Below are 42,287 nucleotides of genomic sequence, written 5' to 3'. Positions count from 1 at the left end.
GGAGCAGGCGTGCCCGATCGCGCCTGTGGTGGACATCGTCTTCAGCCGCTGGACGACACCGATCCTGTGGGCGCTCCACGAGTACGGCCGGGCCGTACCGCCTGACGACCGCGCCGGACGACCGCATCGGCGTCGCCGTGACGGAAGCACCGAAGGACCGCACCGAACGGTCGGGCCTGTCGGGAGGCCCTGCTGGGGCCAACGTCCACCCGCACCCAGGTGTTCCTGGAATTCCCGCCACACCGATGTCACATTCCAGCGCAACCGTTCCGTCGTATCCGTGAAGTCACCCGGCTACACGAACAAGGAGCACGTCATGGCCCGCGTTTCCCTCAACCCGCGCCGCTCGCTCTTCCTGCGGGTCACGGAGTGGTACTCCCGGCGCACGTACGGCAAGGTCCCCGACCCGGTCCGCGCGCTGGGGCACAACCCTCGGGTGCTCCGGGCGGATCTGCGCTTCGAGTTGGCGCTCGGCAGGTGGAACGAGCTGGACCCGGATCTCAAGGCACTCGCGGTGATGGCCTCCGCCGCGTCGATCGGCTGCAGCTGGTGCATGGACTTCGGATACTGGGAGAACCGGCAGCGAGGAATGGACGAACGCAAGGTGCACGAGGTGCCTGTCTGGCGGGACAGTGACGCGTACACCCCGCTGGAGCGCGACGTCATGGCCTTCGCGGAGGCCATGACGGCGAACCCGCCGGAGATCGACGACGAAGTCGCGCAGCGCTTGGTCACCACGCTCGGTGAGGCGGCATTCGTCGAGCTGACCGCGATGGTGGCGGTGGAGAACCTGCGCTCGAGGATGAACACCGCTCTGGGCCTGACCAGCCAGGGGTTCAAGGACCACTGCGAGGTGCCGGGGCGGGAACAGGCTTCGGCCCTCACGGAATGAGAGGTCCGGCCGGGTCGGGACCGCTCCCGTACAGGGCCTGGACTTCGTCCAAGATCGGCTGTGTACTGTGACGCCGTGGCCAGAGTTCGGTTGAGCGTGGCGGAGAGGCGCGAGGAACTGCTCAGCGCCGCGGTCGAACAGATCGAAGAGCGGGGTGTGGCGGCGGTCAGGATCGCGGACGTCGCCGCGGCCCTGGGAGTGAGCAGCGCCCTGGTGCTCTACCACTTCTCGACGAAGGAGAAGCTGGTCGCTGCCGCCTTCACCCATGCCGCCGACGCCGACCTGGCCCATCTGCGCAAGCTGCTCGGCCGGCGTACCTCCGCCCTGCGGCGCCTCCGCGCCGCGGTGCGCTGGTACGCGCCGACGGGGCAGGCCAAGGGCTGGCGCCTGTGGATCGACGCGTGGGCCGTTTCGCTGCGCGAACCGGCGCTGCGTGACGTGTCCCGCGCCCTCGACCAGCAGTGGAAGTCGGCCCTGACGGAGGTCATAGCGGAGGGCGCGGCCGCCGGCGAGTTCCCGTGCCCCGATCCCGCGGCGGCGGCCTGGCGGCTGACGGCGTTCCTGGACGGGCTGGCCGTGCAGATGACGTCGTACGCCGGGACGCTGACCCGCGCGGCGATGCTCCAGTGGACCGACGAGGCCCTCGCCCGGGAACTCGGCATCGAGCACGCCGCGTTGACCGCCACAGCACGCTGAGAAGTCCGTCCCGCACCGTGGTTGCGGGGCGGCTCTCCGGCGCAATGAGCCTCGCCTCTGTGCATCTGGACCATGCCTGCTGCGAGTTTGCCCCTGTCACCGATGTCGCGGAGCAGCGCAGGCGCGGGGAGCAGCTCATGACGGCGGGCTGACGAGGGGGAGTTCCCGACCGCGGCCCAGGTGCGGAGGTCGCCGGGGCGCCGGCGGGCTGCTCCGCCCGCTCTCCTCGCCGGAGCGGACTGCCGCCCGGTGACCCGAACGAGACCCTAGGTCTGCTGCAACGGCTCGTAGGCGTCGGCCTGTATGCCGAAGGTCCAGGCGACACCTTCCTTGGCCGTCCGGGTCGTGGGCGGCACACGCAGCCAGTACGTGCGGTGGGTGCCGTCGGGTTCGGGCGTGGAGTTGAGAACCTCGACCATCACCACGTCCTCGTCGTCCGCGAGGGTGATCCGCCACAGGATGCCGGTCTCGTCGCGGTGCACCGGTTCGGCTCCGGACTCCGCGAGGTAGCGGTCGTAGCCGTAGTACTCGAGCATCACGCGGCGCAGCTCCGCGTTCTCCTGGTCACGTATCCGTTCCGGCGTCAGGGCGGTGAGCTCGTGCAGGAACTCGGCGGGCACGGGCATTCCGCGCCAGGCGTGGAGGGCGAACCCGTCCGGGAAGACCAGCGCGGGGCCTTCGCCGCTGTCCAGGCGGCCCGCCTCGTCGCGATGCAGTTGCGAGGGCCGTTCGCAGATCACGACGGCGTTCTCGTACGGCCACCACCAGCCTGCGTGGGCGGCCACGCGTGCGAGTCCCTCCAGCCGCTCGCTGCGGCCGTCGAACGCGGCGAGCCATGCGGCGTCGTGCTGACCGAGGATCGCCTCGAGGAGAGCACCGCGGATGCCTGTCTCCGCCTCGGCGTGTCGGGGGCCCTCCTGCGGCACCTTCTCGAGGAGAGCGTCCACCGCCCCGGCGCGTATGCGCTCGGCGAGAGCGCGGGTGCTGTCCCACAGCAGCGCTCCGGTACTGCTCCAGAGCGCGGTCCAGCCTCCCGGGCCCAGCTCGTCGTGGACGCGGCGACGTTCGTCGGCCCAGGGGCGGGTACGCACGTCGTCGCGCACGGAGCGTCCCGGGTCGGCAAGGTCCCGGACGGCGTGCATCCCCGCCAGTGGCGAGTCGGCCCAGACGATGCGGTCCGGCGCGGCGAGCCCGGCCGTACGGTAGGCGAGCCGGACGCCGTCCTCGGCGGCCGCCCTGTCGGCCGGTCCGGTGGCCACGGCGATCGCCCGCCACTTGTCCGTGTACTGCATGTGTAGTCCCGTCCCCTGTTGTCGTTCCATGTCTGCTGCTCAGTTGCCGATCCGCGGTGGTCAGTCGGCGACGATCCGCACCGCTCCCGGCAGGTACTCGCGCTGGCGCACCACCCGGAACCATCCCTTCGGCAGCGGTATCGCCGCATGCTCCTCGTGCACCACCCGGCCGCCTTCGGGCAGATGAAGGAGCATCGGCCCGAACGGGCCCGGCTCGCGGACCAGTCGGCCCGGCCCCGTCACCGCGTGGGCGTGGCCGGTGACCTCGCCCAGGGCAAGCACCATCCGGCCGCGGGAGTCCCGCGCCTCCCCCGGCGTGTCGACGACGTGCGGCGGTACGGCGTCCTGCGCCACGGGCACGATCAGCACATCTCCCTGCCGGTACATGGCTCTCCCCTTCCCATCGGCCGCCGAGTGCGTCCGACCTGTTCCCGAAGTTAGGCGGAGGGTCTGACAACGGCGTCCGGCCCTGCCCGGCTGCCGCCCCGCGAGCATCGGTGTCAGTGCCGCTTGGTAGAACTGCTCGCACGTCAGCGATCAAGCCTCGTCCGGTGTCTGGAGCCCGTCATGACCATCTCGAACCATCTGCAGGAGTGGTACGGCCTGCCCGCGTTCGACTTTCCCGATGCCGAGGCGCAGGCTGCCGGGAAGGTGGAGCTGCCGGCACCGGCGAGCGTCGCCTGGCGGATCTCCGTCGACTCGTACGAGAGCGAGGAGGACTGGCCGGACGCGTTCGTCCGCTTCGCCGCGGCGGTGGACACCACGCAGGTCCGTGCTCTGATCGTCGGGTCGTGGAGCGATGCCTACGACTCGGGGCCCGGAGAGGTCATAGCCGCGCTGCTCGCCGCGAAGGAACGGCTGCCGCGGCTCCGTGGACTGTTCCTCGCCGACATCACGTTCGAGGAGTGCGAGATCTCCTGGATCAACCAGGGCGAGGTGACGCCACTGCTCGACGGCTTCCCGCAGTTGGAGCAGTTCGGTGTCCGCGGCGGTCAGGACCTGGCGTTCCCCGCGGTGAAGCACGAGCGGCTCCGGTCGCTGGTCGTCGAGACGGGCGGCCTCGACGCGGAGGTGGTGCGCGGTATCGCGGGGAGCGAGCTGCCCGCGCTGGAGCATCTGGACATCTGGCTGGGCACGTCCTGGTACGGGGCGAACGCCGATGTGTCGGATCTCGAGCCGTTCCTGTCCGGGACGAGGCTGCCGAGCCTCACGCATCTGGCACTGCGCAACAGCGAGATCCAGGACGAGATCGCCGTCGCGGTGTCGGGCGCCCCGGTCGTCGCCCGTCTGAAGACGCTGGACCTGTCGATGGGCACTCTCGGCGACGACGGCGCGGAGGCGTTGCTGACCGGCCAGCCGCTGACCCACCTCAAGAAGCTGGATCTGCACCACCACTTCATGAGCAGCACGATGGTGCAGCGGCTGTCCGACGCCCTGATACCCGCGGGGGTGGAGCTCGACGTCTCCGAAAGCGAGCGCTCCGGTACCAACGCGAGGGAAGACCGCTACACGGCCGTGGCGGAGTGACCGGCTCCGCCGTCGGCCGCCGCGGTCCCGGTCCCCGTCTCGCAGTCGTCGGCAATCCGGACAACCGCCGCGTCGCGTTCTTCCAGGACGCGCTGGGCGCCGCCGGCCTGCCCGCAGCGCGGGTGGTGCCTTGGCTGGATGTGCTGCTCGGCCGGGCGGAGTTCCGGCCGGGCGAGCTGGTGCGCATCGACTCGCCGGGCGAGGACCCCCGGGTGGAGAGCGCGCTGCGGGGCACGGACGACCCGACCCGAGTGGAGGGCACGGCTCTCTGGTACGAGCGCTTCACGGCCGCCGTACGGGAGATCGAGACCCTCGCGGCCGCGGGCGGTGCGGAACTGCTCGACCGTCCGGCCGACCTGGCCGTGCTGTTCGACAAGCGGCTCTGCCACGCCGCCCTGCTGGCGGCCGGTGTGTCGGTACCGACGTCACCGACGTCGGGTGCCGCCTCACCGCCGGTGCGCGGCTGGGACGACGTGCGGGAGATTCAGGCGGCGTACGGGCTGCCGCGGGTGTTCGTCAAACTCGCCCACGGCTCGTCCGCTTCCGGCGTGCTGGCCCTGGAGACGGCGAGCCGCGGACGGGTGCAGGCCACCACCTCGGTGGAGCGGGCACCGGACGGAAGCCTCTTCAACTCCCTGCGCGTGCGGCGCTACAGCACCGAGCGCGAGGTCGCGGCGCTGGTCGACGCCCTGGCACCCGACGGTCTGCACATCGAGCGCTGGCTGCCCAAGGCCTCCCTGCAGGGGAAGGCCGCCGATCTGCGGGTCGTGGTCGTCGCCGGCCGTGCCACGCACGCGGTGGTGCGCACCAGCCGCTTCCCCATGACCAATCTCCACCTGGGCGGCGGACGTGGCGGCCTTGCCGCCGTCCGGGCTGCCACCGAGGCAGCGGGCGGGAGCTGGGGCGCCACGCTCGCGCTGTGCGAGCGAGCAGCTGCCTGCTTCCCGGGCGTCTCCCGCGTCGGGGTCGATCTGCTGCCCTCGACCGGCTGGCGGCGTTTCGCCGTCGGCGAGGTCAATGCCTTCGGGGATCTGCTGCCGCGGCTGACCGGCCTCGCCGGCAGCGGTGCAGAGGGGCTGGACACCTATGCGGCGCAGGTCGCCGCCGTACTACGCAGGACGAGGAACCATCACCGTGCACACGCATGACCACCACACCGAGCCCGACCGGCAGGCAGCTGTCACCCCCGACATGAACGAGGTGGTCGGCAGGGACGATCTGCTGCTCGTCACGCTCGACACCTTGCGTTTCGACGTCGCCGCCGAGCTCGCCGCCGCCGGCCGGATCCCGAATCTGGCCCGCCATCTGCCCGGCGGCGTCTGGGAGAAGCGGCATGCGCCCGGCAGTTTCACCTACGCCGCCCATCAGGCGATGTTCGCCGGCTTCCTGCCGACACCGGCGACACAGGGGCCGCATCCACGGCTGTTCGCGGCCCGGTTCGCGGGCAGTGAGACCACCGCCGGCCGGACGTTCGTCTTCGACACCCCCGATCTTGTCTCCGCGCTGGCGGGCGCCGGCTACCGCACGGTGTGCATCGGCGGTGTCGGGTTCTTCAACAATCAGGGGCCGCTCGGGTCCGTGCTGCCCGGCCTGTTCCAGGAGAGCCACTGGGAACCGGAGTTCGGTGTCGCGTCGCCCACGTCCTTCGAGGCGCAGGTGGCGCGCGCCGAGCAGGTCGTGGCCGCCCTTCCGCGCGACCGCAGACTGTTCCTGTTCGTCAACGTCCCTTCGCTGCACCAGCCCAACTGGTTCCATCAGCCCGGCGCGAGCCGCGCCGCCGGAGACTCGCGCGAGACGCACGCGGCGGCGCTCGAGTACGTGGACCGCCACATCGGCCGACTGTTCACCGCCGCTAGCAGCCGCCGCCGGTGCTTCGCGATCGTCTGCTCCGACCACGGAACCGCCTACGGCGACGGCGGGTTCACCGGCCACCGCCTCGGTCACGAGGCCGTATGGACCGTCCCCTATGCCCACTTCTTCCTCGAGGCCTCCGCATGAGCACCCCCGCCGCGCACCCCAGCCCGCGCCCGTACCAGAGCTACGTCTACGCCTACCCGCACAAGACCGCCTACCGCCCGCTCGGCGAAGACCGGCCGACACTGCGCAAGCTGTGGGCGAACGAGCGCAAGGACGCGCTCTCGCTGTATGTGCACATACCGTTCTGCGAGGTCCGGTGCGGCTTCTGCAATCTCTTCACCCGGATCGGCGCTCCTGACGAGCTGACCGGGCGCTATCTGGATGCCCTCGACCGCCAGGCCGGTGCCGTGCGAGACGCCCTGGGGGACGACGCCCCGGTGCGTTTCGCGGCGGCCGCGTTCGGCGGCGGAACGCCGACCTTCCTGACGGCCCAGGAGCTCGAGCGGCTCTGCGGCATCGCCGAGAAGCGGATGGGCGCGGACCTCGGGGCGGTGCCGCTCTCCGTCGAGACGTCTCCCGCGACGGCGACCCCGGACCGGCTCGCGGTCCTCGCCGGGCGCGGCACGACCCGGATCAGCATCGGCGTGCAGAGTTTCGTCGACGCGGAGGCGAGGGCCGCCGTGCGCCCGCAGCGCCGAGCCGACGTCGAGGCCGCCCTCGGCCACATCCGGGACTCCGGCATCCCCGTCCTCAACATCGATCTGATCTACGGCATCGACGGCCAGACCGAGCGGACCTGGCTCTCCTCCCTCGACGCAGCCCTCGCGTGGCAGCCGGAGGAGCTGTATCTCTACCCGTTGTACGTGCGTCCACTGACCGGACTCGGCAGGCTGGGCGATGCGGCGGGGACCGCGGCCGGTGAGCCGACAGGTGACTGGGCGAGGGACACGGCCGGTGACGCTGCCTGGGACGAGCAGCGGCTGCGGCTGTACCGCACGGGCCGCGACCATCTGCTCGCCCGCGGGTACGAGCAGGTGTCGATGCGCATGTTCCGCCGCGCGGGCGCCCCGCCTGCCGCCGCCGACGACTACGCATGCCAGACGGACGGCATGATCGGCCTTGGCTGCGGCGCCCGTTCCTACACCTCGGCTCTGCACTACTCGTTCGACTACGCCGTCGACATGCGGGAGATACGCGGGATCATCGACGGCTACACCCGGAGCGAGGACTTCTCGCGGGCCGAGGTGGGCCGGTACGTCGACGCGGACGAGGCACGGCGCCGGCATCTGCTCCAGTCCCTGCTGCAGGCGGAAGGGATGGACGTGGCCGGCTACCGCGAGCGGTTCGGCGCGGACCCGGCCGACCACTTCCGTACGGAGCTGGAGCGGTTCGACGCCCGCGGCTGGCTCGACGGCGCGGCGGCGCCGGACCGGCTGCGGCTGACGGCCGAGGGGCTCGCCCACTCGGACGCGCTGGGCCCTGAGCTGTTCTCGCCCGCGGTGCGCGCCGCCATGGCCGCGTACGAGCTGAAGTGAGCCCGTCCATGGACCTGACGATCCTTTACCGCGGTCCCCTCGCGTCCTGCGACTACGACTGTCCCTACTGCCCGTTCGCCAAGCGCCGGGACAGCCGGGAGCAACTACGCGCCGACCGCGCGGCGCTGGAGCGCTTCACGGCGTGGGCGGCTGCGCAGAGCGACGACCGTCTGTCGGTCCTGTTCACCCCGTGGGGTGAGGGCCTCGTCCGGTCCTGGTACCGGCAGGCCATGATCGAGCTGTCGCACGTGCCGCACGTCCGAAGGGTCGCCATCCAGACCAACCTGAGCTGCCGCACCGACTGGCTGTCCGCCGCGGACCCGGCGAAGCTCGCCCTGTGGTGCACGTATCACCCCGATCAGACACCGTATGACCGTTTCATCGACAAATGCCGGGATCTCAGCCGGAGGGGGATCCGGTTCAGTGTGGGGATCGTCGGCTTCCCCGGCCACCTGGAGCAGGGGCGCCGACTGCGCGCGGACCTGCCCGAGCACGTCTACCTGTGGGTGAACGCGCCCGAGGGCCAGAAGCTCTCGGACGCCGAGGCGGACGCCTGGACCGAGCTCGACCCACTGTTCCCCTACAGCCGTCATCCGCATCGCTCGGCGGGCCTCCCGTGCCGTACGGGCGAGTCGGTGATCTCGGTGGACGGCGAGGGGACCGTTCGCCGGTGCCACTTCGTGCCGGCCGAGCTCGGCGATCTGTACGACGGCTCGTACCGCCGGGCGTTGCGCCCCCGCGCCTGCCCGATCGCCGCCTGCGACTGCCACATCGGCTATGTCCACCTGGAGACGCTCCCGCTGTACGACGTCTTCGCGGGCGGTGTCCTCGAACGCATCCCCTCAGCGCTCCCCGCGCAGGAACCTTCCGCACAGGAGCCTTCCGCACACGAGCCTCCCGCGCAGGAGCTTCCCGCGCGGGAGCGCACCCTGCCTCAGAGCGGGAGCAGGTCGGGGCGCTTGGCCTCCACGTGATCGCCGGAGCTCTCGCCGCGCAGCCGCCGTCCGATCCAGGGGGCCAGGTGTTCGCGCGCCCACTGGATGTCGTCGCGGCGCACCTCGAACGCCCCGCGCGGGGGCAGCGGCGGCCAGGGCTGGTCCGGGTCCGCAGGGACCTCGAGACCGAGCACCTGCGCGGCACGCAGGGCGACCCGGGTGTGGCCTTCGGGCGACAGGTGCAGCCGGTCCGCGTCCCAAGCCCGCCGGTCCTGGACGGACTTGAGCGACCACAGGTCGAGCACCGGGCAGTCGTACCGGTCCGCGATGGCCCGCACATGTGCCGTGTACGTGGCGATCCTGCCGCGCAGGTGACGCAGAACCGGCACGTCGCGGGTGTCGAAGCCGGTGGTCACCATGACGGTGCCCACCGAGCGCGCGAGGTCGGCGACGGCCCGTTCGAAGCGCTCGGCGACGGCGTCCGGGTCGGAGCCGGGCCTGATGATGTCGTTGCCGCCGGCGCAGAAGGTCACCAGGTCGGGCGCGAGTTCTTTGGCCCTCGGCACCTGCTCCTCGACGATCTGGTCGAGGAGACGCCCGCGTACGGCGAGGTTGGCGTACCTGAAGGTGTGTTCCGGCCTGCGGTCGGCGAGCAGAACCGCGAAACGGTCCGCCCAGCCGACGTATCTCCCGTCGGGCCCCGGGTCCCCCACGCCCTCGGTGAAGCTGTCACCGATCGCCGCGTACGACCCGAATGCGTTACTGATCTCTGTTCTCGAATCGTCTGCCACGGGAGCACATCTTTCCTTTACGGATGTGACCTACGCGACCGTAAGGAGGGGTTGACGCGGGGTGATCTTTGCCACCGGTCAAGATTCGGCCAATCCGGAATACGCGGAAGCCCCCGCTCCGCGTTGTGCGTGGCAGGGGCTTGCCGACGTGGACCGCCGGCCGGTGCTTGCAGCACCGCAGGCGAACGCCATGTCAGATCACCTGGGGCCCAGGGCGATCGGACGGGTCGGAGGGGTCAGAGGGAGACGCCGTGCTCCCGGAGGTAGGCCAGCGGGTCGATGTCGGAACCGTAGCTCGGGCCGGTACGGATCTCGAAGTGCAGGTGCGGGCCGGAGGAGTTGCCCGTGGATCCGGAGAGGCCGATCTGCTGACCACCGGATACGGACTGACCGCTGGAGACGCCCAGCGAGGAGAGGTGGGCGTACTGGGAGTAGGTGCCGTCCGTGTGCTGGATGACGACCTCATTGCCGTACGCGCCGCTCCAGCCGGCGGAGACGACAGTGCCCGCACCGACGGCCTTCACGGGGGTGCCGGAGGAGGCGGCGAAGTCGACACCGGTGTGGTAACCGCTGGACCACATGGCGCCGGAGGCGCGGTACTGCGTGGTGACGCCCGCGTCGACCGGGGCGGAGAAGCCGGACGCCGGGGCGGAGGCCTCCTTCGCGGGAGCCTCCTTGGCGGGAGCCTCGGCCTGCGGCGCGGCGGGCCGCGAGTCGTCACGCGAGGGACGGGTCTGCGACTCGGAGCGGGGCTCGGGGTCGTTCTTGACCTTGGACTTGGCGCCGATCGTCAGCTCGAGACCCGGGTGGATCAGCGCGGGGTCGGCGCCTATGGCCCGGCGGTTGTCGTTGAAGAGCTGCTTCCAGCCGCCGCGGACGTTCTGCTCCTCGGCGATCTTCGACAGGTAGTCGCCGGCAACGACGGTGTACGTCTTCGGGGCCTTGCCGGCGCCCTGAAGGGCTGCGGCCTCGACGGCGGCGGGGGCCGCGGCGGCGGTCTTCTCCGGAGCGGCGGCCGGAGCCGCCGCGGGTGCGGCATTGGCCGAGGTGGCGCCGAACAGGGGCAGCGCGATGGCGGCGCCACCCGTACCGGCGACGACGAAGCCACGGGTGATCGGGTTGGTCTTGGGACGGCGGTGCTTACCCTTTGCGGGCATGGCGCTTTCCTCTCCGGCGCCTGCGAGGTGAGCTGTCGGGTTCGGGCTGGAGATGCCCGGTCGTGAACGTGCACGACTTCACCCCAAGCCGTCCGAATTGACCGGAATCGGCGTACTACCTGGGTCCCCCGCTCCTGCCACACGTGGATGGGTTCGAATTCCGGTCGGCGGCAGGATGAGGCGGTCCGTCCGGATTGAGCGTGACCGTAGGCGAGTCGGGCAGTCCCGGACAAGCCACGATTTTCCCCGATCAATGACGAGGCCGATATCAACAGGGATTTCCCGGTCACCCTCCGTGGGCAACGGGGTATCAATTCCCTTGCCGAGAAGGGAATTCACGCGCCGGACGCGGCCACAGAACGTCACAGATATGACGCTGCTCACGGAGCACGGCCCATCTCCCCTGCTTACGGGGCACGTTATGCCGAAACAATCAATTCGGACAGAACATGCATTTAGCCACCTAATCCCGCACTTGCCGCAACGCGCTCACGCCCCCACCTCCCACCCCCCACAAAAGGAACGAGAATGTGACGCCGGCCACGACGACGGGAAGGCCGAGGTCACTTCCCTGCACCGCTGACCGAAATGCACTCATTCGATGCAGATGCGTCATTTCGCCCCGCCGATGCCGGGGCATCCCTTCACAGAGCCGCGCAAGCCCGCACATCACCCCCCGTGCGGACCGCCGGGGTCACGCCCCCGGGGAAATCTGCCTGCGGCCGTCAACACCATTGGTTCATGGCCGAGATGAGTGCCTCATGAACGGGTGTCGTATGGTCGGAGCCGCGCCATCGTCGGCGACCAGCGCCGACGGCAGTACCTGAAGGAGTCCTCGTGACGCAGCAGCTGCCGCAGGCCCCCTCGACCGAGCCGGAGCTGACCGGCGTCCGCAACTTCCGGGACGTGGGCGGACTGCCGACCGTGGACGGGCGGCGGGTGCGGCACGGCCGACTGTTCCGCAGCGGACACCTGGCGCACGCGACGGCGAGCGACGCGGCGTTCCTCACGACCCTGGGACTCCACACGATCTTCGACTTCCGCAACGCCGCCGACCAGCGGCTGGAGGGCCCGGACGTCGAGCTGCCCGGTGTGCGCAATGTGAATCTGCCGCTGAGCGACCCGGCCGACGGTGCCGAGTTCTGGAAGATGGTCCGGGACGGCAACCTCGATCAGCTCAAGGCCATCCTCGACGACGGCAAGGGCGCCGGGCGGATGATCGCCTCGTACCGCATGATCATCAAGGAGCGGACGGCCGAGCACAGCCAGGTGCTGCACGCCCTGGCCGAGGACAGCGTCCCGGCCTTGATGCACTGCGCCGCCGGCAAGGACCGCGCCGGGCTGTCGATCGCCGTGTCACTGCTGGCCGTCGGCGTGGAGCGGGACGCGATCGAGGCCGACTACCTCAAGTCCAACGACCCGCACCGCCGCTACAAGGTCCGGCGCACCGACAGCTCCCCCGCCGGAATGTCCCCCGAGGTCTTGGAGCTGCTCAGCCCGCTCTTCGACGCCCGCGCCGAGTACCTGGCCGCGGCCTTCGACGCGATCGAGGAGAACTGGGGCACACCGGAGCGGTACCTCACCGAGGGCCTCAAGCTCTCCCCCCAGACCCGCGAGCGGCTGCGCACACGACTTCTCGAAGAGGGCTGAGGCACCGGATCACTGGCTCTGGCCGCCCACCAGGAACAGCAGGTAGAGGAATCCGGCGATGACGTGGCCCGCGATCAGATAGAGGAAGAGCCGGATCACCAGTCCTCGGGGGAACCGCTCCTCGTTGGAGCTCTCGCCGCCCGTGGCGCGTCGGTCCAGTGGGTCGTGGGACATGTTGTTCGTTCGCCTTCCTTACCGGTCAGAGGTGGGGTGCAGTTCCGGACTCTGCAGCAGCGTGTGCACGAACAGCAGCTCGGCCCCCTCGGGGCCGGCGGCGGCGATGCGGTGCGGGGTGAGCGAGTCGAAGTGCGCGCTGTCTCCGGGAGCCAGGTCGTACACCGTCTCGCCGAGGGTGAGCCGCAGCCGTCCCTCCACGACATGGAGCCACTCCTCGCCGGGATGCACGCGTTCCAGATCGCCCTGGACGCCGTACGGCACCGTCATCCGCAGGGCCTGCATCGCCCGGCCGGGGGCGCCGGCCCGTCGGTAGTGCCAACCGTCGGCCGCCGCGGGTTCGCGGCGGGCGCGGACGACCGGGTCCTTCTCCGGCGGCTGCTCGCCGAGGAGCTCCGCCACGGTCGTACCGTAGATCCGAGCAAGGGCGAGCAGCATCGGCAGCGACGGGTGCCGCCGGCCGGTCTCGAGTCGGGAGAGGTGGGCAGGTGACAGCCCCGCCCGCTGGGCGGCCGACTCGAGGGTGAGCCCGCGGCGGCGGCGCAGTTCGCGCAGCCGGGGCGCCATCTCGGGCAGCTCGTCGTGCGCCGGCTCGACGGTGGTGGTCATGCCTCCATTGCGCCAGAGTCCTGCCTCTGAGGCAAATTTCTTGCCTCAGAGGCAAACGGCCCCCGTCGGCCCGGCTCAGCGGTTCGCGACGGCCTGCTTCACGAGCGTCTTGCCGAAGTCCCACATCAGACCGCCGCCACCGTGGGCGTCGTCCATCACGGCTTCGAACGCCGTCATGAATCGGTCGACCTCGCGTTCGCCGATGATCAGCGGTGGAATCAGCTTGATCACTTCCATGTGGTCCCCGGACACCTGCGTGAGAATCCGGTGCCGCTGCATCAGCGGCACCACCACCATCTGCGCGAACAACCCCTTGCGAGCGGCCTGCAGCACCGTCCAGCGGCTGCGCAGCTTGATCGACTCCGGGCGGCCGAACTCGATGCCGATCATCAGGCCGCGTCCCCGTACGGCGTGCAGCAGCTCGTAGCGGTCGACGAGCGCCGCCAGCCGGGCACGCAGCAGCTCGCCGGTCACCCGTGCGTTCGCCACCACATGCTCGTCCTCCAGCACGGAGAGCACGGCGAGCCCGGCGGCCATCGCCTGGGCGTTGGAGCCGAAGCTCGCCGAGTGCACCAGCACCCGGTCCATCGACGAGTAGACCTTCTTGAAGATCCAGTCCCTGCCGAGGGTGGCGCCGACGGGCACATAGCCGCCCGACAGGGCCTTGGCCACACAGACGAGGTCCGGCTCGACGCCCGCCTCGTACTGGAAGGCGTAGAAGTCGCCTGTGCGCCCGAGGCCGGTCTGCACCTCGTCCACGATCAGCAGAGCCTTGTACTTGTGCAGCAGCTCCTGGGCCGCGCGCAGGAACCCCGGCGGGGTCGGGTGCACACCCTTTCCCTGGACCGGTTCCACGACGAAGGCCGCCACATCGCCGCGCACCAGCTCACGCTCGAGTGCGGCGAGGTCTCCCATCGAGATCGCGGTGTCGGGCAGCAGCGGGGCGAAGCCGTCGCGGAACCCGGGCTCCCCGTTGACCGAGAGCGAGCCGGTGGTCAGCCCGTGGAAGGCGTGCGTGCAGTACAGGATCCTCGGCCTGCCCGTCGCGTACCTGGCGAACTTCAGTGCCGCCTCCACGGCCTCCGTACCGCTGTTGCCGAAGTAGACCCGCTCGAGGTGCGGGGTGTGGGCGAGCAGCTTCTCCGCCAGCAGCCCCGGGAGCGGCTGGCAGTCGAAGCGGGTGAGATCGGCGAGCTGGGCGTCCAGCACGTCGTGCAGCGCCTTGCGTACGACGGGGTGGTGCCGGCCGAGCCCCATCACCCCGAAGCCCGCGAGCATGTCGAGGTAGTCGTTGCCTTCCGCGTCGTAGAAGTAGGCGCCCTCGGCCCGCTGGTAGACCTTGTCGAAACCGATGGTGTGGAGCATGCGCGGCAGCTGGTGGTTGAGGTGCCGGGCGTGCAGCTCGTACCGCTCGGCGCCCCGCCTCGCCAGAAGCTCCGCCAGGTCGAAGCCCTTGCGATGCTCCGTCATTCGTCGGCCCTCCTCGACCTCGGTCATTCCTCCCTCCTCCTCGACCTGGGTCATTCCTCGTCCCTCCTCGACCTCGGTCATTCCTCGGTCCTCCTCGACAGGGGCGCCTCCCGCGCTCGGGGCGCGGGAGGAGTGGGTGAAGGTCACACGGGGCCGGTCATCGGCTGCTCGACAGCGACTCCCGGGCGGCCCGGAGGGACTCCTTGAGCGAGCCCATGGTGGCGAGCACGGCGGTGGGCTCGTAGCCGCAGTGGGCCATGCAGTTGGCGCAGCGCGGGTCCTTGCCTCGGCCGTACTTCTCCCAGTCGGTGTCCTCGACGAGTTCGCGGTAGGTCGGGACGTAACCGTCGCTCATCAGGTAGCACGGACGCTGCCAGCCGAAGAGGGAGTAGTTGGGGATCGCCCACGCCGTGCAGGGGAAGTCGGCCTTGCCCTCCAGGAAGTCCAGGAAGAGCGGCGAGTGGTTGAGCCGCCAGCGGCGCCGGTTGCCGCCGGCGAAGGACTTCCTGAACAGCTCCCTGGTCTGTTCGACGCCGAGGAAGTGCTCCTGGTCGGGCGCCTTCTCGTAGGCGTACGCGGGCGAGATCATCATCTCGTCCACCCTGAGGTCGTCGTTGAGGTAGTTGAGCACCTCGATGACGGTCTGCGGGGTGTCCGTGTTGAAGAAGGTCGAGTTGGTGGTGACCCTGAAGCCCCGGCGCTTGGCCTCCTTGATCGCCTCGACGGCCTCGTCGAACACGCCTTCCTTCGCGACCGATTCGTCGTGCCGCTCCCGCAGTCCGTCGATGTGAACGGCGAAGGCGAAATACGGGGAGGGCTTGAAGCTCTCGATCTTCTTGCGCAGCAGGAGGGCATTGGTGCAGAGGAAGACGTACTTCCTTCGGGTGACCAACTGGCGCACGATCTCGCCGATCTGGGGATGCATCAGGGGTTCGCCGCCGGCGATGGAGACCATCGGGGCACCGGACTCCAGCACCGCTCCGACTGCCTGGGCCACCGGCATCCGCTGCTTGAGCACTCCGGCGGGGTGCTGGATCTTCCCGCAGCCCTCGCAGGCGAGATTGCAGGCGTAGAGCGGCTCGAGTTCGACGATCAGAGGAAACTTGTCGCGCTTGCGGAGCTTCTGTTCGAAGAGATACGTCCCGACCCTGATGGTCTGGCGGAGCGGCATGGCCATCTGGCTCACCTCCTGGGGAGCAGCAAAGAACGGTGCCATTCGAGAAAAGCGGGCGCTACGGCACGAAGAACGCGGAAGGCTGATATTCCACCGCGGAATGTTCCGATGCGAACCAGTTCGTGCTCCGGTGCGTCGACGACCACCCGGACGGCCGCAACCGGGCGCGGTCCGGCCCGAAGGGCGCTGCCCACCGTGGCTGCGGACTCCATGTCCCCGGCGATCGCTCCTGTGGCCAGCAGTTCGGCCCGTTCATGACCCCGTACGACGTGGTCCAGGCCGGTCAGCGGTCCTGTGTGCACCGTGCGGCCGGGCACGGCCCTGGCCACGGCCCGCACCAGGAAGCCGGTGTTGGTGCAGGCGGTGGAGATGCCGCCGAGCCGGGTCTCTTCCGCGACCACCAGGTCCCCCGGGTGCATGCCGGGGGCGAACCCGGCACAGAAGCCCGAGGCGACGACGGCCGCGGCCCGCAGCGCCCCGACCGTGCACGCGGCGTGCACGGCGCGACCGGCGTTGACCGGCCCCATGCCCGTGCGCAGGACGGTCACGTCGCCGCGGGTGCCGCCGCGGTCGCCGGCGCGCAGGGCGAATTTCTCGATCCCGAGCGCACAGGCGATCAGCAGCGGCACGACGGAGTCGGCCCGCGGCGCCTCCGAGTCCCCCATCAGCCCCCCTCGCGGGCGTCCGCACGTTCGGCGAACGGTTCGCCGTGCAGATAGCGGCCGAGCGCGGTGAGCGGGAAGACCTGCCGGTAGAGGTGGTAGTTGATGGAGAAGTCCCAGGGGAACCCGGTGCCGGTGAAGTACGGCTCGTCCCAGGAGCCGTCCGGCCGCTGCGTCTGCGTGAGCCGGCCGACGCCCCTTTCGACCGCGTTGCTCTCCCGCTCCCCGGCCGCCAGCAGGGCGAGCAGCGCCCAGCCGGTCTGCGAGGCGGTGGAGGCGCCGCGGCCGATCGACTTCTCCTCCCGGTACGAGCGCAGGTCCTCGCCCCAACCGCCGTCGTCGTTCTGGACGGACTCCAGCCAGGCGACGGCCCGCCGGATCGCCGGGTGGGAGGCGGGGAGTCCGGCGGCGATCAGGGCCGGCACCACGGCGCCCGTTCCGTAGACGAAGTTGACGCCCCAGCGGCCGAACCAGGCGCCGCTCGGCTCCTGTTCCGCGAGGAGCCAGTCGATTCCCCGCCGGGTGCGCGGGTCGTGGGTCATGCCCTCGAGGGCGAGCATCTCGACGACGTGCGCGGTGACGTCGGCCGACGGCGGGTCGATGACCTCGCCGAAGTCGCAGAACGGGAGCCGGTTGGGGAACGGGCTGGTGTTGTCCGCGTCGAACGCCCCCCAGGCGCCGTTGCGGGACTGCATGCCGAGGGTCCAGCGCATGCCGCGTGCGACGGCCGCGTCGACGCGCTCCGGGTCGGGATGCCTGACCCGCCGCAGGGCGAGCACGACCTCGGCGGTGTCGTCGATGTCCGGGTAGTTGTCGTTGTGGAACTCGAACGCCCAGCCGCCAGGGCCCAGTTGCGGCTTGCGCACGGACCAGTCGCCCGGCCGCACGATCTGCTCGCTCAGCATCCAGTCGGCGGCCTTCACCAGCGCGGGGTGGTCGGCGGGCAGGCCGGCGTCGGCGAGGGCGATGGTGGCCAGGCAGGTGTCCCAGACCGGGGACTGACAGGCCTCGATCATCCGTACGGGGAGGTTGTCCTCCTCGTGCCAGACGGCGAAGCGGTCGAGGGACTCGAGCCCTGCCCGCATGACGGGGTGCTCGAGGTCGTAACCCAGCAGGTGCAGGGCGATCACCGAGTACACGGCAGGCGGCTGGATGCCGCCCCAGCAGCCGTCGTTCTCCTGCCGCTCGATGATCCAGCGGGCGGCGGCGTTCGTGGCCGCACGACGCAGCCTGCGGGGGGCGACCCTGTGGTAGAGGTGCAGTGCCTTGTCGACGCGCTGGAAGAATCCGTCCCAGCCGGCCACGGGGGCGAGCCGCCGCTGCGGGTTGGGCATCGCCGGGTCCGTGTGGAGCTCGTCCAGCGCGAACGGCGCGGGGCGTACGGGCCGCTTCGCGGAGACCACGGTGAGCGGCACGATGGTCTGCCGCGCCCAGCAGCCGAAGTCGTAGATGTTCAGTGGGAACCACTTCGGCAGGAAGACCAGCTCGGGCGGGAGTTCCGGCAGGTCGTCCCACTTCCACCAGCCGAACAGGGCCAGCCAGATCCGGGTGAAGACCCGGGTCGCGGCGATGCCGCCCCGGCTGCGCACCCAGGAGGCGGCGCGCTGCATGTGCGGGTCGTCCGGCCGGTCTCCGGCCAGGCGCAGAGCGACGTAGGCCTCGACGGTGGCGGACAGGTCGCCCGGTCCTGCGTAGAACGTCGCCCAGGTGCCGTCGTCGTGCTGCTGCCCTCGGATGAAGCGGGCGGAGGCCTCGACGGTCTTCGCGTCCTGGATGCCGAGGAACTGCCGGAGCAGCAGGTCCTCCGCGTCCATCGTCACATTGGTCTCGAGGTCGCCCTTCCACCAGCCCTGGGCGTCCTGCCGCGCGAGCAGGTGCTCCACGGCCCGTTCGGCGGCCCTCCCGGCAGCCTCCCGTGCGTCCGTGCCCGCGGCGGTGGTCCTGGCGGTGGTCGAGGTCGTGTCGCCGGCAGCGGCAGCACCGGCCCGCACGGGCCCGCTGCTTCCGTCGGTCGTCGCTGTCATGGTTTCCCCTTCGTGGCAGTGGTCTCTGCTGTGCTGGGGTCTGACGTCGGCCGGTGACAGGTGAGTCACCGGCCGGCGACGCGCTTCATATGGTGCGGCTGTTGCTCCGGGGGGTCCTGGCGATGCTGATGGTGATCATCTCTTTCGTACGACGACGAAGTCCGCGAGCTCGACGAGCTGCGCGCGGACCTGTTCCGGCATGTCGACGGCGTTGAGGGCCTCGATCGCGACGGCGTGCTGGCGGCGGGCCTCCTGGGAGGTCCACTCGCGGCCGCCGGCCTCCTCGATCAGAGCCGCCCGGGTGGCGAACTCCTCCTCGGAGAAGCTGTCGAAGTCGTTGCTCTTGGCGTCGGCGGCGAGCAGTTCGCCGAGCCGCTCGGAGGCCGGGCCGCCTGCGGCCAGCGCCGCCACGACCGGCAGCGACTTCTTGCGCTGGCGCAGGTCGCTCCAGGTCTGCTTGCCCGTGGCGACCGGGTCGCCCCAGATGCCGAGCAGGTCGTCGACAGCCTGGAAGGCGAGGCCGAGGTGGTAGCCGTACGCCTCGAGGGTGTCGGCCGTCCTGTCGTCGGCGCCGCCGAGCACCGCGCCGATGGAGACGGCGCAAGCCAGCAGCGCGCCGGTCTTGTTGCCCTCCATCTCGAGGCACTCCTCGACGGTGACCCGCTCGCGGTGCTCGTAGGAGATGTCCTGCGCCTGGCCGTCGATCAGCTTCCGGGTGGCGGTCGTCAGCCGTCGGGTCGCCCGCCCCGCCTCCACCGTGCCGAGCTCCAGCAGCACCTCGTTCGCCAGCGCGAACAGCGCGTCGCCGACGAGGATCGCCTGCGCGGGGCCGTGCACCTTCCAGACCGTGTCGCGGTGGCGGCGCTGCTCGTCACCGTCCATCAGGTCGTCGTGCAGGAGCGAGAAGTTGTGCACCAGCTCTACGGCGACCGCCCCGGGGATGCCGACCTCCGGTGCGGCGCCCGCCGCCTCCGCGGACAGCAGCGCGAGCGCGGGGCGGACGGCCTTGCCGCCATCGCCCTCGGACGGCTGTCCCTGCGCGTCGATCCACCCGAAGTGGTAGGCGGCGACGGTGTCCATGGGCGGCGCGAGCCGCTTCACGGCATCACGCAGCACCGGCGTGGACATGGTGCGTCCGCGCTCCAGCAGCGCGGAGACGTCGACGCTCTCCACGCTCTGTGCGGTGTCGTCAGCCGGGTACGCCGAGTGCACTGTCGGCACGCTTTCTCCTCTGGTTCCAGTACTGGTGCTCACGCCGCCTCCTTGAGCGGATGTTCATGGTGGCGGCCGAGCGCGAGAAGCGCCGCACCCGCGGCGCTGAATCCGCTGCGCACGGCGCCCTCCATGGTCGCGGGCCAGCCGGTGGCAGTCCACGCGCCAGCAAGGTACAGGCCGGGGGCACGTGTGTGCGCATCCGGCCGCAGACGGCCGACGCCGGGGGCCGGCGCGAACGTCGCCGTCCGCTCCCGGGTGACGAAGAAATCGCGCACCGCGGCCCCGCGCGCGGCAGGCAGCAGCCGTTCCAACTCCGGCAGAAAGCGGCTTCGCAGGGCGGCGACAGGTTCGTCGATCTCGTTCTGCGCGGCCGACTGCGAGAGAGCCAGATACTGGCCGTCCTTCAGTCCGGAGGCCTCCGTGCGGTCGAAGACCCACTGGACCGGCGTGCCGAGCGCGGCGAAGAAGGGGCGGCGCAACACCCTGCGGTCGTACACGACATGGACGTTGAGGATCGGCGCGGTGCCGATGTCGAGGAGCCGGTCGCGGTCCGCCAGTGCGCCGTCGGGGAGCAGGGCGTGGGCCTCGCGCTGCGCCACGGCGAGTACGACGGTGTCGGCGTCGAGCTGCTCGCCGGCCGCGTCGACCTGCCAGCGGCCGTCCGCCGGCCGGCTGATCCCCCTTACCCGGGTGGACAGTTCGGTGCGCACCCCCGCCGCGTCGAGTGCCTTGCGGGCGAGCGTGTCATGCAGTTCGCCGAGAGGGACATGGGCCCAGCCGATGTCGGCGGCCCCCGGCTCGGAGAGCAGCCCGGTCTTGAAGACCATCGCGGCCAGGCCCATGGACGCCTCGGGGGACCTGGCGTTGAGCGTCGCCACTCCTACGAGGTCCCACAGTGCGGCGACGGCCCGCCGGGACTGGCCGTGGCGGCCGAGCCACGTGGCGAAGTCGATGCCGTCCAGCGCCGGGTCGGCGGGGTCGAGCCGCTTGAGCGCGAGTGCGGCGCGGGCGACGCCGGCGCGCTCCTTGAGGGAGAGGTGCGCGTAGCCGGCCAGGCTCGCCGCGAGGTGCAGCGGCACGGGCAGCGCTGTACGCCGCAGCCGGCCGAGCCGCGGGCCGCCCTTGGCCGCGGCATCGAGCACGGGGACGTCGAGACGGTCCTGGACCGGGGCGAGACGGGCGCCGTCGATGCGGTCGAGGAACCAGCGGTAGGCGGTGCAGCACCGCAGGTACACGTGCTGGCCGTTGTCCACGGTGAGGTCGCCGCGGCGGAACGAAAAGGCGAGCCCGCCGAGCCGCGGACGGCTTTCCAGCAGGGTGACTCGCACCCCGGCGTCGGCGAGCCGGAGTGCCGCCGTGACACCGGCGATGCCCCCGCCGATCACGACGGCGTGCCGGGAACGGGTGATGTCGTCGTCCGTCATGCGCTCGCCTCCCTCACGGGGACCGCCGGCGTCCCTCCCGGCCGGCGGGACGGAGCCGCCGGCGTCAGGCCCTCCCGGCAGCGGTCCTGTCCGGGGCGCGGCCCTGCAGAGCCGAGCCCGGGCAGCGACGGGGCCGCCGCCGTCAGGCCCGGCCGGCAGTGGCGGTGCGACACCGCGGAACCGTACCCTCGCCGCGCCGGGGCCACCACAGGCAGGGACGCGGCGAAGGTCCGCCGGGTTGCCCTCGGAAGGTGGGCGGCGGGCGCGTGCGCCACGCGCCGGCGCGGGCCGGCTTTGGGCGGGGCCTCGTACGGGTGGGCCCGGCAGGTGGCCGGCAGGTGTGTCGTGGGCGTCATCGGCGACTCCCGTGAGTCCGGCGGACGATGTGGCGGGCGTCCAGGCCGGACAGGCCCCGGACGGCGACGTAGGCCTTCTCGCGGCCCGGCAGGGTGACGCGTCTGCGCAGCACGGCCTCTGGGTCGCGCTCGATGCGGTCGAGCAGGCGGCGGTAGATGCCGGCCATCGCGGCGACGCACGCGCCGCTGCGCCGGTCGAGCATGGGCAGCAGCCGGTAGCCCTCCACGAACAGGGCACGGGCGCGGCGTACTTCGAAGTGGACCAGACCCGCGAAGTCGGAACCGGGCGGCGGTGTGCTGCTGTGGAAGCCGTCGGAGCAGCCGAACTTGGCGAGGTCGTCCGCGGGCAGGTAGGTGCGGCCGTTGGCCGCGTCCTCCCGAACGTCCCTGAGAACGTTGGTCAGTTGAAGGGCGAGGCCCAGCGTGTCGGCGTACTCGAAGGCGCGGTCGGCGCCGCGCGCGCCGGGCTGGGTGCCGAACACGCCCAGCGAGAGCCGCCCGATCGCTCCCGCCACGCACCGGCAGTACGCCTTGAGGTCGTCCCACGTCTCGTAGGTCTCGCCCCGGACGTCCATCAGCACGCCGTCGATGAGTTCGTCGAGGCCGTCGAGCGGGAGGGGGAAGCGGCGCGCGGCGTCGGAGAGGGCGACGGCGACGGGGTCGGTGTCGTCCTCGTCGACGGCGCCCTTCCTGATGCGCTGCAGCAGCTCGCGCGTGCCCTCGAGCCGGTCGTGCTTGGCCTCGGGCTTCAGTGTGCCGTCGCCGATGTCGTCGACGCGCCGGGAGAACGCGTACAGCGCCGACATTGCCTGGCGCTTCTCCGGCGGCAGCAGCCTGATGCCGTAGGCGAAGTTGCGGGCCTGCTGTCCGGTGACGGCCTCGCAGTAGCTGTACGCGGCCTGCACCGGCCCGGGCACCTGGATCGGTCCCTCCATCGTCCGGCTCATCCCTCTCTACGTGCTTCTCGCAAGACTGCTCCCACGTGACGCAGCAGGTTCGCCTTGGTGGCTCTGGGCGGCCCGGGCAGGACATCATGTCCGGCCGAGGCGATCGCGGCGAGGGCGGCACGCCCACCGGCGACGAATCCGGCGAGCAGCAGCCGCAACCTGCCGTCGACGCTGCCGACGAGCGGCGTGCCCTCGTCCAGCAGCAGGCGGGCACGCTGTGCCTCGAAGGCGATCAGCGCACGCACCGACGCGTTGGCGGTCGGCGCGGCGAGGTCGGCCTCGGCCGTGTGGAAACGTTTCATGTCCTGTGCGGGCAGGTAGATGCGGTCGCGCGCCAGGTCCTCGGCGACGTCCTGGAGGTGCTCCACGATCTGGAGGGCCGTGCACACGGCGTCCGAGCGGCGTACGCGTTCAGGAGTGGCGGTGCCGGTGATGCCCAGGACCAGCCTGCCGACCGGGTTCGCGGACAGCTCGCAGTAGGCGAGGAGGTCGTCGTACGTCTCGTAGCGGCGGACGAGCTGGTCCTGCCGGTTGGCCGCGATCAGGCCGAGGAACGGCTCGGGCGTGAGCGAGCTGCGGCGGACGGTGGGCCGCAGCGCGCACAGCAGGGGATGGCGGGGGGCGTCGCCCGCCTCGTCGAAAACACGGCCGAGATCGGCCTCGAAGGCGTCGAGTACGGCGAGCCGGTCGTCGGCCTTCTCCGGGGTGACGCCGAGGTGGCGGGCGTCCGCGCCGCCGGGCGCGAGATCGCCGTCGCCGATGTCGTCGACGAGACGGGCGTAGCCGTAGACGGCCATGAGGTCGTCGCGCCAGGCGCGGGGGAGGAAGAAGGGGGCGACGGGGAAGTTCTCCTCAGCGGCCTTGTCCAGGGTGGCGCGGGCGGGGACCCGCGCGCGCGTCCGAGAGGTGCCCGTCACTGCGCGCTGCCCGACGCGGGGAGCCGCTCGCTGTCCGGCGCGGGGACGGCGGGAGAGTGGCGGAGCTGGAGATTTCCCGTCATGGCCGTCACGTCTCCCGTTCTACACTGCCGACCCAATACATCCCATTTCGGACACGCCGCCACATAACGGCACCGCACATCCGCCACCCGGCGGTGCCGGGATCGGCCGGTCGGCCGACGGCTTTTAACCCCACTTGCCGCGTTTCGGTACCGGTACAGCTTACGTTGTACAACGCCCCGGAGCGCCGCCGGGTGTCACACCCCGGAACAACGCGGCGTTCCGGTGCACCTTTCGACGCCGCACCGAAGTGACGCCGGTGCGAGCAGCGGCGCGCCGCACCGGCCACCGGCACGACACGGCCCCCGCCGGTCGAAGACGACGGGGGCCTGCGCCCAGCGTGCCGAGCGGAACCGGCGCTACTTGCCGGTCTCCTTCTCGTACGCCTTGATGACCTCGTCGGTGGGGCCGTCCATCAGCAGCTCCCCCTTCTCCAGCCACAGCACACGGTCACAGGTGTCCCTGATCGACTTGTTGCTGTGGCTGACCAGGAACACCGTGCCGGCCTCCTTGCGGAGCTCCCTGATCCGCTCCTCGGAGCGGATCTGGAAACGGCGGTCACCGGTCGCCAGCGCCTCGTCGATCATCAGTACGTCGTGGTCCTTGGCCGCGGCGATCGAGAAGCGGAGCCTGGCCGCCATGCCGGAGGAGTAGGTGCGCATCGGCAGGGTGATGAAGTCGCCCTTCTCGTTGATGCCGGAGAAGTCGACGATGCCCTGGTAGCGCTCGCGGATCTCCTCGCGCGTCATGCCCATGGCCAGGCCGCCGAGTATGACGTTGCGCTCACCGGTGAGGTCGTTCATCAGTGCGGCGTTGACGCCGAGCAGCGAGGGCTGACCGTCGGTGTACACCTTGCCGCTCTCGGCCGGCAGCAGACCGGCGATGGCACGCAGCAGGGTCGACTTGCCCGAGCCGTTGGTACCGATCAGGCCGATGGCCTCGCCGCGGTAGGCGGTGAAGGAGACGCCGCGCACGGCATGGACCTTGCGCACACCGCGGGACTCACCCTTGTCGCGGCGGAGGATCCGGCTGAGTGCGGCCGTCGCGCTGCCCTTGCCGCCGCCGCCGGCGTTGACCCGGTAGACGATGTGCACGTCGTCGGCGATGACCGTGGGGATGCGTGCCTTGGCGGTGTCCACGCGGTGCTCGTTCTTTTCATCAGCCACGGCCGTACCGCTCCTCAGCCTTCCAGAAGTACACGAAGCCCGCGAAGCCGATCAGGACCGCCCAGCCCAGGCCCGCGGCCCAGACGTGCGAGGGCAGGTTCTCGGAGCCGTAGCCGTCGATCAGCGCGAACCGGATGAGGTCCATGTAGATGGCCGCCGGATTGTACATGAGTACGTCCGCGATCCAGGCCGGCTTGTCGGCGAGCATCACCGGGATGGAGAACATCACGCCGGACGCGTAGAGCCAGGTGCGCATGATGAAGGGCATCAGCTGCGCGAGGTCGGGGGTCTTCGCGCCGAGCCTGGCCATGATCATGGCGAGGCCGGTGTTGAACACGAACTGCAGAGCGAGGGCGGGCAGCACCAGCAGCCAGGACAGCGAGGGGTAGCTGCCGAAGCCCACCACGATCGCCACCAGCACGATCATGGAGAACAGCAGTTGCTGGAGCTGCTGCAACGCGAACGAGATCGGCAGCGATGCCCGGGGGAAGTGCAGCGCGCGCACCAGTCCCAGGTTGCCCGAGATCGCCCGCACGCCCGCCATCACGGAGCTCTGGGTGAAGGTGAACGCGAACACGCCCGTCACCAGGAACGGGATGTAGATGTCCATCGCCATGCCCCTGCTGGCCTTCAGGATCACCCCGAAGATCAGCAGGTAGACGACCGCGTTGAGCAGTGGCGTCGCCACCTGCCAGAGCTGGCCGAGCTTCGCCTGGCTGTACTGGGCCGTCAGCTTGGCCTGCGAGAAGGCCAGGATGAAGTGGCGCCGACCCCACAGCTGCCTGACGTACGAGACCAGGCCCGGTCGGGCACCGCTCACCGACAGCCCGTACTTCGCGGCGAGCTGCGCCGGAGACAGGCCGTCGTCGGGCGATGGTGCGGGGCTCATCGCGATGGCACCGTCATGGGTTGTGTCACTCACAAGTTGAAACTTTCGTGTTCAAGATGCGCGGCAATTCGGGGCGCGGCCGTCCGGGGCCTGTCGCCCAGATGCTCTCAGAACCGAGCTTGTCAGATGACAGGAGGTCGGCCCAGCCTGGTGAGTCGCCACACAGTACGCCACTTCATCGGACGGCGCGGGCCGCAGGGCGTCCGCCAGCCTTCCATGAAGCCGCCGAACCAGGCCTTGAGCGCCGGAAGCGACGGGCGCCGGAGCAGGGTGAGCAGCAACCACACCCCGACGTAGACCGGCACCAGGGGCGCGGGCAGATTGCGACGGGCGAGCCACACCCGGTTACGGGCCACCATCCGGTGGTAGACCGCGTGCCGGGAGGGGGGCATCGTCGGATGGAACAGCACCATGTCGGCGCGGTAGTCGATCGACCAGCCGGCGTCCAGGGCACGCCAGGCGAAATCCGTCTCCTCGTGGGCGTAGAAGAAGTCGTCGGGCAGTCCGCCCACCTGTCCGATCACCTTCGTGCGCACGGCGTTCGCGCCGCCGAGGAAGGTCGTGACCCGTGAGGAACGCATCGGGTCGGAGGCGCGCAGCCGCGGGACATGGCGGCGCTGGGTCAGCCCGGTCTCCGGGTCGGCGATGCGGAAGCTGATGATGCCCAGCCCCGGGTCGGCGTCGAAGGCCTCGCGGACGAGTTGCGCGGTGTCGGTCTCGGGCAGCAGTCCGTCGTCGTCGAGGAAGAGCATGACGTCGACGTCGCGGCCGCCGGGGCCGAAGGCCTCGATGCCGACGTTGCGGCCGCCCGGGATGCCCAGATTCTCGGGCAGGTCCACGGTGCGCACGCCGTCGGGCACGTCCACCACGGACGCGCCGTTGCCGACGACGACCACCTCGATCGGGTCGCCCTCCTGCTTGGCGACCGAGTCGAGGAGGGCCCGCAGCTCGTCGGGCCTGGTGCCCATCGTGATGACGACGGCGCCCAGCTTCAGTGGAGCGGTCATTTCAGCCTGCTCGACGCGAGGACGGACACCAGGTGCAGCAGCGTCTGGAGCAGCGCGATACCGGCCAGCACGGCGACACCGAGGCGGGAGAAGAACAGGTCGCCCCGCACCTCGTCCAGGACGGCGAGCACCAGGATGAGCAGGGACGCCTCGATGCCGAGCACCAGCCGGTGGAACTTCAGCGCGGCGGCGGCCCGGCGGGCGAGCGCCATGCCGGACGAGCGCGGCTCGGCCGCCGCTTCCTTGACCGGCGGCAGCCCGCCCTGGTGACGGGCGACACCGACCAGGTCGGTCTCGGCCTTGATCAGGATCGCGCCGAGCGCGGCGAGGGTGCCGAGGAAGGCCCACAGCCAGTCGATCCGTCCGGTGCCCCACAGGTCGGCGGCGCGCAGGCCGAAGCCGACGAGGACGGCCGCGTCGCACAGATAGGCGCCGACCCGGTCCAGGTACACCCCGGAGAGCGAGAACTGCTGCTTCCAGCGGGCCACTTCGCCGTCGACGCAGTCGAGCAGCAGATAGAGCTGGACCGCCACCACACCGAGGACGGCACCCCAGACACCCGGCACCAGCAGGGCGGGGGCGGCCAGGACGCCGGCGAGGGTCATCACGTAGGTCAGCTGGTTCGGCGTGACCTTGGTGGTGACCAGGAGGCGGGTGATACGCAGCGAGATCTCGCGCATGTACAAGCGGCCGCCCCAGTGCTCACCGCTGCGCCGGTCCTTCACACCCGCGGGGTGAACGACCGGGCGGAGTTCAGCTACTGATGGTCTTGGCATAGTCGGCGTACGCGTCCCTGATCTGGTCGTTGGTGAGGTCGAGATGCTCGAGGATGGTGAAACGGCCCGGGCGGGTCTGGGGCGCGTACTCGACGGCGCGCACGAACTCGTCCGGTGAGAATCCGATCTCCTCGGGCAGCACGGGCAGACCGTGCCGGCGCAGCACCTCGGCGAACAGGCCCGCCCCCTCGGCCGCGCCGCGCAGGTGCATCGCGAACGCCGCTCCGAGGCCGACCTGCTCGCCGTGGCTGGCGGCCCGCTTGGGGTACAGCAGGTCGAAGGCGTGGCTGATCTCGTGGCAGGCGCCGGAGGACGGCCGGGAGTCGCCGCTGATGGACATGGCGATGCCGGAGAGCACCAGTGCCTCGGCGAGGACGGTGAGGAACTCGTCGTCGCCGACGCCGCCGGGGTGGCGCAGCACCGACTCGCCGGCGGTGCGGGCCATGGCGGCCGCCAAGCCGTCGACGTTCTCGCCGTTGACCTGGTGCGACAGCTCCCAGTCGGCGATCGCCGAGATGTTGGAGATCGCGTCGCCGATGCCGGAACGCACGAAAACCACCGGGGCGTCGCGCACCACGTCGAGGTCGATGACCATGGCGATGGGCGACGGGACGCCGTAGGAACCGCGGCCGTTGTCGTTGTCCAGGATGGAGATCGGCGAGCACAGGCCGTCGTGCGCGAGGTTGGTCGCGACGGCGGCGAGCGGCAGGCCCACCCGGGCAGCGGCGTACTTCGCCACGTCGATGATCTTGCCACCGCCGAGGCCGACGACCGCGTCGTACCGGTTGCCCTTTATGTCGTCGGCGAGCTTGACGGCGGAGTCGATGGTGCCGTCGCACACCTCGTACCAGTCGGCGCCGGGCAGGGCGGGCGCGAGCTTCTCGCGCAGCTTCTGGCCGGAGCCGCCGCTGATCGCGAAGGCGAGCTTGCCGGAGGCGGAGATCCGCTGGTCGGCGAGGATGCCGGCCAGGTCGTCCAGGGCTCCCGCCCGGATGTCGACGACAACCGGGGACGGGATGAGCCGGGTCAGTACTGGCACGCGATCTCACGGCCCTTCGCGAGGTCGTCGTGGTTGTCGATCTCGACCCAGCTGACGTCGCCGATGGGGGCGACGTCGACCCTGAAACCGCGGTTGACGAGCTCCTGGTATCCGTCCTCGTAGTAGAGGTCGGGGTCGCGCTCGAAGGTGGCCTTCAGGGCGTCGGCGAGGTCGGCGGCCGCGTCGGGCTCGATGAGGGTGACGCCGATGTACTCGCCGGTGGCGGAGGCGGGGTCCATCAGCTTGGTGATTCGCTGGACACCCTTGTCGCCCTCGGTGATCACCTTCATCTCCTCGTCGGCGAGGTTCTTCACCGTGTCGAGGGCGAGGATGATCTTCTGGCCGTTGCCGCGGGCGGCGAGCAGGGTCTTCTCGACGGAGACCGGGTGCACGGTGTCGCCGTTGGCGAGGATCACGCCCTCGGCGATGACGTCACGGGCGCACCACAGGGAGTAGGCGTTGTTCCACTCCTCGGCCTTGTCGTTGTCGACGAGAGTGAGCTTCAGGCCGTACTTCGCCTCGAGCGCGGCCTTGCGCTCGTACACGGCCTCCTTGCGGTAGCCGACGACGATCGCGGCCTCGGTGAGCCCGATCTCAGCGAAGTTGCCCAGCGTCAGGTCGAGAACCGTGATGTCGCCGTCGACGGGCACGAGGGCCTTGGGAAGCGTGTCGGTGTAGGGGCGCAGACGCCGTCCGGCACCGGCTGCCAATACGAGGCCGATCATGCTGGTTCTCCTTCGTCATGTACGGCGGGTGCCTGCGAGGACACCCAGAAGCGGATGCTCTCGACGAGCACCACGAGCGCCACGGCCGCAGCGAGGGCCGCCGACGCGATGGTGAAGTCCGTGCTGGTCAGCAGGAAGGCGAGCAGTGCGACTGCCAGGACCCGCCCCTCGTGCCCGCCGATCGTCCGCACCAGCCAGTGCGGGGGCGCGCCGGTGCCACCTCGGATGCGGTAGACCGTGTCGTAGTGATGGTAGGCGACGGCGGACACCAGGCAGAAAGCTGCCGGTAGCGCACCGTTCACCTCTGCGTGAGCGGCGAGGACCAGGATCGTGCCGTACTCGGCGGCACGGAAAACGGGGGGGACGAGCCAGTCGAGGGCGCCCTTGAGGGGGCGGGCGACGGCGACGCCCGAGGTGAGTGCGTAGACCACGGCCGCGACGACGGTCCAGACACTGCCGAAGGCGGTGAGGGCCGCGGTCGCCATGACCGCGGCACCGCCGAGGGCCGCCACCACGAGGGGTATCGGACCGGGCAGAGTGCGCACGCCCTTGGCGGCGACGCGCGAGGCGGTCTCGGCGAGCGGTCCGGAGTCGGCGAGGTCGGCCAGGGCCCGGGCGGCACGGTCGGTGCGGTGCGCCTTGCGGGTCAGCGAGCGCAGCACCCGGCCGGCGGTGGTGTAGCAGGCGGCGAGCGAGCAGCCGATCAGCAGCGCGTAGAAGACGATGCGCGGTGTGGTCACGGCGGTGAGCACGGCGATCATCGCCCAGCGCTCGCCGATCGGCAGCACTATCATCCGGCGCAGCCAGACCGTCCAGCCGACGCTGTCGAGCTTGCTGGACAGGGCGGCCGTCGGACTCGTGTTGGCGGTCGCGTCGTGGTTCGCCTCGTTGAACGAGAAGTCGACGACGTGCCGGCAGGTCTGCAGCACCATCGCGCCGAGCGCGAGCGCCCATACGTCGTCCCCGCCGCGTGCCGCCCCGAGGGCCAGGCCCGCGTAGTAGGCGTACTCCTTGGCGCGGTCGAAGGTGGCGTCGAGCCAGGCGCCCATCGTCGAGTACTGCAGCGAGTAGCGGGCGAGCTGCCCGTCCGTGCAGTCCAGGACGAAGGAGAAGAGCAGCAGCAGGCCTGCGGCGACGAAGCCCACGCGGGTGCCGGTTGCCGCGCAGCCTGCCGCGATCAGCGCGGTGAGCAGGGACGCGGTGGTGACCTGGTTCGGGGTCAGTCCGCGCCGGGCGCACCAGCGGGCGAGATAGCGGGAGTACGGGCTGATGCAGAAGGTCGTGAAGAACCCGTCGTGGGCCTTGACGGCCGAGCGCAGCCGTACGGCCTCGTCGTCGACCGCCTCGACGGCGGCGCGCGCCCGGTGGCGCTCCTCCGCCTCCGAGGGAACGGCGGCGACCAGCGAGCCGAGCTCGGGGCGGTGCACGGGCACGCCCTGGGCCTCGAGCTCCGCGGTGACGCTGTCGACGACGCCGTCACCCGCGACGGCGCCCGCTCCGGCGGGCACCGTGGCGGAGACGTCGCGCACGGCGCCGGTCAGCGCCGCACGGCCGGCCGGCTGCGCACTGAGCGCCCCGGTGACGGCGGTGGTCTGGAAACGCGGATCGGTCAGTGCCAGTCGCAGAGCGTGGACGTGCCCCACGAACCGGGGATCGATCAGGGCGACCCGTTCGGCACCGGGCACCGCCGCGATCAGTGCGGCGGTGTGCTCGGGGCCGTTCGCGACCCGCACGTCGAAGCCCAGCGACCGCAGATCGCCCTCGAGCGACGATCCGGGTACCGGCGGACCGGTGAGGATGGCGGTCGACAGACGAATTCACTCCTTGGAGCTGACGGTGCTGGTGCACGGCGGCTCGGCCCGGTGCACGGGCGGCGGCACGTCGGCAGAGGTTATCGGATGGACGGAAGCGGGAGTTCACCGGCCGTTTACGCCCTGGCGGCCCCGCCGAGATCATCATCGTCGATCAGCACCCCGCCCTCCAAACCGCCGGTACGAGGGGCCGCGTGGAGCACCGGCCGCACCGCCCGGAGCCGGACGGAACGCCGGTGAGCACCCCATAGGGTGGCCGTCATGACTTGGCTGATCACAGGTGGAGCGGGATACATCGGGGCGCATGTGGCGCACGCCATGGCGGCGGCCGGTGAACGGGTCGTCGTGCTCGACGACCTGTCGTCGGGGATCCCCGAGCGGCTGCCCGCCGACGTTCCGCTGGTGCGCGGGTCGGTGCTCGACCGTGACGTGGTGGAACGCACACTCGTCGACCACGCCGTCACCGGTGTCGTGCATCTCGCGGCGAAGAAGCAGGTCGGCGAGTCCGTCGAGCAGCCGCTGCTGTACTACCGGGAGAACGTGCACGGCCTGACGGTGCTGCTGGAGGCGGTGGTCGCGGCCGGTGTGCGGCGGTTCCTCTTCTCCTCGTCGGCCGCCGTGTACGGGGTGCCGGAGACCGATCTCATCTCCGAGTCGGTGGCCTGCGAGCCGATCAACCCGTACGGGGAGACAAAGCTCACGGGCGAGTGGCTGGTCCGGGCGGCCGGGCGGGCGCACGGCCTGTCGACGGCGTGCCTTCGCTACTTCAACGTCGCCGGTGCGGCCGCCCCCGAACTGGCGGACACCGGGGTGTTCAACATCATCCCGATGTTCTTCGACCGGATCACGCACGGCGAGCCTCCGCGGATCTTCGGCGCGGACTACCCGACCCCGGACGGGACCTGCATCCGTGACTACATCCATGTCGCCGATCTCGCGGACGCCCATCTCGCGGTGGCGCGTCGGCTGGCCGGAGCCGAGGAGGCCGGCGACCTCACCGTCAACATCGGCCGCGGCGTCGGTGTCTCGGTGCGCGAGCTCGCCGATCTGGTGGGCGAGGTCACCGGGCGGCGGCTGGAGCCGGTGGTCGTGCCGCGTCGGCCCGGTGACGCCGCGAAGGCGGTCGCCTCGGTGGAACTGATCACCAAGGAGCTGGGCTGGTCGGCGTCGTACGGGGTGGAGGAGATGGTCGCCTCCGCCTGGGAGGGCTGGCTCGTCCTGCACCCGGAAGCAGCCGCCCGCTGATCGCCTAGACGCTCTGACCTGCAAGCATTTCCGCAGGTCAGAGCATATGACAACGGTGTTCAGCGTCGTGTTGCCACATACCCCCCGCCCGTAGTTGACTTGGGGCTCGACCGACCATGCGCAGCGAGGGAAGGGCACCGACATGGGGGCTGGGCACGACCACGGGCATACGCACGGCGGGCCGCCGCCGACGGGTACCGCGGCCGCGGCCTACAAGGGACGGCTGCGCGTCGCGCTCTCCATCACGCTCGGCGTGATGGTGCTGGAGATCGTCGGTGGCGTGCTGTCGGGCTCGCTCGCCCTCATCGCCGATGCCGCCCACATGGCGACGGACGCGGTGGGACTCGGGCTGGCTCTGCTGGCGATCCATTTCGCCAACCGGCCGGCCGGGCAGAACCGCACGTTCGGGTTCGCCCGTGCCGAGATCCTCGCGGCGCTCGCCAACTGTCTTCTTCTGCTGGGTGTCGGCGGCTTCCTGCTCTTCGAGGCGGTGGAGCGTTTCGTCGAGCCCACGGAGACCCGGGGCGGTCTGACCGTCGTCTTCGCGCTGATCGGCCTGGCGGCCAACATGGTCTCGCTGACGCTGCTGATGCGCGGCCAGAAGGAGAGCCTCAACGTCCGGGGCGCGTATCTCGAGGTACTGGCGGACGCGCTCGGCTCCGTGACCGTGCTGGTGTCCGCGGGGATCATCCTCGCGACGGGCTGGCAGTACGCCGACCCGATCGCGTCGCTGGCGATCGGCCTGATGATCGTTCCGCGCACGGTGCGGCTGCTGCGGGAGACGCTGAACGTACTGCTGGAGGCCGCCCCGAAGGGTGTCGACATGGGCGAGGTGCGCGCGCACATACTGGCCCTGCCAGGCGTGGAGGACGTCCACGACCTGCACGCGTGGACGATCACCTCCGGGATGCCGGTGCTCTCCGCGCATGTGGTGGTGAGCCAGGACGTGCTGGACTCGGTGGGTCACGAGAAGATGCTGCACGCCCTCCAGGGCTGCCTCGGTACGCACTTCGACGTGGAGCACTGCACCTTCCAGCTGGAGCCCGTCGGCCACGCCGCGCACGAGGCGAAACTCTGTCACTGACCGACCGCCATTGCGCTTCCCACGTCGGGCGACGTCGTGGCTGCTAGGGTTCCGCAGGGGCATCCCAGTCCCTTACGCCCTTGAGAGGAGCTGAGGTTGATGACCGTCGCAGTGGAGGCTGCCCCGAGCAGCGCCCGGTCCTTCCTCATCCTCCGGGCTTCCGTCCGACCCTGATCCGGTCCGGTCCCACCGATCCGACCGCGCACGTCGGCCGGAGCCCCGAACACAAGGGTTCCCACGTTGTCCGACAACGCATTGCACAACGCTTTCTTCGCCCTGCACCACGGTCTTCCCCGGCAGGGTCCCGGTTCCGACGACACCTCGCTGCGGCTGCTCGCTCTGGTGGGGCCGCTGCCCGCGCGTCCGCGGGTGCTCGACCTGGGCTGCGGTCCGGGCCGCTCCGCCCTCCTGCTGGCCTCGCGGGCCGGAGCCGACGTGACGGCCGTCGATCTGCACGAGCCGTTCCTCGAGGAGCTGCGGCACAGCGCCGCGGCCCGCGGGCTCGGTGACGCGATCCGCACGGTCAACGCCGACATGGGCGAACTGCCCTTCCCCGACGGCTCGTTCGATGTCGTCTGGGCGGAGAGCTCCGCCTACAGCATCGGTTTCGACACCGCCCTCGCGAAATGGCGGCGGCTGCTCGCCCCGGGAGGCAGCCTCGTCCTGACCGAGTGCGAGTGGACGGCCGAGAACCCCTCGGCCGAGGCGCGCGCCTTCTGGGACCAGCACTACGAGCTGCGTACGACCGCCGCGAACTGCTCGGCGGCCGTCGGAGCCGGCTACACCGTTCTCGGGCTGTACCGCCAGCCCGAGAGCGACTGGGACGAGTACTACGGTCCGCTGGGCGAGCGTGCCGATGCCGCGGACCCCGCGCTCCCCGGCATGGCGGAGGCCCTTGCCGCCACCCGCGAGGAGATCGCCGTGCGCCGGGAGCACGGCTCGGAGTTCGGCTACACCGGTTACGTCCTGCGTCCGGCCGACGCGCGCTGGCGCACCCGGCCGGAGACGGCGGCCGACATCCCGGCCGTCCGGGCCGTCAACGCCGCCGCGTTCCCCACCCCGGAGGAGTCCGCTCTCGTGGACCGGCTACGGCTCGACGGCGAGGCGTGGCTGCCGGGGCTGTCGTACGTGGCGGAGGCGGCGGACGGGTCGGTGGCCGCCTACGCGTTGCTGACGCGGTGCCGGATCGGCGATACGCCCGCGCTGGCGCTGGCCCCGGTCGCAGTCTCGCCCCGGCACCAGCGCCGGGGCGCGGGCCAGGCGGTCGTCCGGGCCGTGCTCGATGCCGCGCGGGCCCGGGGCGAGGCGTCGCCGGTCGTCGTCCTCGGGCATCCGGAGTACTACCCGAGGTTCGGGTTCGTGACCGCCTCGGCACACGGAATCAGGACGTCTTTCGAGGTACCGGCCGAGGCCCTGATGGTGCTGATGCTGGACGGCTCCCGGTCCGCGCCGCAGGGCACGGTCCGCTATCCGGCCGCCTTCGGTGTCTGACGGACCTGTCGACCGTGTCCGCTCCGCCGCGTTCCGACGCCGCGGAGCGGACATGCCAGGCTCCGGCCGAAGTGCGGACAAGCCGCTTTTGTACGGCAGACTGAGCAGGGCCCAGGGTCCTTCCTCCGGAAGGACGGCCGGGCCGAGAACCGATGCGAAGGACGGTTATGCCGATCACACCAGCCACCGCGGCGACCAGTTCGTCGAACGGAACATCACCAGAGATCCTGCTCGAGCTGGTCGACGAGGAGGGCAACACCATCGGCACGGCGGAGAAGCTCTCCGCCCACCGGGCGCCCGGACAACTGCACCGCGCCTTCTCGGTGTTTCTCTTCGACGAGCAGGGGCGGCTGCTGCTGCAGCGCCGGGCGCTCGGCAAGTACCACTCCCCCGGTGTCTGGTCGAACACCTGCTGCGGGCACCCGTACCCGGGCGAGGCGCCGTTCGCGGCTGCCGCCCGTCGTACGCACGAGGAGCTGGGCGTCTCGCCCTCGCTGCTCGCCGAGGCGGGTACGGTCCGCTACAACCATCCGGACCCGGAGTCGGGGCTGGTCGAGCAGGAGTACAACCATCTCTTCGTCGGCATGGTGCAGTCCCCGCTGCGACCGGACCCCGAGGAGATCGGCGAGACGGCCTTCGTGACCCCCGACGAACTGGCGAAGCTGCACCGTGAGGCGCCGTTCTCCGCGTGGTTCATGACGGTGCTGGACGCCGCCCGGCCTGCGGTCAGGGAGCTGACGGGACCGGCCGGAGGCTGGTAGCACGGACCGGCCGGAGGCCGGTCGCATGTTCCACGGCGGCGCGGCGCCTAGACGGTTGTCGTGCCGCCGGCGAACTGGGAGACGAGCGGCAGCTCGGCCCAGATGATCTTGCCGCCGCTCGCCGTGTGCTCCACGTCGCAGGTCCCCCCGGCCTCCCGGGTGATCTCACGGACCAGCAGAAGCCCACGGCCGCCGGTCTGCGCGGAGTCGGTCTCCAGCGCCTTGGGCCGGTAGGGGTGGTTGTCCTCCACGGAGACACGCACCCAGTGCGTGCCGATGGCCACCTCGACCGCGACCTCCGGCGAGAGCAGCGCGGCGTGCCGCACCGTGTTGGTGACCAGCTCGGAGACGATCAGCAGCAGACCCTGCACGACGTCGGCGGCGACGGGCACGCCCTGGCGGGCGAGCAGGTCACGCACCGCATGCCTGGCCTGCGGGACGGACACGTCGAGAGCGGGGGCGGTGAACCGCCAGACGCCCTCGTACGACAGCGGCCGCGCAGGCACGCTCCCGCGGCTCTCCATAGTCCGGCACCCACCTTCGGCTCGTCCCACTGACCTAGGAGTAACAAGTGTTGATAGTCCGTTGCTCCATGCCGTACCACTGAACGGAAGTGAGCGTCTATCGACGCCTTTTGACTGGATGCGTATGACAGGGTCAGTTGTGTGACTGGTCGGAAGCTCCTTCTGCCCGCTTCTCCGGACCGATCGTTTCAGCACTCTTATCTGCGTCTTTCGTCGGCGTTTCTCATCGGCTTCTCCCCCCGCTCGGTGACCGTGCCGACGGCCTGCCGGCCGCCGGCGCCGCTCACGACCGGCCCCTTCTTGATCTTGGGTTCGGTCCCTCCCGATAGCATCCGGCGCATGGAGTCACCCGAGCCCCACCGGCCGCAGCTGCAGCACACCGTCGCGGACGGTGTCGCCACCGTCGTGATCAGCAACCCCGCCAAGCGCAACGCCATGACCGCCGACATGTGGCGCGCGCTGCCGGAGCTGCTCGAGGAACAGGCCGCCGACCCCGCCGTACGGGCACTGGTGATGACCGGTGCCGGTGAGACCTTCTGCGCGGGCGCGGACATCTCCTCGCTGCGTGCACCGGGCGAGGACCCGCAGGCACTGGCCGTGCGCGCGGAGGAGGCACTCGCCGCGTTCCCCAAACCGACACTCGCCGTCGTGCGCGGCTACTGCGTGGGCGGCGGCTGCCAGCTCGCCGCCGCCTGCGATCTGCGCTTCGCGGAAACCGACACCCTGTTCGGCGTGACACCGGCGAAGCTCGGGATCGTCTACCCGGCGGCCTCGACGCGCCGACTGGCCTCGCTGGTGGGGCCGGCGGCGGCCAAGTACCTGCTGTACTCGGGCGAGTTGATCGACTCCGAGCGGGCGCTGCGCACCGGTCTGGTCGACGAGGTGCTGCCCGAGGGCTCGTTGGGCCGGCGGGCCGCCGAGTTCACCAGAACCCTGGTGTCGCGCTCGCAGCTGACGCAGTGCGCCGCGAAGGAGTTCACCGCGGGCCGCACCGACCGCGACGCGTACTGGGCGGAGCAGGCGCGCGGAAGCGGCGACACCGCCGAGGGTGTCGCCGCCTTCCTGGAGCGGCGTGCGCCGCGATTCACGTGGACGCCGGGGGGCACCGGAGCCTGAGCGTGGCTACTGGAGGAAGAAGCGGCTCTCGGCCCGGAACTTCTCGACCAGGTGAGCCGGCGCCTTGGCGGGCGAGCCCGCGCCTTAGGGCGGCTGGGGGTCGTACTCCGTCATCAGCTGCACGGCCTGGGCGTGCTCCTCACCTGCCACCCTGCCCAGCAGGGTGAGCCCCATGTCGATGCCGGACGAGACTCCGGCCGCCGTCACGTACTTGCCGTCGGTCACGACACGGCGGCCGGTCGGCTTCGCGCCCAGCCGCTCCAGGTGATCGAGGGCGAGCCAGTGCGATGTCGCCTCGCGTCCCTCCAGCAGCCCGGCCGCGCCCAGCAGCAGCGAGCCGGTGCACACCGACGTGGTCCAGGTGCTGGTCGCGTCCACGGACCGGAGCCACCCGAGCAGCGCCTCGTTCTCCATCTGGTCGTTCTGGCCCGGACCGCCGGGGACCAGCACGATGTCGGGGCGGGGCACCTCTTCGAAGGTCTTGCCGGCGGTGAGGGAGAGCTGGCCACGGTCGTTGAGCACGGGGCCGGGCCGCTCGGCGACGAACACGACTTCGGCGTCGGGCAGGCGGCAGAGCATCTCGTAGGGGCCGACGGCGTCCAGGGACGTGAAACGGTCGAAGAGCAGAATGGCGATCTGCATGGGCGGTTCCCTTCTGTGGCTGGTCAGTTCTGTGGCTGGTCAGTTCTGTGGCCGGCTGCTGGCCGGCGGGGCGGTCTGTGCGGTGCCGCGGAAGCGGCGGCGGTACTCCGCGGGCGCCACTCCGAGAGCCTTCACGAACGCGCGCCGCATGGCTTCGCTGGTGCCGTAGCCGCAGGCGCGGGAGATCTTCGTGACGCCGTCCGGGGTGTCCTCCAGGAGCCTTCTGGCGTGCTCGAGCCGTACGCGCTCGACATAGCGGCCCGGTGTCGTACCCGTCTCCGAGTGGAAGGCACGGGCGAAGTGACGGGTCGAGAGACCGGCGCGGTCCGCGAGCGCGTCGACGGACAGGTCTGCCTCCGGGTGCTGGGTGACCCAGTGCTGCACCTCGCGCAGCGGTTCCCGGCATGCGCTCTGGGCGGCGAGCTGGGCGCTGAACTGGGCCTGATTGCCGGGCCGCCGCAGGAAGACGACGAGGTGGCGGGCGACGGTGAGCGCGACATCACGGCCCAGGTCCTCCTCGACCAGGGCGAGCGCCAGGTCGATGCCCGCGGTGACGCCGGCGGAGGTCGAGAGCCGGCCGTCCCTGACGAAGATCGGTTCCGGCTGGACGTCGACCTCCGGGTAGTGGGCAGCAAGGTGCTCGCAGACCATCCAGTGGGTGGTGGCGCGGTGGCCGTCGAGCAGTCCCGCCCGAGCCAGCAGCAGGGCGCCGGTGCACACGGAGACCAGGCGTCCGGCGTGTGGTGCGTGGTCACGCAGCCAGTCGATCAGGCGCGGATCGGGGAGTCGGGTGCCCTCGCCGCCGGGGACGAGGAGCATGTCCGGCGCCGGTGCGTCGGCGAGACTGCCGTCCGGCACCACGGTGAGACCGCTGGAGGTCCTCACCGGTTTCCCGTCGAGCGAGGCGGTACGTATCCGGTACGCGGACCGGTCGCCGCTCGCCCGACCGGCACCGTCGAACACTTCGACCGGCCCGGTCACGTCGAGGGCCTGCACGCATTCGAAGAGGACGACCAGCACGGTTCGTGTCATGGCACCATCCTTGGCCGCACGGGGCATGGCCGCAATGACGAGAACCCCACCTTTCCTGCCATGGCCGGGCGACGTCGCCGCCCCGCCCTTCCGGCCGTACTAAGCAGTCGCTAACCTGCCGCCATGACCTCTCTCCACCCGCGCGCGGGACGCCGCTGCCACAACGCCCTCAACCCGCTGCACTCGACGGTCTACTTCTCGCCGGACTTCACCGAGGAACTGGGCCGCCTCGGCATCGAGGACGCGAGCGCGGCGTACTTCGCGGGACGCGGCGCCGCCCTGGGCGCCGTCGGACCGGGCACGGTGACCGCCGCCTTCTACAACTTCAACCACGAGCTGGTCGCGAAGCACCTGCCGGCGGTCTGGGACATCGCGTCCCCCGAGGCCGTGCTCGGGGCGCGGCTGAGGGCCGCCGACACCACCCTGAGGCGGCTGCTCGGCGACGACGTGATCGCCTCCCCGGATCTGGCGGAGGCGGCGGAGCTCGCCCTGCGCGCCGCCGAGGCGTGCACCCGGCACGCCCGGCCGCTGTACGCCGCCCACGCGGACCTGCCCGTGCCGGCGGAGCCGCACCTCGCCTACTGGCACGCGACGACGCTGCTGCGCGAGCACCGCGGGGACGGGCATCTCGCGGCCCTGCTGGCCTCCGGTCTCGACCCGCTCGAGGCGCTGGTGAGCCACACCGCGACGGGCAAGGGCATGGCGCCCCGCTGGATCCTCGCCACACGCGGCTGGGGCCGGGCCGACTGGGAGGCTGCGCAGGACCGGCTGCGGGAACGCGGACTGCTCGACGCCGAGGGCGAGTTGACCGAGGCGGGCACCGCGCTGCGGAGCGAGCTCGAGGACCTCACGGACCGCCTGGACCGCGCGCCGTACGAGCGCCTGGGGGCCCAGGGCGTCGAACGGCTCACCGAGCTGGGGCACGGCTTCCTGATGACGGCGGCGGTCGCCGGCGCGTTCCCTCCGGACCTGATCGGCAAGGACTGACCACAAGGACCGACCACAAGGACCGGGTGCGCGGTGACGTTTGGCGGCGGGTGACGGCGGTTACCCGACAGGTCCCAAGCACCCGAACCTGGAGGTCAATTGTGCTCCGCTCCATAGCTGACGCGCTGCGTATGATCGGCTCGGCGATCGCCACCGTTGTGACGCTTCCCTTCCGGCTGCTGGCCCGGCTCTTCGGTGGCGCCTCGCGCAGTGGCCGCACCCGTCGCGTCTGAGGCACGCGAGTGGCGGCATCCGTCGCGTCCGGGGCGCGCGAGTGGAGGCACGCGACACGGCACCCGGCCACCCGGCACAATGCACTCTCAAGCACAGCGAGCACGAGAAGGCGAGTCGGGAAACCGTGACGACGTCCATCGAAGGCAGGATCGCCGAGGAGCTCGGCGTACGGGAGCGGCAGGTGAAGGCGGCCGTCGAGCTGCTCGACGGCGGGTCCACCGTGCCGTTCATCGCTCGCTACCGCAAGGAAGCGACCGAGATGCTCGACGACGCGCAGCTGCGCACGCTCGAGGAGCGGCTGCGTTACCTCCGGGAGCTGGAGGACCGGCGGGCGGCGATCCTGGAGTCCGTGCGGGAGCAGGGCAAGCTCACCGACGCGCTCGAGGCACAGATCCGGGCCGCCGACACCAAGGCGCGGCTCGAGGACATCTACCTGCCGTTCAAGCCCAAGCGGCGCACCAAGGCGCAGATCGCGCGCGAGGCGGGTCTCGAGCCGCTGGCCGAGGGCCTGCTCCGCGACCCCTCGGTCGAGCCGCTCGCGGCCGCGGCGGCGTTCGTCGACGCGGGCAAGGGCGTCGCGGACGCGGCCGCGGCTCTGGACGGCGCGCGCGCGATCCTGGCGGAGCGTTTCTCCGAGGACGCCGACCTGATCGGCGAACTGCGCGAGCGGATGTGGACGCGGGGCAGGCTGGCCGCAAAGGTCCGTGACGGCAAGGAGGAGGCGGGCGCGAAGTTCGCCGACTACTTCGACTTCTCCGAGGGCTTCACGGAGCTGCCCTCGCACCGGATCCTCGCGATGTTCCGGGGCGAGAAGGAAGAGGTCCTCGACCTGGTGCTCGAGCCCGAGGAGCCGCTCTGCGACCCTTCGTCGTACGAGGGGATCATCGCCTCCCGCTTCGGTGTGGCCCAGCAGGGGCGGCCCGGCGACAAGTGGCTCGGCGACACCGTCCGGTGGGCGTGGCGGACGCGGATCCTGGTGCACCTCGGCATCGACCTGCGCCTGCGGCTGCGCACTGCCGCGGAGGACGAGGCGGTACGGGTCTTCGCGGCGAACCTGCGGGACCTGCTGCTGGCCGCCCCGGCCGGGACGCGCGCAACGCTCGGTCTCGACCCCGGATTCCGTACCGGTGTGAAGGTCGCGGTCGTCGACGCCACCGGCAAGGTCGTCGCGACCGACACGATCTATCCGCACGTGCCCGCGAACAAGTGGGACGAGTCGCTGGCCAAACTGGCCCGCCTCGCCAAGGAGCACGCGGTCGAGCTGGTCGCCATCGGCAACGGCACGGCGTCCCGTGAGACGGACAAGCTCGCCGGCGACCTCCTCACCCGGCACCCGGAGCTGGGCCTCACCAAGGTGATGGTCTCGGAGGCGGGCGCGTCCGTGTACTCCGCGTCGGCCTTCGCCTCGCAGGAGCTGCCCGGCCTGGACGTGTCGCTGCGCGGCGCCGTGTCGATCGCGCGCCGTCTGCAGGACCCCCTCGCCGAGCTGGTGAAGATCGACCCCAAGTCGATCGGTGTCGGGCAGTACCAGCACGACCTGTCCGAGGTGAAGCTGTCCCGGTCGCTCGACGCGGTCGTCGAGGACTGTGTGAACGGCGTCGGGGTCGACGTCAACACGGCGTCGGCGCCGCTGCTTTCACGGGTCTCCGGCATCGGCGCGGGCCTGGCGGAGAACATCGTGGCGCATCGCGACTCCAACGGCCCTTTCCGGTCCCGCAAGGCCCTCAAGGACGTCGCCCGGCTCGGCCCGAAGGCGTACGAGCAGTGTGCGGGCTTCCTGCGCATCCGCGGCGGCGACGACCCGCTGGACGCCTCCAGCGTGCACCCGGAGGCGTATCCGGTGGTGCGGCGGATGGTGAGGACGAGCGGTGGCGAGGTGGCCTCGCTCATCGGAAACACCTCGGTACTGCGGTCACTCCGGCCGGCCGAATTCGTCGACGAGACCTTCGGTCTGCCGACCGTGACGGACATCCTGCGGGAGCTGGAGAAGCCGGGCCGCGACCCGCGGCCCGCGTTCAAGACGGCCACCTTCAAGGAGGGCGTGGAGAAGATCTCCGACCTGGTCTCCGGCATGGTCCTGGAGGGCGTCGTCACGAACGTCGCCGCGTTCGGGGCATTCGTGGACATCGGTGTCCACCAGGACGGTCTGGTGCACGTGTCCGCGATGTCCAAGACCTTCGTCAAGGACCCGCGTGACGTGGTCAAGCCGGGCGACGTGGTCAAGGTGAAGGTGCTCGACGTCGACATTCCGCGCAAGCGGATCTCGCTGACGCTGCGGCTGGACGACGACGCGTCGGCGCAGCCGGCGGACGCGGGAGCGCCCCGCCGCGAACGCGGCGGCCGGCCGCCGCAGCCGCGACCCGGCAGATCGGA

General features: G+C 70.9%; 39 protein-coding genes, 2 pseudogenes and 1 riboswitch. Of the genes and pseudogenes, 17 read left to right on the top strand and 24 right to left on the bottom strand.

The window, feature by feature from the left end; all coding sequences use genetic code 11:
* The 3 genes and pseudogenes from ABZ070_RS12730 to ABZ070_RS12720 form a co-directional block, all read left to right on the top strand.
* A pseudogene (locus tag ABZ070_RS12730) lies at positions 1–91 on the top strand (transcriptional regulator); the annotation flags it as partial.
* 225 nt (positions 92–316) lie between these two features.
* Positions 317–892 (top strand): carboxymuconolactone decarboxylase family protein, encoded by a 576-nt coding sequence (locus ABZ070_RS12725; protein ID WP_356632888.1) that lies wholly within the window; start codon positions 317–319, stop codon positions 890–892.
* A 75-nt stretch (positions 893–967) separates the two neighbouring features.
* Positions 968–1,588 (top strand): TetR/AcrR family transcriptional regulator, encoded by a 621-nt coding sequence (locus ABZ070_RS12720; RefSeq protein WP_356632878.1) that lies wholly within the window; start codon positions 968–970, stop codon positions 1,586–1,588.
* A 266-nt stretch (positions 1,589–1,854) separates the two neighbouring features.
* Here ABZ070_RS12720 and ABZ070_RS12715 read toward each other — a convergent pair whose 3' ends face one another.
* Positions 1,855–2,880, bottom strand: a complete 1,026-nt coding sequence (locus ABZ070_RS12715; protein ID WP_356632876.1) for a DUF6745 domain-containing protein — start codon at positions 2,878–2,880, stop codon at positions 1,855–1,857.
* Between the two features lie 60 nt (positions 2,881–2,940).
* Entirely contained in the window at positions 2,941–3,267 is a 327-nt protein-coding gene (locus tag ABZ070_RS12710; protein ID WP_356632874.1) for a hypothetical protein, read from the bottom strand.
* A gap of 180 nt (positions 3,268–3,447) precedes the next feature.
* Between ABZ070_RS12710 and ABZ070_RS12705 the strand changes: the two genes are divergently transcribed.
* Genes ABZ070_RS12705 through ABZ070_RS12685 form a run of 5 tightly spaced genes read left to right on the top strand, consistent with a single transcriptional unit; the run spans position 3,448 to position 8,773 of the window.
* A complete protein-coding gene (locus ABZ070_RS12705; protein ID WP_356632872.1) occupies positions 3,448–4,407 on the top strand; it encodes an STM4015 family protein in 960 nt (319 codons plus the stop codon).
* Positions 4,404–5,555 (top strand): STM4014 family protein, encoded by a 1,152-nt coding sequence (locus ABZ070_RS12700; RefSeq protein ID WP_356632870.1) that lies wholly within the window; start codon positions 4,404–4,406, stop codon positions 5,553–5,555. The genes ABZ070_RS12705 and ABZ070_RS12700 overlap by 4 nt, the downstream gene beginning before the upstream one ends.
* Before the next feature lie 43 nt (positions 5,556–5,598).
* Positions 5,599–6,405 carry an STM4013/SEN3800 family hydrolase gene (locus ABZ070_RS12695; protein ID WP_356632886.1) on the top strand — a complete coding sequence of 269 codons (807 nt, stop codon included), beginning with the start codon at positions 5,599–5,601 and terminating at the stop codon, positions 6,403–6,405.
* Positions 6,402–7,799: an STM4012 family radical SAM protein gene (locus tag ABZ070_RS12690; RefSeq protein WP_356632868.1), complete on the top strand. Its 1,398-nt coding sequence runs from the start codon at positions 6,402–6,404 to the stop codon at positions 7,797–7,799. Before ABZ070_RS12695 ends, ABZ070_RS12690 begins: the two co-directional genes overlap by 4 nt.
* Before the next feature lie 8 nt (positions 7,800–7,807).
* Positions 7,808–8,773: an STM4011 family radical SAM protein gene (locus ABZ070_RS12685; protein WP_356632866.1), complete on the top strand. Its 966-nt coding sequence runs from the start codon at positions 7,808–7,810 to the stop codon at positions 8,771–8,773.
* Here ABZ070_RS12685 and ABZ070_RS12680 read toward each other — a convergent pair.
* Both ABZ070_RS12680 and ABZ070_RS12675 read right to left on the bottom strand, forming a co-directional pair.
* Positions 8,734–9,525 carry an SGNH/GDSL hydrolase family protein gene (locus tag ABZ070_RS12680; protein ID WP_356632864.1) on the bottom strand — a complete coding sequence of 264 codons (792 nt, stop codon included), beginning with the start codon at positions 9,523–9,525 and terminating at the stop codon, positions 8,734–8,736. The two genes, ABZ070_RS12685 and ABZ070_RS12680, sit on opposite strands and share 40 nt — an antisense overlap.
* Positions 9,526–9,761: 236 nt before the next feature.
* Positions 9,762–10,682, bottom strand: coding sequence for a LysM peptidoglycan-binding domain-containing M23 family metallopeptidase (locus ABZ070_RS12675; protein WP_356632862.1), 921 nt, complete (start codon positions 10,680–10,682; stop codon positions 9,762–9,764).
* Positions 10,683–10,686: 4 nt separating this feature from the next.
* Positions 10,687–10,846: riboswitch (cyclic di-AMP (ydaO/yuaA leader) on the bottom strand.
* 673 nt (positions 10,847–11,519) lie between these two features.
* Between ABZ070_RS12675 and ABZ070_RS12670 the strand changes: the two genes are divergently transcribed.
* Positions 11,520–12,332: a tyrosine-protein phosphatase gene (locus ABZ070_RS12670; RefSeq protein WP_356632860.1), complete on the top strand. Its 813-nt coding sequence runs from the start codon at positions 11,520–11,522 to the stop codon at positions 12,330–12,332.
* Positions 12,333–12,341: 9 nt separating this feature from the next.
* Here the strand turns inward: ABZ070_RS12670 and ABZ070_RS12665 are convergent, their stop codons facing one another.
* From ABZ070_RS12665 to ABZ070_RS12585, 17 genes are all read right to left on the bottom strand, one after another.
* Positions 12,342–12,506 (bottom strand): DUF6126 family protein, encoded by a 165-nt coding sequence (locus ABZ070_RS12665; protein WP_356632858.1) that lies wholly within the window; start codon positions 12,504–12,506, stop codon positions 12,342–12,344.
* 18 nt (positions 12,507–12,524) lie between these two features.
* Positions 12,525–13,115, bottom strand: a complete 591-nt coding sequence (locus tag ABZ070_RS12660; protein WP_356632856.1) for a helix-turn-helix domain-containing protein — start codon at positions 13,113–13,115, stop codon at positions 12,525–12,527.
* Between the two features lie 75 nt (positions 13,116–13,190).
* Positions 13,191–14,585 (bottom strand): aspartate aminotransferase family protein, encoded by a 1,395-nt coding sequence (locus ABZ070_RS12655; RefSeq protein ID WP_356632884.1) that lies wholly within the window; start codon positions 14,583–14,585, stop codon positions 13,191–13,193.
* 157 nt (positions 14,586–14,742) lie between these two features.
* Complete coding sequence (hpnH, locus tag ABZ070_RS12650) at positions 14,743–15,762, bottom strand: adenosyl-hopene transferase HpnH (RefSeq protein WP_356632854.1); 1,020 nt, start codon at positions 15,760–15,762, stop codon at positions 14,743–14,745.
* A gap of 5 nt (positions 15,763–15,767) precedes the next feature.
* A complete protein-coding gene (locus tag ABZ070_RS12645) occupies positions 15,768–16,424 on the bottom strand; it encodes a 1-hydroxy-2-methyl-2-butenyl 4-diphosphate reductase (RefSeq protein WP_356632852.1) in 657 nt (218 codons plus the stop codon).
* The gene (shc, locus tag ABZ070_RS12640; RefSeq protein ID WP_356632850.1) at positions 16,424–18,445 is read right to left on the bottom strand and encodes a squalene--hopene cyclase; all 2,022 of its coding nucleotides are present in this window, start codon (positions 18,443–18,445) and stop codon (positions 16,424–16,426) included. Before shc ends, ABZ070_RS12645 begins: the two co-directional genes overlap by 1 nt.
* Positions 18,446–18,580: 135 nt before the next feature.
* Positions 18,581–19,657: a polyprenyl synthetase family protein gene (locus ABZ070_RS12635; protein WP_356632882.1), complete on the bottom strand. Its 1,077-nt coding sequence runs from the start codon at positions 19,655–19,657 to the stop codon at positions 18,581–18,583.
* 38 nt (positions 19,658–19,695) lie between these two features.
* Positions 19,696–21,084, bottom strand: coding sequence for a hydroxysqualene dehydroxylase HpnE (gene hpnE / locus ABZ070_RS12630; protein ID WP_356632848.1), 1,389 nt, complete (start codon positions 21,082–21,084; stop codon positions 19,696–19,698).
* Between the two features lie 352 nt (positions 21,085–21,436).
* Positions 21,437–22,387 (bottom strand): presqualene diphosphate synthase HpnD, encoded by a 951-nt coding sequence (hpnD, locus tag ABZ070_RS12625; protein ID WP_356632846.1) that lies wholly within the window; start codon positions 22,385–22,387, stop codon positions 21,437–21,439.
* Positions 22,384–23,304, bottom strand: coding sequence for a squalene synthase HpnC (gene hpnC, locus ABZ070_RS12620; protein WP_356632844.1), 921 nt, complete (start codon positions 23,302–23,304; stop codon positions 22,384–22,386). The genes hpnD and hpnC overlap by 4 nt, the downstream gene beginning before the upstream one ends.
* Before the next feature lie 440 nt (positions 23,305–23,744).
* Positions 23,745–24,551, bottom strand: a complete 807-nt coding sequence (locus ABZ070_RS12615; RefSeq protein ID WP_356632842.1) for an ABC transporter ATP-binding protein — start codon at positions 24,549–24,551, stop codon at positions 23,745–23,747.
* Positions 24,544–25,473, bottom strand: a complete 930-nt coding sequence (locus ABZ070_RS12610) for an ABC transporter permease (protein WP_356632840.1) — start codon at positions 25,471–25,473, stop codon at positions 24,544–24,546. Before ABZ070_RS12610 ends, ABZ070_RS12615 begins: the two co-directional genes overlap by 8 nt.
* A gap of 89 nt (positions 25,474–25,562) precedes the next feature.
* Positions 25,563–26,447 carry a glycosyltransferase gene (locus tag ABZ070_RS12605; protein ID WP_356632838.1) on the bottom strand — a complete coding sequence of 295 codons (885 nt, stop codon included), beginning with the start codon at positions 26,445–26,447 and terminating at the stop codon, positions 25,563–25,565.
* Positions 26,444–27,223, bottom strand: coding sequence for a CDP-alcohol phosphatidyltransferase family protein (locus ABZ070_RS12600; RefSeq protein ID WP_356632836.1), 780 nt, complete (start codon positions 27,221–27,223; stop codon positions 26,444–26,446). Before ABZ070_RS12600 ends, ABZ070_RS12605 begins: the two co-directional genes overlap by 4 nt.
* Positions 27,201–28,262 (bottom strand): iron-containing alcohol dehydrogenase family protein, encoded by a 1,062-nt coding sequence (locus tag ABZ070_RS12595; protein ID WP_356632834.1) that lies wholly within the window; start codon positions 28,260–28,262, stop codon positions 27,201–27,203. The genes ABZ070_RS12600 and ABZ070_RS12595 overlap by 23 nt, the downstream gene beginning before the upstream one ends.
* A complete protein-coding gene (locus ABZ070_RS12590) occupies positions 28,250–28,987 on the bottom strand; it encodes a phosphocholine cytidylyltransferase family protein (RefSeq protein WP_356632832.1) in 738 nt (245 codons plus the stop codon). Before ABZ070_RS12590 ends, ABZ070_RS12595 begins: the two co-directional genes overlap by 13 nt.
* The gene (locus ABZ070_RS12585) at positions 28,984–30,798 is read right to left on the bottom strand and encodes a DUF5941 domain-containing protein (RefSeq protein WP_356632880.1); all 1,815 of its coding nucleotides are present in this window, start codon (positions 30,796–30,798) and stop codon (positions 28,984–28,986) included. Before ABZ070_RS12585 ends, ABZ070_RS12590 begins: the two co-directional genes overlap by 4 nt.
* 261 nt (positions 30,799–31,059) lie before the next feature.
* Here ABZ070_RS12585 and galE point away from each other — a divergent pair, with 261 nt between their 5' ends.
* The 4 genes from galE (at position 31,060) to idi (ending at position 35,379) form a co-directional block, all read left to right on the top strand.
* Positions 31,060–32,043 (top strand): UDP-glucose 4-epimerase GalE, encoded by a 984-nt coding sequence (gene galE / locus ABZ070_RS12580; protein WP_356632830.1) that lies wholly within the window; start codon positions 31,060–31,062, stop codon positions 32,041–32,043.
* A gap of 142 nt (positions 32,044–32,185) precedes the next feature.
* A complete protein-coding gene (locus tag ABZ070_RS12575; RefSeq protein ID WP_356632828.1) occupies positions 32,186–33,127 on the top strand; it encodes a cation diffusion facilitator family transporter in 942 nt (313 codons plus the stop codon).
* Between the two features lie 240 nt (positions 33,128–33,367).
* A complete protein-coding gene (locus tag ABZ070_RS12570; protein WP_356632826.1) occupies positions 33,368–34,618 on the top strand; it encodes a bifunctional class I SAM-dependent methyltransferase/N-acetyltransferase in 1,251 nt (416 codons plus the stop codon).
* A 167-nt stretch (positions 34,619–34,785) separates the two neighbouring features.
* The gene (gene idi, locus ABZ070_RS12565; RefSeq protein WP_356632824.1) at positions 34,786–35,379 is read left to right on the top strand and encodes an isopentenyl-diphosphate Delta-isomerase; all 594 of its coding nucleotides are present in this window, start codon (positions 34,786–34,788) and stop codon (positions 35,377–35,379) included.
* A 47-nt stretch (positions 35,380–35,426) separates the two neighbouring features.
* Here the strand turns inward: idi and ABZ070_RS12560 are convergent, their stop codons facing one another.
* Positions 35,427–35,903, bottom strand: a complete 477-nt coding sequence (locus tag ABZ070_RS12560) for an ATP-binding protein (RefSeq protein WP_356632822.1) — start codon at positions 35,901–35,903, stop codon at positions 35,427–35,429.
* A gap of 339 nt (positions 35,904–36,242) precedes the next feature.
* Between ABZ070_RS12560 and ABZ070_RS12555 the strand changes: the two genes are divergently transcribed.
* A complete protein-coding gene (locus tag ABZ070_RS12555) occupies positions 36,243–37,019 on the top strand; it encodes an enoyl-CoA hydratase/isomerase family protein (protein ID WP_356632820.1) in 777 nt (258 codons plus the stop codon).
* A 6-nt stretch (positions 37,020–37,025) separates the two neighbouring features.
* Here the strand turns inward: ABZ070_RS12555 and ABZ070_RS12550 are convergent.
* A pseudogene (locus tag ABZ070_RS12550) lies at positions 37,026–37,661 on the bottom strand (DJ-1/PfpI family protein).
* Between the two features lie 39 nt (positions 37,662–37,700).
* Positions 37,701–38,693 carry a GlxA family transcriptional regulator gene (locus tag ABZ070_RS12545; RefSeq protein WP_356632818.1) on the bottom strand — a complete coding sequence of 331 codons (993 nt, stop codon included), beginning with the start codon at positions 38,691–38,693 and terminating at the stop codon, positions 37,701–37,703.
* Positions 38,694–38,816: 123 nt separating this feature from the next.
* Here ABZ070_RS12545 and ABZ070_RS12540 point away from each other — a divergent pair, with 123 nt between their 5' ends.
* The 3 genes from ABZ070_RS12540 to ABZ070_RS12530 all read left to right on the top strand — a co-directional run.
* Entirely contained in the window at positions 38,817–39,680 is an 864-nt protein-coding gene (locus ABZ070_RS12540) for a hypothetical protein (protein ID WP_356632816.1), read from the top strand.
* 101 nt (positions 39,681–39,781) lie between these two features.
* Positions 39,782–39,913 (top strand): LPFR motif small protein, encoded by a 132-nt coding sequence (locus ABZ070_RS12535; protein ID WP_356632815.1) that lies wholly within the window; start codon positions 39,782–39,784, stop codon positions 39,911–39,913.
* Between the two features lie 125 nt (positions 39,914–40,038).
* Positions 40,039–42,287: Tex family protein (locus tag ABZ070_RS12530; RefSeq protein WP_356632813.1), on the top strand; the 2,249-nt coding region annotated here is incomplete at its 3' end.

Source organism: Streptomyces sp. NPDC006283 (assembly GCF_040613325.1).
Lineage (GTDB): Bacteria > Actinomycetota > Actinomycetes > Streptomycetales > Streptomycetaceae > Streptomyces.
This window is presented reverse-complemented; position numbering and strand designations above follow the sequence as displayed.

Excerpts from the sequence above, each read along its gene's own strand:
- ABZ070_RS12725 (WP_356632888.1), top strand. The coding sequence starts at position 317 with ATGGCCCGCGTTTCCCTCAACCCGCGCCGCTCGCTCTTCCTGCGGGTC.
- ABZ070_RS12715 (WP_356632876.1), bottom strand. The coding sequence starts at position 2,880 with ATGCAGTACACGGACAAGTGGCGGGCGATCGCCGTGGCCACCGGACCG.
- ABZ070_RS12710 (WP_356632874.1), bottom strand. The coding sequence starts at position 3,267 with ATGTACCGGCAGGGAGATGTGCTGATCGTGCCCGTGGCGCAGGACGCC.
- ABZ070_RS12705 (WP_356632872.1), top strand. The coding sequence starts at position 3,448 with ATGACCATCTCGAACCATCTGCAGGAGTGGTACGGCCTGCCCGCGTTC.
- ABZ070_RS12695 (WP_356632886.1), top strand. The coding sequence starts at position 5,599 with ATGAACGAGGTGGTCGGCAGGGACGATCTGCTGCTCGTCACGCTCGAC.
- ABZ070_RS12690 (WP_356632868.1), top strand. The coding sequence starts at position 6,402 with ATGAGCACCCCCGCCGCGCACCCCAGCCCGCGCCCGTACCAGAGCTAC.
- ABZ070_RS12685 (WP_356632866.1), top strand. The coding sequence starts at position 7,808 with ATGGACCTGACGATCCTTTACCGCGGTCCCCTCGCGTCCTGCGACTAC.
- ABZ070_RS12675 (WP_356632862.1), bottom strand. The coding sequence starts at position 10,682 with ATGCCCGCAAAGGGTAAGCACCGCCGTCCCAAGACCAACCCGATCACC.
- ABZ070_RS12665 (WP_356632858.1), bottom strand. The coding sequence starts at position 12,506 with ATGTCCCACGACCCACTGGACCGACGCGCCACGGGCGGCGAGAGCTCC.
- ABZ070_RS12660 (WP_356632856.1), bottom strand. The coding sequence starts at position 13,115 with ATGACCACCACCGTCGAGCCGGCGCACGACGAGCTGCCCGAGATGGCG.
- ABZ070_RS12655 (WP_356632884.1), bottom strand. The coding sequence starts at position 14,585 with ATGACGGAGCATCGCAAGGGCTTCGACCTGGCGGAGCTTCTGGCGAGG.
- hpnH (WP_356632854.1), bottom strand. The coding sequence starts at position 15,762 with ATGGCCATGCCGCTCCGCCAGACCATCAGGGTCGGGACGTATCTCTTC.
- ABZ070_RS12645 (WP_356632852.1), bottom strand. The coding sequence starts at position 16,424 with ATGGGGGACTCGGAGGCGCCGCGGGCCGACTCCGTCGTGCCGCTGCTG.
- shc (WP_356632850.1), bottom strand. The coding sequence starts at position 18,445 with ATGACAGCGACGACCGACGGAAGCAGCGGGCCCGTGCGGGCCGGTGCT.
- hpnE (WP_356632848.1), bottom strand. The coding sequence starts at position 21,084 with ATGACGGACGACGACATCACCCGTTCCCGGCACGCCGTCGTGATCGGC.
- hpnD (WP_356632846.1), bottom strand. The coding sequence starts at position 22,387 with ATGAGCCGGACGATGGAGGGACCGATCCAGGTGCCCGGGCCGGTGCAG.
- ABZ070_RS12605 (WP_356632838.1), bottom strand. The coding sequence starts at position 26,447 with ATGACCGCTCCACTGAAGCTGGGCGCCGTCGTCATCACGATGGGCACC.
- ABZ070_RS12600 (WP_356632836.1), bottom strand. The coding sequence starts at position 27,223 with ATGCCAAGACCATCAGTAGCTGAACTCCGCCCGGTCGTTCACCCCGCG.
- ABZ070_RS12590 (WP_356632832.1), bottom strand. The coding sequence starts at position 28,987 with ATGATCGGCCTCGTATTGGCAGCCGGTGCCGGACGGCGTCTGCGCCCC.
- galE (WP_356632830.1), top strand. The coding sequence starts at position 31,060 with ATGACTTGGCTGATCACAGGTGGAGCGGGATACATCGGGGCGCATGTG.
- ABZ070_RS12575 (WP_356632828.1), top strand. The coding sequence starts at position 32,186 with ATGGGGGCTGGGCACGACCACGGGCATACGCACGGCGGGCCGCCGCCG.
- idi (WP_356632824.1), top strand. The coding sequence starts at position 34,786 with ATGCCGATCACACCAGCCACCGCGGCGACCAGTTCGTCGAACGGAACA.
- ABZ070_RS12560 (WP_356632822.1), bottom strand. The coding sequence starts at position 35,903 with ATGGAGAGCCGCGGGAGCGTGCCTGCGCGGCCGCTGTCGTACGAGGGC.
- ABZ070_RS12555 (WP_356632820.1), top strand. The coding sequence starts at position 36,243 with ATGGAGTCACCCGAGCCCCACCGGCCGCAGCTGCAGCACACCGTCGCG.
- ABZ070_RS12545 (WP_356632818.1), bottom strand. The coding sequence starts at position 38,693 with ATGACACGAACCGTGCTGGTCGTCCTCTTCGAATGCGTGCAGGCCCTC.
- ABZ070_RS12540 (WP_356632816.1), top strand. The coding sequence starts at position 38,817 with ATGACCTCTCTCCACCCGCGCGCGGGACGCCGCTGCCACAACGCCCTC.